The sequence below is a fragment of the Kitasatospora sp. NPDC041917 genome (assembly GCF_055589745.1).
Genome location: NZ_JBVJBI010000004.1, coordinates 175,631 through 230,614, shown reverse-complemented (window position 1 = coordinate 230,614; position 54,984 = coordinate 175,631). Strand labels below are relative to the sequence as shown.

Annotated in this window: 55 protein-coding genes, 2 tRNA genes and 2 pseudogenes (1 of these 59 running past the window's edge); 33 read left to right on the top strand and 26 right to left on the bottom strand. The window is 72.4% G+C overall.

The genetic code is table 11. The features are described 5' to 3' along the window. A tRNA-Ser gene (locus ACZ6EM_RS06805) sits at positions 1-42 on the top strand (it extends 43 nt beyond the left edge of the window). A 100-nt stretch (positions 43-142) separates the two neighbouring features. Here the strand turns inward: ACZ6EM_RS06805 and ACZ6EM_RS06800 are convergent. Further along, positions 143-1,087 (bottom strand): annotated as a pseudogene (locus tag ACZ6EM_RS06800) (tyrosine-type recombinase/integrase); the annotation flags it as partial. Here ACZ6EM_RS06800 and ACZ6EM_RS06795 point away from each other — a divergent pair. Both ACZ6EM_RS06795 and ACZ6EM_RS06790 read left to right on the top strand, forming a co-directional pair. Then, on the top strand, positions 1,025-1,729 hold the full coding sequence (locus ACZ6EM_RS06795; RefSeq protein ID WP_401043682.1) for a hypothetical protein: 705 nt from the start codon (positions 1,025-1,027) through the stop codon (positions 1,727-1,729). The pseudogene ACZ6EM_RS06800 and the gene ACZ6EM_RS06795 overlap by 63 nt on opposite strands. A gap of 164 nt (positions 1,730-1,893) precedes the next feature. Beyond that, on the top strand, positions 1,894-2,220 hold the full coding sequence (locus ACZ6EM_RS06790) for a hypothetical protein (RefSeq protein ID WP_401043684.1): 327 nt from the start codon (positions 1,894-1,896) through the stop codon (positions 2,218-2,220). Between the two features lie 103 nt (positions 2,221-2,323). On the opposite strand, the gene ACZ6EM_RS06785 is transcribed toward ACZ6EM_RS06790, so the two are convergent. Continuing rightward, positions 2,324-2,800, bottom strand: a complete 477-nt coding sequence (locus ACZ6EM_RS06785) for an NUDIX domain-containing protein (protein WP_465771861.1) — start codon at positions 2,798-2,800, stop codon at positions 2,324-2,326. Between the two features lie 89 nt (positions 2,801-2,889). Continuing rightward, the gene (locus tag ACZ6EM_RS06780) at positions 2,890-3,807 is read right to left on the bottom strand and encodes an FkbM family methyltransferase (protein WP_465771860.1); all 918 of its coding nucleotides are present in this window, start codon (positions 3,805-3,807) and stop codon (positions 2,890-2,892) included. A gap of 104 nt (positions 3,808-3,911) precedes the next feature. On the opposite strand from ACZ6EM_RS06780, the gene ACZ6EM_RS06775 reads away from it, so the two are divergent. Next, a complete protein-coding gene (locus tag ACZ6EM_RS06775; RefSeq protein WP_465771858.1) occupies positions 3,912-4,412 on the top strand; it encodes a P-loop nucleotide/nucleoside kinase family protein in 501 nt (166 codons plus the stop codon). On the opposite strand, the gene ACZ6EM_RS06770 is transcribed toward ACZ6EM_RS06775, so the two are convergent. Genes ACZ6EM_RS06770 through ACZ6EM_RS06755 form a run of 4 tightly spaced genes read right to left on the bottom strand, consistent with a single transcriptional unit; the run spans position 4,370 to position 8,344 of the window. Further along, the gene (locus ACZ6EM_RS06770) at positions 4,370-5,260 is read right to left on the bottom strand and encodes a glycosyltransferase family 2 protein (protein ID WP_465771857.1); all 891 of its coding nucleotides are present in this window, start codon (positions 5,258-5,260) and stop codon (positions 4,370-4,372) included. The two genes, ACZ6EM_RS06775 and ACZ6EM_RS06770, sit on opposite strands and share 43 nt — an antisense overlap. Then, the gene (locus tag ACZ6EM_RS06765) at positions 5,257-6,492 is read right to left on the bottom strand and encodes a glycosyltransferase (protein WP_465771856.1); all 1,236 of its coding nucleotides are present in this window, start codon (positions 6,490-6,492) and stop codon (positions 5,257-5,259) included. The genes ACZ6EM_RS06770 and ACZ6EM_RS06765 overlap by 4 nt, the downstream gene beginning before the upstream one ends. Continuing rightward, complete coding sequence (locus ACZ6EM_RS06760; protein ID WP_465771855.1) at positions 6,489-7,193, bottom strand: hypothetical protein; 705 nt, start codon at positions 7,191-7,193, stop codon at positions 6,489-6,491. The genes ACZ6EM_RS06765 and ACZ6EM_RS06760 overlap by 4 nt, the downstream gene beginning before the upstream one ends. Continuing rightward, positions 7,190-8,344, bottom strand: a complete 1,155-nt coding sequence (locus tag ACZ6EM_RS06755) for a glycosyltransferase (protein ID WP_465771854.1) — start codon at positions 8,342-8,344, stop codon at positions 7,190-7,192. The genes ACZ6EM_RS06760 and ACZ6EM_RS06755 overlap by 4 nt, the downstream gene beginning before the upstream one ends. Before the next feature lie 143 nt (positions 8,345-8,487). Between ACZ6EM_RS06755 and ACZ6EM_RS06750 the strand changes: the two genes are divergently transcribed. Beyond that, on the top strand, positions 8,488-9,459 hold the full coding sequence (locus tag ACZ6EM_RS06750) for a helix-turn-helix domain-containing protein (protein WP_465771853.1): 972 nt from the start codon (positions 8,488-8,490) through the stop codon (positions 9,457-9,459). Then, entirely contained in the window at positions 9,456-10,025 is a 570-nt protein-coding gene (locus tag ACZ6EM_RS06745) for a peptide deformylase (protein ID WP_465771852.1), read from the top strand. Before ACZ6EM_RS06750 ends, ACZ6EM_RS06745 begins: the two co-directional genes overlap by 4 nt. A gap of 72 nt (positions 10,026-10,097) precedes the next feature. Here the strand turns inward: ACZ6EM_RS06745 and ACZ6EM_RS06740 are convergent, their stop codons facing one another. Then, positions 10,098-10,763 carry a nitroreductase gene (locus tag ACZ6EM_RS06740; protein ID WP_465771851.1) on the bottom strand — a complete coding sequence of 222 codons (666 nt, stop codon included), beginning with the start codon at positions 10,761-10,763 and terminating at the stop codon, positions 10,098-10,100. 581 nt (positions 10,764-11,344) lie between these two features. Next, a complete protein-coding gene (locus ACZ6EM_RS06735; RefSeq protein WP_266296007.1) occupies positions 11,345-11,542 on the bottom strand; it encodes a hypothetical protein in 198 nt (65 codons plus the stop codon). A 173-nt stretch (positions 11,543-11,715) separates the two neighbouring features. Here ACZ6EM_RS06735 and ACZ6EM_RS06730 point away from each other — a divergent pair, with 173 nt between their 5' ends. Beyond that, positions 11,716-12,180 carry a hypothetical protein gene (locus ACZ6EM_RS06730; protein WP_465771850.1) on the top strand — a complete coding sequence of 155 codons (465 nt, stop codon included), beginning with the start codon at positions 11,716-11,718 and terminating at the stop codon, positions 12,178-12,180. 354 nt (positions 12,181-12,534) lie between these two features. Here the strand turns inward: ACZ6EM_RS06730 and ACZ6EM_RS06725 are convergent, their stop codons facing one another. After that, on the bottom strand, positions 12,535-13,239 hold the full coding sequence (locus ACZ6EM_RS06725; RefSeq protein ID WP_452180180.1) for a hypothetical protein: 705 nt from the start codon (positions 13,237-13,239) through the stop codon (positions 12,535-12,537). A gap of 156 nt (positions 13,240-13,395) precedes the next feature. On the opposite strand from ACZ6EM_RS06725, the gene ACZ6EM_RS06720 reads away from it, so the two are divergent. After that, complete coding sequence (locus ACZ6EM_RS06720; RefSeq protein WP_401043719.1) at positions 13,396-13,797, top strand: VOC family protein; 402 nt, start codon at positions 13,396-13,398, stop codon at positions 13,795-13,797. A gap of 10 nt (positions 13,798-13,807) precedes the next feature. Here the strand turns inward: ACZ6EM_RS06720 and ACZ6EM_RS06715 are convergent, their stop codons facing one another. Beyond that, positions 13,808-14,578, bottom strand: a complete 771-nt coding sequence (locus ACZ6EM_RS06715) for a helix-turn-helix domain-containing protein (protein ID WP_465771849.1) — start codon at positions 14,576-14,578, stop codon at positions 13,808-13,810. An 89-nt stretch (positions 14,579-14,667) separates the two neighbouring features. After that, on the bottom strand, positions 14,668-16,182 hold the full coding sequence (locus ACZ6EM_RS06710; protein ID WP_401054477.1) for an MFS transporter: 1,515 nt from the start codon (positions 16,180-16,182) through the stop codon (positions 14,668-14,670). A gap of 346 nt (positions 16,183-16,528) precedes the next feature. Here ACZ6EM_RS06710 and ACZ6EM_RS06705 point away from each other — a divergent pair, with 346 nt between their 5' ends. Further along, a complete protein-coding gene (locus tag ACZ6EM_RS06705; RefSeq protein WP_465771848.1) occupies positions 16,529-17,293 on the top strand; it encodes a TetR/AcrR family transcriptional regulator in 765 nt (254 codons plus the stop codon). A 58-nt stretch (positions 17,294-17,351) separates the two neighbouring features. Here the strand turns inward: ACZ6EM_RS06705 and ACZ6EM_RS06700 are convergent, their stop codons facing one another. After that, the gene (locus tag ACZ6EM_RS06700) at positions 17,352-18,125 is read right to left on the bottom strand and encodes an isocitrate lyase/PEP mutase family protein (RefSeq protein ID WP_452180178.1); all 774 of its coding nucleotides are present in this window, start codon (positions 18,123-18,125) and stop codon (positions 17,352-17,354) included. Then, complete coding sequence (locus tag ACZ6EM_RS06695; protein ID WP_465771847.1) at positions 18,122-19,600, bottom strand: cytochrome P450 family protein; 1,479 nt, start codon at positions 19,598-19,600, stop codon at positions 18,122-18,124. The genes ACZ6EM_RS06700 and ACZ6EM_RS06695 overlap by 4 nt, the downstream gene beginning before the upstream one ends. A gap of 187 nt (positions 19,601-19,787) precedes the next feature. Between ACZ6EM_RS06695 and ACZ6EM_RS06690 the strand changes: the two genes are divergently transcribed. Then, positions 19,788-20,489, top strand: a complete 702-nt coding sequence (locus tag ACZ6EM_RS06690; RefSeq protein ID WP_452180176.1) for an ArsR/SmtB family transcription factor — start codon at positions 19,788-19,790, stop codon at positions 20,487-20,489. A gap of 55 nt (positions 20,490-20,544) precedes the next feature. Here ACZ6EM_RS06690 and ACZ6EM_RS06685 read toward each other — a convergent pair whose 3' ends face one another. The 4 genes from ACZ6EM_RS06685 to ACZ6EM_RS06670 form a co-directional block, all read right to left on the bottom strand. Next, entirely contained in the window at positions 20,545-21,048 is a 504-nt protein-coding gene (locus tag ACZ6EM_RS06685) for a DinB family protein (RefSeq protein WP_401054201.1), read from the bottom strand. 36 nt (positions 21,049-21,084) lie between these two features. After that, positions 21,085-21,882 (bottom strand): VOC family protein, encoded by a 798-nt coding sequence (locus tag ACZ6EM_RS06680; RefSeq protein WP_401054199.1) that lies wholly within the window; start codon positions 21,880-21,882, stop codon positions 21,085-21,087. 128 nt (positions 21,883-22,010) lie between these two features. Next, positions 22,011-24,473, bottom strand: a complete 2,463-nt coding sequence (locus ACZ6EM_RS06675) for a terpene synthase family protein (protein ID WP_465771846.1) — start codon at positions 24,471-24,473, stop codon at positions 22,011-22,013. Between the two features lie 237 nt (positions 24,474-24,710). Then, on the bottom strand, positions 24,711-25,058 hold the full coding sequence (locus tag ACZ6EM_RS06670; RefSeq protein ID WP_465771845.1) for a DoxX family protein: 348 nt from the start codon (positions 25,056-25,058) through the stop codon (positions 24,711-24,713). 263 nt (positions 25,059-25,321) lie between these two features. Here ACZ6EM_RS06670 and ACZ6EM_RS06665 point away from each other — a divergent pair, with 263 nt between their 5' ends. Beyond that, positions 25,322-25,966, top strand: a complete 645-nt coding sequence (locus tag ACZ6EM_RS06665; protein ID WP_359905604.1) for an HhH-GPD-type base excision DNA repair protein — start codon at positions 25,322-25,324, stop codon at positions 25,964-25,966. A 129-nt stretch (positions 25,967-26,095) separates the two neighbouring features. On the opposite strand, the gene ACZ6EM_RS06660 is transcribed toward ACZ6EM_RS06665, so the two are convergent. After that, the gene (locus tag ACZ6EM_RS06660) at positions 26,096-27,574 is read right to left on the bottom strand and encodes an MFS transporter (protein ID WP_380551902.1); all 1,479 of its coding nucleotides are present in this window, start codon (positions 27,572-27,574) and stop codon (positions 26,096-26,098) included. A gap of 112 nt (positions 27,575-27,686) precedes the next feature. Here ACZ6EM_RS06660 and ACZ6EM_RS06655 point away from each other — a divergent pair, with 112 nt between their 5' ends. After that, positions 27,687-28,697: a helix-turn-helix transcriptional regulator gene (locus ACZ6EM_RS06655; protein WP_401053542.1), complete on the top strand. Its 1,011-nt coding sequence runs from the start codon at positions 27,687-27,689 to the stop codon at positions 28,695-28,697. Here ACZ6EM_RS06655 and ACZ6EM_RS06650 read toward each other — a convergent pair. After that, positions 28,694-29,590, bottom strand: coding sequence for a hypothetical protein (locus ACZ6EM_RS06650; protein ID WP_452180173.1), 897 nt, complete (start codon positions 29,588-29,590; stop codon positions 28,694-28,696). The two genes, ACZ6EM_RS06655 and ACZ6EM_RS06650, sit on opposite strands and share 4 nt — an antisense overlap. A 3-nt stretch (positions 29,591-29,593) precedes the next feature. Further along, complete coding sequence (locus tag ACZ6EM_RS06645; protein WP_401052304.1) at positions 29,594-30,112, bottom strand: YbhB/YbcL family Raf kinase inhibitor-like protein; 519 nt, start codon at positions 30,110-30,112, stop codon at positions 29,594-29,596. Between the two features lie 97 nt (positions 30,113-30,209). Here ACZ6EM_RS06645 and ACZ6EM_RS06640 point away from each other — a divergent pair, with 97 nt between their 5' ends. Both ACZ6EM_RS06640 and ACZ6EM_RS06635 read left to right on the top strand, forming a co-directional pair. Beyond that, complete coding sequence (locus tag ACZ6EM_RS06640) at positions 30,210-30,869, top strand: rhomboid family intramembrane serine protease (RefSeq protein ID WP_465771844.1); 660 nt, start codon at positions 30,210-30,212, stop codon at positions 30,867-30,869. A 101-nt stretch (positions 30,870-30,970) separates the two neighbouring features. Next, complete coding sequence (locus ACZ6EM_RS06635) at positions 30,971-32,137, top strand: hypothetical protein (protein ID WP_465771843.1); 1,167 nt, start codon at positions 30,971-30,973, stop codon at positions 32,135-32,137. A gap of 65 nt (positions 32,138-32,202) precedes the next feature. On the opposite strand, the gene ACZ6EM_RS06630 is transcribed toward ACZ6EM_RS06635, so the two are convergent. Further along, complete coding sequence (locus ACZ6EM_RS06630) at positions 32,203-33,771, bottom strand: helicase HerA-like domain-containing protein (RefSeq protein ID WP_401052311.1); 1,569 nt, start codon at positions 33,769-33,771, stop codon at positions 32,203-32,205. A gap of 192 nt (positions 33,772-33,963) precedes the next feature. Here ACZ6EM_RS06630 and ACZ6EM_RS06625 point away from each other — a divergent pair, with 192 nt between their 5' ends. Continuing rightward, on the top strand, positions 33,964-34,260 hold the full coding sequence (locus ACZ6EM_RS06625; protein ID WP_030061387.1) for a type II toxin-antitoxin system VapB family antitoxin: 297 nt from the start codon (positions 33,964-33,966) through the stop codon (positions 34,258-34,260). A gap of 271 nt (positions 34,261-34,531) precedes the next feature. Beyond that, positions 34,532-35,206, top strand: coding sequence for a LytR C-terminal domain-containing protein (locus ACZ6EM_RS06620; protein WP_452180182.1), 675 nt, complete (start codon positions 34,532-34,534; stop codon positions 35,204-35,206). A 108-nt stretch (positions 35,207-35,314) separates the two neighbouring features. On the opposite strand, the gene upp is transcribed toward ACZ6EM_RS06620, so the two are convergent. Then, positions 35,315-35,950, bottom strand: coding sequence for a uracil phosphoribosyltransferase (gene upp / locus ACZ6EM_RS06615; protein WP_049650159.1), 636 nt, complete (start codon positions 35,948-35,950; stop codon positions 35,315-35,317). A 196-nt stretch (positions 35,951-36,146) separates the two neighbouring features. Between upp and ACZ6EM_RS06610 the strand changes: the two genes are divergently transcribed. The 8 genes from ACZ6EM_RS06610 to ACZ6EM_RS06575 all read left to right on the top strand — a co-directional run bounded on the left by ACZ6EM_RS06610 (position 36,147) and on the right by ACZ6EM_RS06575 (position 41,172). Beyond that, entirely contained in the window at positions 36,147-36,350 is a 204-nt protein-coding gene (locus ACZ6EM_RS06610; protein ID WP_359913963.1) for a hypothetical protein, read from the top strand. Between the two features lie 315 nt (positions 36,351-36,665). Further along, positions 36,666-37,223, top strand: coding sequence for a tRNA adenosine deaminase-associated protein (locus ACZ6EM_RS06605; RefSeq protein ID WP_359913958.1), 558 nt, complete (start codon positions 36,666-36,668; stop codon positions 37,221-37,223). A 50-nt stretch (positions 37,224-37,273) separates the two neighbouring features. Next, positions 37,274-37,801, top strand: a complete 528-nt coding sequence (gene tadA / locus ACZ6EM_RS06600; protein WP_452180860.1) for a tRNA adenosine(34) deaminase TadA — start codon at positions 37,274-37,276, stop codon at positions 37,799-37,801. Positions 37,802-37,882: 81 nt separating this feature from the next. Continuing rightward, positions 37,883-37,969 (top strand) — tRNA-Ser (locus ACZ6EM_RS06595). A 478-nt stretch (positions 37,970-38,447) separates the two neighbouring features. Next, positions 38,448-38,588: a hypothetical protein gene (locus ACZ6EM_RS06590; RefSeq protein ID WP_359913966.1), complete on the top strand. Its 141-nt coding sequence runs from the start codon at positions 38,448-38,450 to the stop codon at positions 38,586-38,588. Positions 38,589-38,667: 79 nt separating this feature from the next. Further along, positions 38,668-38,961, top strand: a complete 294-nt coding sequence (locus ACZ6EM_RS06585; RefSeq protein ID WP_465771842.1) for a Dabb family protein — start codon at positions 38,668-38,670, stop codon at positions 38,959-38,961. A 243-nt stretch (positions 38,962-39,204) separates the two neighbouring features. After that, the gene (locus tag ACZ6EM_RS06580) at positions 39,205-40,122 is read left to right on the top strand and encodes an RNA polymerase sigma factor SigF (protein ID WP_380358919.1); all 918 of its coding nucleotides are present in this window, start codon (positions 39,205-39,207) and stop codon (positions 40,120-40,122) included. Between the two features lie 144 nt (positions 40,123-40,266). Then, positions 40,267-41,172, top strand: coding sequence for an RNA polymerase sigma factor SigF (locus ACZ6EM_RS06575; protein WP_401050241.1), 906 nt, complete (start codon positions 40,267-40,269; stop codon positions 41,170-41,172). On the opposite strand, the gene ACZ6EM_RS06570 is transcribed toward ACZ6EM_RS06575, so the two are convergent. Beyond that, positions 41,159-41,980 carry a tyrosine-protein phosphatase gene (locus ACZ6EM_RS06570; protein WP_465771841.1) on the bottom strand — a complete coding sequence of 274 codons (822 nt, stop codon included), beginning with the start codon at positions 41,978-41,980 and terminating at the stop codon, positions 41,159-41,161. The genes ACZ6EM_RS06575 and ACZ6EM_RS06570 overlap by 14 nt on opposite strands. Positions 41,981-42,501: 521 nt before the next feature. Between ACZ6EM_RS06570 and ACZ6EM_RS06565 the strand changes: the two genes are divergently transcribed. The 8 genes and pseudogenes from ACZ6EM_RS06565 to ACZ6EM_RS06530 all read left to right on the top strand — a co-directional run bounded on the left by ACZ6EM_RS06565 (position 42,502) and on the right by ACZ6EM_RS06530 (position 52,816). Beyond that, positions 42,502-44,868 (top strand): hypothetical protein, encoded by a 2,367-nt coding sequence (locus tag ACZ6EM_RS06565; RefSeq protein WP_401050247.1) that lies wholly within the window; start codon positions 42,502-42,504, stop codon positions 44,866-44,868. Between the two features lie 114 nt (positions 44,869-44,982). Then, a complete protein-coding gene (gene pelF / locus ACZ6EM_RS06560) occupies positions 44,983-46,500 on the top strand; it encodes a GT4 family glycosyltransferase PelF (RefSeq protein WP_401049947.1) in 1,518 nt (505 codons plus the stop codon). A 100-nt stretch (positions 46,501-46,600) separates the two neighbouring features. Next, positions 46,601-48,127 (top strand): hypothetical protein, encoded by a 1,527-nt coding sequence (locus tag ACZ6EM_RS06555; protein WP_401049950.1) that lies wholly within the window; start codon positions 46,601-46,603, stop codon positions 48,125-48,127. A 136-nt stretch (positions 48,128-48,263) separates the two neighbouring features. Beyond that, positions 48,264-49,256: an SDR family NAD(P)-dependent oxidoreductase gene (locus tag ACZ6EM_RS06550; RefSeq protein WP_380547479.1), complete on the top strand. Its 993-nt coding sequence runs from the start codon at positions 48,264-48,266 to the stop codon at positions 49,254-49,256. Positions 49,257-49,331: 75 nt separating this feature from the next. Further along, positions 49,332-50,033: pseudogene (locus ACZ6EM_RS06545) on the top strand (nucleotidyltransferase family protein); the annotation flags it as partial. A gap of 125 nt (positions 50,034-50,158) precedes the next feature. Next, a complete protein-coding gene (locus ACZ6EM_RS06540; RefSeq protein ID WP_465771840.1) occupies positions 50,159-51,079 on the top strand; it encodes an NAD-dependent epimerase/dehydratase family protein in 921 nt (306 codons plus the stop codon). Further along, positions 51,076-51,771, top strand: a complete 696-nt coding sequence (locus tag ACZ6EM_RS06535) for a spherulation-specific family 4 protein (protein ID WP_401049954.1) — start codon at positions 51,076-51,078, stop codon at positions 51,769-51,771. Before ACZ6EM_RS06540 ends, ACZ6EM_RS06535 begins: the two co-directional genes overlap by 4 nt. A gap of 22 nt (positions 51,772-51,793) precedes the next feature. Beyond that, complete coding sequence (locus ACZ6EM_RS06530) at positions 51,794-52,816, top strand: endo alpha-1,4 polygalactosaminidase (protein ID WP_465771839.1); 1,023 nt, start codon at positions 51,794-51,796, stop codon at positions 52,814-52,816. A gap of 54 nt (positions 52,817-52,870) precedes the next feature. Here ACZ6EM_RS06530 and ACZ6EM_RS06525 read toward each other — a convergent pair whose 3' ends face one another. Further along, on the bottom strand, positions 52,871-53,071 hold the full coding sequence (locus ACZ6EM_RS06525) for a hypothetical protein (RefSeq protein WP_359913925.1): 201 nt from the start codon (positions 53,069-53,071) through the stop codon (positions 52,871-52,873). A 154-nt stretch (positions 53,072-53,225) separates the two neighbouring features. Here ACZ6EM_RS06525 and ACZ6EM_RS06520 point away from each other — a divergent pair, with 154 nt between their 5' ends. Continuing rightward, complete coding sequence (locus tag ACZ6EM_RS06520) at positions 53,226-54,179, top strand: aldo/keto reductase (RefSeq protein WP_452179196.1); 954 nt, start codon at positions 53,226-53,228, stop codon at positions 54,177-54,179. 99 nt (positions 54,180-54,278) lie between these two features. On the opposite strand, the gene ACZ6EM_RS06515 is transcribed toward ACZ6EM_RS06520, so the two are convergent. After that, a partial coding sequence (locus ACZ6EM_RS06515; RefSeq protein ID WP_465771838.1) for a C40 family peptidase occupies positions 54,279-54,984 on the bottom strand: 706 nt, incomplete at its 5' end.

Below are 54,984 nucleotides of genomic sequence, written 5' to 3'. Positions count from 1 at the left end.
GTTGGGGGCAACCCCTCACGAGTTCGAATCTCGTATCCTCCGCCTTTGCCTAGCAAGGCAGTTGAAGGCCCCGACCGGGTTCCCGGTCGGGGCCTTCTTCGTATCGTGGTCTCAGTTTTGGTCTCAGTTGGGGTTCTGGGCCTCAGGCGGCGTCTTCGCCGGGCTCCTCCGGGCCAGATCCGACGTCGCCCCACAGAGCCTCGCCGATCTTCCTGCCGACGTCGTTCAGCATCGGCTCGGTGACGTGCTGGTAGCGCTGGGCCATCGAGGTCGAGGACCAGCCCATGATCGCCATGACGATCCGCTCCGGCACGCCGAGCAGGAGGAGGACGGTCGAGGCGGTGTGGCGGGCGTCATGGAGGCGCCCGTCGCGGATGCCGGCCTCGCGCAGGAGCCGCTTCCAGTGGTGGTAGTCGGTGCTGGGGTTGAGCGGCTCGCCGGTCTCCGAGGTGAAGACGTAGCCCTTGTCCGTCCAGAGGTCGCGTGCGAGGGCCCACTCGCGGTCCTGCTCCTCCTTGTGCTGCCGGAGGATCACGACGAGTTGCTCGGGCAGCGGCACCGCGCGTCGCCCGGCTCGGGACTTGGTGTCCTTGGTCTCGCGCCGGATCGGCTCCTTCTGCGGGCAGAAACCGGGCTTGCGCCCGCAGCGGTCGCCGCAGCCGTGCCGGTACTTGGGCCGCAGCCGGCCGCGCTTGACCCAGGCGACGCCTCGGGTGAAGTCGACGTCCTTCCACTGGAGCCCGAGCACCTCGCCCTGACGCAGGCCGAGGGCGAGCGCGAAGATCCAGCGGGCGGAGTTGCGGCGCTTGCGCGCCGTGTCCATGAGCGCCTGGACCTCCTCGATCTCGAACGGCTCGACCTCCTCCTCTTCGAGCTTCGGGGCCTTGGCGATCGTGGCCACGTTGCGGGTGAGGTGGTCACGCCGCAGGGCCTCGCCGAGGGCGACACGGATGGTGCGGTGGGCCTGGTGGGCGGTACCGGCGGCGCTGCCGGCGGCCTGCATCTTCTTGTAGAAGCGCTCCAGGTGCTCGGGTTCCAGCTTCTCCAGGCGGTGCGCGCCGAGGCCGGGGACGAGGTGCACTCGGACACCCGATCCAAGGTCCGTGCCGAACACCAGCAGGCCGCAGCCCTGCGCACCGCCGCCAAGCAACTCCTGCACACCGCCGGCTCCGGCGAGGACGGCGCCACCGCCGCCGCCCTGCTGTCCACCGCCGTCTTCGTCCTGATCGCCATTGCCCGCTGGCACCAGACCCGAGGCCACCAGCAGCAAGCCCACGCCGCCCAGCAGTCCCTCGTCCACGTGCGAACCGCCTACCGGCAGACGGCCGAGCCGGTCATCGCCGACCTCACCTGCCGCACCCCCACCCCCAAGACCACCGACCGCCTCGCCGCCCAGGTCCACGCCGCCGTCCCCGACCACGCCCAGCGCATCCTCGCCGACCCGTCCTGGCCCGCCCTGGCCACCGCGCTCGCCCAGGCCGAATCCTCCGGCCAACCACCCCGCCGAGCCCTCGCCGAGGCCGCCCAGCAACGGGAGCTCACCACCGCCGACCGCCCCGCCGAAGTCCTCCTCTGGCGCCTACGCAGCGCCACCAGCGACCGCATCAACCAGCGCACCCAGGCCGCACGCGCCCGCACCGGCAGCCGCACCACCCCGACGCCCGCGCCCACAACACCCGCCGTGCCGACCGGCACCAGGGCCGCCAACGACTCCAGCCGCCGTCGCTGACCACGACCGGAAACACCCGATGCCTCGTGCCCCGCCCACCCAGCCGCAGGAACGCCCGTGCGCACAGATGTCGGTTCGATGTCTTCTTCGGCGGCCGGGAACCATCCCGGCCGCCGTGCGTCTTGTGTGCTTGCCAACCGTCACCCGACACCGAAGGGCACCACTTGACCAACCCCAGCACCGACCACGACGGCCACCACAGAGCCGTCATCCGCGCCGTCCCTCACGCCGGCGAACTCGACGCCCGCGGTATCCCCATCACCTGCCCCAACTGCCGCGCCCGCCGCGATTGGCTTCTCCTCAACGTCCGCCAGCAGGTCTTCGTCCGCTGCCGCTGCGCGGCCGAGTGGCACGAGCCCGATCTCACCCGCGCGTACTTCGACCTGCACTTCACTGCCCCCGAAGACGAGTGGGACGAGTGGGACGACTACAACACCGCCATGCGGGCACTCGCCTTCGACGGCCTGCTCACCGGCACCACCTGGGACTAGACCAACAGCTCTACGGGCGGGCACCCGCTGGGTGGCCGCCCGTAGAGCGTCGGTCAGGCAGAGGTGCCGGTACTGGCAACCGCCCTTGCGCCCCGCCCGCCTATCACGCCGTGGTGGCCGACCATCCGTAGCGGGAGAAGGAGGGACCTCCAGCCCGGTATGTAGCAAGGGCCTGCGTAGCTGTCGGGAACGCAGGCTCAGGGAGGCGGTCCCCAGCGACCCACTGGGCAGCCAGGTGTTTGTCCGGCTCGGTGTTGGTCAGTTCGCCGGTCCACCGGTCGGCGGCGAAGACGAAGAGGACGAACTGCCCGGCCTGGTCAAAGCCCTGCTCGACGTGGATGACGTGGACGAGTACGAGATCGGCCGGGTCGACGAGCAGGCCGGTCTCCTCCTTGAGCTCGCGGGCAGCGGCCTCGTCCAGGGCTTCACCGGGCTCGACCTTGCCACCGGGGATGGTCCAGGCCGGCTGCGGCGACCAGTTGCGGGCGGTGTAGAGCACGGCGGCGACCGCGTCGGTGTCCTTGTCGTGAACGATCACGCTGACCGCATTTCGGCTGTTCATCACGCTGGTGGTGGTCACGGTGCCCACTCCTTGTTGAAGTGCCGGAGGATCTCGGTGGTCCGGCCGGGTGGCTGGGACTGGCTCCACAGCTCGGGCGGCCTGGATGCTCAGCGCCCGAGCGTGAGGCGGTCGGCGTTGGTGCGGGAGAAGACCAGGTCAGTCATCTGCTCCGGGGTCTTCGTGCAGCGGACGGGCGGCTGCGGTCGGCGCATGGCCTGGGGGTAGGTGGCCGGGTCGTAGTCGTTGGTGAGTGTGTACGGGTGGAAGCCGTGCTCGCGCAGGGCGTCGATGATGCCGGCGGCGCTCTCGCCCTGCTTGGCCAGGAGCTTGGGAGTGACTTCCACGACCAGCTCCACATCCTCGCGCAGGTGCGACAGCGCGGGCAGCAGTCCCCTGACCGCCGCCGCCTCGGCGCCCTCCACGTCGATCTTGATGACTCGGGCGGTGTCGAGTTCGGCCGGGCCCAGGAGTTCGGTGAGCGGTGCGGCCGGCACGTGGAAGGTGGTGTGGACGTGGCGGGGCCGGATGGCGGTGGTGTGACCGAGGTTGGCCGGGTCCTCCAAGTACAGGGTCAGGGTGCCGGTGAGGTCGGAGGCGGCGGCGCGGACGGTGCGGATGTTGGCGCGGTGGTTGGCGGTGGCCGCGCTGGTGAGGTCGTCATGGAACTGCGGGGTGGGCTCGATGGCGACGACTCGGCCGGTCGGTTCGACTGCGTGGGAGGCCAGGAGGCTGAACACGCCTCGGTGGGCCCCGACGTCGACGAAGGTGTCCCCGGGCCGCAGGCGGTCGCGCAGGAAGGCGCTCAGGTTCGGCTCCCACTCGCCGAAGAGGTACTGGTAGCGCTGGATGACGTCGCTGGTGGTGACGGTGACCAGGTCACCCGAGCGCAACCGGGCAGCGGTGTGGAGGGGACGGGTTCGCAGGTGGTCGTCGAGGAATCGGTCGACGAGCTGGGCTTTGCCGACAGTTCCGGGCGCGTGGCGGACGTAGGCCCGCAGCAGACGGGCGAGGGCGGAGGCGGGCACGCGTGTACTCCTTCAGGTGGCGGAGGGTGCGGAACGCCGTTCCCGGTGCTGGCCTTGGTGGCAGACTTGCCGGTGAACGCTGGTGGCGGTGAGGGGAGTTGTCGGTGACCGAGAGTGGTCCGGTGGTGTTCCTGCTGGTGGGGCTCACCGGTTCGGGGAAGACGACCTACGCCCAGCGGAAGCTGGGGCCGCAGGATGTGGTGCGGTTGTCGGTGGACGAGGTCGTCCACGAGCGGCACGGTCGGTACGGCGTCGACTACCCGGAGAACACCTACTTCGAGAAGGAGGCCCCGGTCGTCGCCGAGCTGCACTCCCGGCTGGTCGAGCTGGTCTCCGAGGGCCGGGACGTGGTGTGGGACCACGGGCTGTGGCTGCGCAAGGACCGCGACGAGATGAAGGAGCTGGTGGAGTCGGCTGGCGGTCGGTGGCGGCTGCTGTACTTCCCCGTCGATCGGGACGAGCTGCTGCGCAGGCTGGCCGAGCGCAACCGGCGGGGGGACGCGAATGCGCTGATCGTGACCCCTGAGGCTCTGGACGATTTCTTCGCGCGGTTCGAGGCGCCTCAGGGCGAGGGCGAGGAGATCGTGGAGCCGGGCTGGCTCTGACGGGGCGGGCGCCAGGCGGCGTGGATCCGGGCGGCTTCGGCGGCCCAGTCGTCGGGCAGGCGGTCGAGCGTGACGTGGCGGAAGGCCAGGCGGGGGTCGGAGACGTCGATGCGGCCGTGGTGGCGGTCGATGTGCTGCAGCAGGCGGGTGGCCTCGGTCCGGACTGCCGGGGTGTGCTCGGTCCAGGCGCCGGAGCTGAAGCGGTCGACCCTGCGCCGTAGGTCGTCCAGGACGCCGGCGCGCCACTTGAAGTGGTGGACGCATGCGAGCGTGAGCGGATCGGGCCTGCGGCCGGGCGCGCGGTGGTTGCCCGAGGCCACGGCGACGTCCGAGAGCGCGAGGACGATCTTGCGGGGGTCGCCCTGGAGGAGGCGGTGGGTGAGGTGGCCGCCGAGCGGGAAGGCGCGGTCGAGTCCGGTCTCGGGGCGCCAGAGGGCGAGTCGGCCGTCAGCGGCCACGCGGTCGAGCATCAAGCCGCCCACCACCGCCCAGCCGTTCTCTTCGGCTGCCTCGGTGATCTCGCCGAGTGGGGCCGGGTACGTCTGGAACTCGTCGGAGTCGGCGAGCAGGTGCCAGCCGGGGCCGGCCTGCTCCCGCAGCGCGTCGCGCAGTTCGGTGTTGGTGTGCTCGTGCCACGCTCCGGTGCTGACCTGGCCGGTGGGGAGGCCGAGGCTCTCAGCGGTGTCCAGTAGCTGGCGGCGCCAGGCGTCGGGGACGTGCTCGGCGAAGTGGAAGGCGAGGCGGAAACGCTCGACGCCGAGCGCGCGGTAGTGGGCGGTCCAGGCGGTCAGCAGGGCCGGTTCGACCGGGCCGATCACGGCGACCAGGGTGGGGGGAGCGGGCGTCATCGGTACTCCTTGACCAGGTCGGTGTACGTCTCGGTGAGGTAGGCGGCCTGCTCGGAGGCCGGGAGCATGTCCAGCACCGCAGGGGCCCGCGTCCCCGGCCGGGCGGTCGGCCCGTCCGCCAGCTGGTCCAGGGCCTTGGCGAGGGCGCCCGGGTCGCCGGCCCGGAAGAGCTGGACCCAGGGCTGTTCGGCCAGCCGCTCGGTCAGGTCCGGGTCGTGGTCGGAGACGACCAGGGGGACACCGAGCCGGGCAGCGTCCATGACCAGCCCGGACTCCTTGCCGGTCCCGGGACGCCGTGCCACCAGGGCGGCATCGGCGGCAGCGTAGACGAGCCGAAGGACGTCCTCGCCGACCGGGCCGGGCACGGTGTGGACCCGGACGAGGGGCAGGCGGTGCCAGCGTTCGAGTACCGCGTCGTCCAGCGGAGTGCCGCAGACCAGGACGTGTAGCGGCTTGGTGAGGCGGGCCAGGGCCGCGTCGACGGTGGCGATGTCCTTGTAGGGCCACCAGCCGCCGACCAGGCAGACCGCCGTCGCCGAGTCGGGGATGGTGAAGGCGGCGCGGGCACCGTCGCGCTCGGCGGCGGTGAGAGGCCGACCGTCGTCGACCGCGAACGCCCGCACCCGCCCTGGGAGGTGGGGGAAGGCCGGGGAGAGCCGGTCGCGGACGGCGGTGGTCGGGTAGAGGGCGACCACGTGCTTCTCGCTCCGCCGGGCGAGCCGACCCAGCAGCCGGACGGGCGAGTCTTCGGTGGTGACCTGCTCGTGGATGAACCGCAGGTGCGGGGTACCGCCGAGCAGGGCGGTCATGCCGTGCAGGGCTTCGCTCGCGCTGAGGATCACCACGGCCGCCGGCCGAGGGGCGAGGCGGCGGGCGGTACGCAGGCATCCGGCTTCGGTTAGGCAGCGGGCGATCAGAGTGACCTGGTGCGGCAGTCGGCGGAGCGGCAACGGCCAGTGCCGTGAGCGGAAGGCCCGCTTGCCAGCGGTCGATACGCGTTCCGCCGCGCGGGCTGCGGCCAGCAGGGCCTTCGCTGCCGGACACACCGGTCCGGCAGCAATGCAGGAGCCGGCCCGCAGCAGCGGACCGGGCCCGTCTGCGATCCCCTGCGGGGTGATGACCACGGCACCCGGGCGGGCGGCGGCGAGCGCCGTCAGCGTGCGCTGGTGGTGCCCGCCGCCGAGGTGCGCCTGCGGCTCGATCAGGACCAGCGGCCCGCAGCGGGTGCTCATCCGGCGACCGCCTGCTCGCCGTGCAGCGTGATGAAGTGCCGGTGCAGCCAGGGCGGATCGTTGAGCGCCTCGAAGCGCTTGGGGTCGCGGGCCGCAGTGCGGGCGAACTCGAGGCCGTCGCGGGCCCCGGCTGCCGCGTAGTCGGCGAAGTCGCCGTCCTTGCTGGCCGTCCAGGCGTCGATGCGTTCCTGGGCGGAGGCGTCGGTCATGCCGTACTCGCTGCCGCGCGCGAGCATCGCGCACTCCCGGAAGCCCGCCTTCCAGGCGTGGAACGGGGTCTGGTTGAACAGGGTGGTCCCGGCTGTGTGCGGGCTGAACTCGGCCCGGCCGGGCAGCGCGGCCAGCACGTCGACGGCCTGGCCCATCTCCTGCAGTGCGCTGGTGCGGATCAGCTTGAGGCCGCCGTACCCGTAGGTGAGCCCGTTGACCGGGTTGACGGCCCGCCAGACCCGCATCGACACGCCCGATGCCAGCGGCTCCACCGCGCTGGCGGGGAAGGCGGGGTCGATGGCGAAGTCGCCGTCAGCGAGGAAGAACTGGTCGGTGTCGACGAGTTCGGCCGTGAGCCGGTAGGCGCGGCGCATCCCGCGCACCCCGTGCAGACGCTTGACGGTTCCGCCCAGTACGCGAGCCAGGCGGGTGTGCAGGGAGTCGGCCAGCGGCTCGTCGTAGGAGAGCAGGACCGCGTCGAAGCCGGTCACTTGATCGCCTCCAGGTAGCGTGCGGCCACCGCAGCGGGCGTCAGGTCCGTGGTGGAGGCGTGCGCGCGCTTGGCGTGCACCAGGTAGAACTCGGGTTCGGTGGCGAGGCGTTCGGCGATCCGGACGGCCTGGTCGTCGGTGTCGAACACCAGCTCCGGGTCGAGGTGCTCGGCCAGCCAGCCGATGCGCGGGCCGATCACCGGCAAGCCCATCGCCTGGCAGTCGATGACCGACATGGACCAGGGGCAGCCGGGCCGGAACGGCGCGATGCCGAAGTGGGCACCGGCCAGCAGGTTGCGGTAGCGGACGCGGTCGCCGCGGTCGGAGGCGATGGCGACGCCGTCCACGGCCGCCAGCTCCTCCAAGTTCCGCTCGGGGCTGGGATCCAGGCGGATCCGCTCGGCGCTGCGGGTGCCGAACAGGTCCATCACGGTCAGCCGCACCGGGGCCTCGGCGACGAGGTGGCGGGCGAGCTGGGTGAAGCGGGCGGTGCCGTAGTGGGCGTACAGGCGGTGGTTGTAGATGCCGACCGCCCGGCCCTCCGGCGGGGTGATCTCGGCAAGGTCGCGGACCAGGCGCACGTCCCTGGGGGCGGGGACCACGTGCAACTTCTCGGTGAGTTCGACGCCGGTGCGGGCGGCGGCAGCGGCGGTCCACGAGGCGGCGGTGCCGGAGTGGACCAGGACGCGGTCGCAGGCCGCGAGCCCGGCGGCGAAGGCCAGCAGGACGCTGCGGCCCAGCCCGCCGTCGTCCATCGCGGGGTCCAGCTCCAGTTGGCCGGTGTCAGTGAAGGAGAACGGCAGGTAGTGGCAGTAGCCGACGATCCGCGCGTCCACTCCGGCTTCCAGGAGCGCGGCGCGGATCGCGGGGGCGGCCTCGATCTGGTTGGCCACGACCACTTCGGGCTGCTGGCGGCGGAACAGCCGCACCAGGGCGCCGACGCCCGGGTCGAAGCGGGCCCGGTACTTGGTCGAGGGCGACGTAGTCCGCTCGAACTGCATGCGATCGTCGCCGGCCGGGACGGGAGCGGCCACGGTGACCTCGACCCCGGCGTCGGCCAGGGCCGGGGTGAGCATGTCGGCGAAGGTGTAGCCGGAGTCGGCAGTCAGCTGGCTGGAGTTGGAGACGTTGAGCAGGTACAGCAGGCGCATCGCTTGAGCCCTCCCTCTCTCGGCCCGGGTGTCGACCCGGGCTGGCAAAAGAAGGAAACCGGCGGCCAGGAGCGTGACAGAATGATGAATCGAGATCACTCACGGTTCATTCATCTCATCCAGCAGCCAGGGCGGGGGCCTTGATGGACGAGCGCGACGACAGCCCGACCGTTGAGCAAGCCGCCGAGGCGTTCGCAGCGGAGGTCTCGTACTGGCGCGAGGTGCGCGGCCTGTCCAAGCGGGGGCTCGCCCTCAAGATGGGCTTCGACCCGTCGTACGTGAGCCACGTGGAATCCGGCCGGCACAAGCCGACCGAGGACTTCGCGCGTCGCTCGGAGGAGACCCTCAACGCGGGCAAGGCCGTCTGGAAGCGCTGGCTGGACTACGAGGGTGCCAAGAACCGAGCGGCCCCGGCTGCGGCTCCACCAGCCCCGCGCCGCCCCGAACAGCCGTACGCGACGGGCTCAGCGATCATCGTGGCCCACGACGGCGCCCGCCTGGACTTCGACGGCTCCCACTACCGGCTGACGATGCGCCGGCTGTTGCGGAACACCGGCAGCGAGCCGATCACCCGCTACCTGATCCGCATCAGCGTTGACCGCTACCCCGGCGAGCCCGAGCGCTCCAATGCCCACTACCGCGAACACCCGCTGACCTGGGACGAACTCGCACTGACCGCGACATGCCGCGGGGAGGCGATGAACTGGCAGACCAAGCACGACCGCGACGCGTTCAAGGAAGTGTGGCTGCTGTTCGAGAACGAGCAAGGCCGCTTCCCGCTCTACCCGGGCGAGGAGGTCTGGATCGAGTACGCCTACTCGGTCGGCGAGGAGAAATGGGGCCGCTGGTTCCAGCGCGCGGTCCGCCTGCCCACCGAACACCTCGAAGTCGAACTCGCCTTCCCCTCCGAGCTCGACCCCGCCGTGTGGGGCATGGAGACGTCCATGACCGCTGAAGCGGCACCGCTTCGGACCGCCCCGGTCCGGCGCGAGGAGGGCGGCATGCGCGTCTTCTCCTGGAGCACGTCAACGCCGGACCTCCACGCCCGGTACCGTCTGGAATGGCGGTTCCGGGCCCGACCCGAACGCGACATGACCCAAGGGGAGTTCAGGTGATCCAGGTGCGGCCCAGCGAGCAGATGCGTGACCTCGGAGTCGTCCAGGAGGGCGCCCCCATCCTCGCCGAGCCCGCTCGCCCTTTCGACCTGCCCACCGAGCGTCAGGCCGCCGAGCAGGTCATCGAGAAGCTGTTCACAGCCATGGAGCGCATCGGCCAGGTCCACCCCTTCGCCAAGGGCATGGGCATCGCGGCACCGCAGATCGGGATCGGCCGGGCCGCCGCCATCGTCCAGCCCGCTTCCCCGGACGCTCCGGTGATCGTCCTGCTGAACCCGCGGATCACCGACCGCTCCGACGAGGCGGACGAGCAGTTCGAGGGCTGCCTGTCGTTCTTCGACGTTCGCGGCTCGGTCCCCCGGCCGCTGCAGATCACCGTGGAGACCACCGCCCTGGACGGCCAGATGGCCACCACCACCTACGAACGCGGACTCGCCCGCCTGATCCACCACGAGATCGATCACCTCGACGGCCTGCTCTACACCGCACGCATGGCTGCCGGCGTCGAGCCCATCCCCGTCGAGCAGTACCGGCAGACCGGCCAAGCGTGGTCCTACGAGCGGTGAGCGCCAGCACAGCTCGCGCTGAGCGCACGTCCGGGCCTAGGGACTGTCCTGTCGATCTCGGCCGTCCAACAGTCACACTCCGATGAAGCTCACCGTTTCCGTCATATCCGCCCGCCCGGTGCGCAGTTGCGGCACGCCCTCCTTCTCGAACCCCACTGAGACGCCGCAGAACAGCACGAGTCCGTCACCGGCTCCGACTGCCCGGCTGACAGTCTCCCGGTACACGGTCCACATCACCTGGGGGCAGCTGTGCAGCCCCTCGGCCCTCAACAACAGCATGACCGTCTGCAGGTACATCCCCGCGTCAGCCCACTGCCCCGGACCCATCGTCCGGTCGAGGTAGCAGAACAGGACGGCCGGCGCCCCGAACGCCTCCGAGTTCAAGGTGGCAATCTTCCTGGGCCGGTCCGGGTCGTCGCGCTCGATCCCCAGCGATTCGTACCGCTGGGCGGCGGCGGCAGCAAAGCGGTCCAGATATGGCGAGGCCAGCCCGTCCGGGTACATCGGATACTCACGCTCGTCGCCGGGGTCCCCCGCCAGTGCCCTGGCTGTCGCGGTCCGCTTGAGTTCCGCCAAGGGTTCACCGGTCACGACGTACAGACGCCATGGCTGGAGGTTCCCGCTGGACGGAGCCCGCGTCGCTGCGATCAGCACTCGTTCGAGTACCTCCTTGGGCACGGGCTCATCGCTGAACGCCCGCACGGCCCGGCGACTGTCCACGGCCTCATACACATCCACGTCTTCGCGTCCTCTCATTCAACCGAGCCCCTCCACCGTATTCAGCCGTCAGTACCGAGCCTCGCCGAGGGTTGGAAGACGTCCCGACGATCAGTCCAGCCATTGATAGGACTATGGGAGACAGAGGTGACTTACCGGATGCTCACTGCCTAGGACGTTCCACTCGGTGTCAACGAACAGCCGCTCAGCCGCTCTTTCCGGTGATCACTGCCCTGATCGACACCGCAGAGGCCCGAGCATCGCAACACTCGTCGAGTGGCCGACCCAACAACTCACTCACCGGGCGAGCCCCGCCAGCCCCGGGAAGACCAGTTCGGGCCAGCAGGAGAGATGGCCGCTGGCGTCGACCGTGTGCAGTTCCCGCTCACGCGCTGGATTCTCGCGCCTCGGACGACATGGCGCGCCCGCCGCTTGGCCGCCGATTTCGGGGCTGGGATGGATGCGCGTACCGCCTGGGTGATGGCGCGGCTGGCGCGGCACCCCGAGGAGTACGACTACGCGATGGCGCACCTGGACGGCGAGGAGCAGACCGACTGAGGCTGCACGGCATCGCCGGAGTTGAGAAGGCCCTTCGACCGTGCCTACTCGGTCGGTGGAGCTGATTCGTTGGCTGAGCGCTCGACGAGACCGCTGAAGAGGATTTCCGCGAGCCGCTGCGTCTTCCACTCCGGCCACTCTTCGAGCTCGAAGTGGACCTCAGTCTCGCCGCTCTTCCAGCAGTTGTACTGGCCTACGGACGTCCCCTGAGGGTGGTCGCACCCGGCCGGTTCCTTCTTCACGCCTGGAGCATCGCACAGCTCAGGTCTCGGGATGAGAGGTTCAACTGAACGCGCCCGGTGGCGTTCACGGGCTTCGGCAGGGGGCATGGACTTGTCTACCGTATGGGGGAACACACGCCGAGGTTGCCCTCAAACGAACGGCCTCGGGCAAGCCCGCCGTGACAATCGCCGCTATGACATCGATGACGGCAACCGCCCGCCAGGCCCTGCAAACCGCGCTGGCCAGCCGGGCGACGGTGAGCATCCGCAGGACCCTGGTCGAGATGCTCGAACGGGAACCCTCCAAGACAGAGATCTCGGCAGCCAACAAGGCTGCCCGGATGATTGCCGAGGACGGGGACGCAATCCTTATCTCGCTACTTCCTTCCCAAGCTGGCACCGATGCGTATGTGCCTGCGGCCAGGGGGCAGCGTGCGTCGAACTACTTGACCGTCGACGAGAAGATCATCAAGGACTTGCCCTGCCGCGTCAGGTTCGCCACGGAGAAGTGGGACACGATCATCGACGAAGGCATGCGGTCAACGCAGCAGATGATCGAAAGCGACCCGCTTCTGTCGGCGTTCCTGCCCGGTTGGAAGGCCGAACCGCGTGCCGAGAAGCGGGCTCGCCTCATGGCGGAGGCGGCAGGAGCCAGCTGACCAGAGACGTCGCGAGTAGGGGTTGTCGGGCCTGGTGAGCGGAGCCAGCTGGTCTCAGTTTTGGTCTCATTCACCCCCGTCCAACCGGGTTCAGCCGCCGCCCAGTGGTTCGCTCCGGCGCAGGTCAGGACGGGTGTGAACCCCGGCGGACGCCGTTCGTGAGAATTGGAAAGCGTGTTGGGGGCAACCCCTCACGAGTTCGAATCTCGTATCCTCCGCCTTCACGAAGGCCCCGACCGGTTCACCGGTCGGGGCCTTCGTCGTTCCCGGCGCCGTCGGCGGTCTCGGGGCGGGGTTTTCGCGTTGCCCGGGCCCTTCTGCGGCTCCTGGTTGGGACGCGGGCGGCACGGCGGGCTACTGGAGGATGTTGATCGCGCGGGCGATCACCAGGGCTCCGACCGCCAGTGAGACGGCGGCTTGGGCCATCATCAGCGCCTTGGCCCACCTCCGGATCGCGGAGACGTCGGTCGGGCTGAAGGCCGTGGCCGTCCAGAAGGACAGCGAGAGGTAGTCCGCGAAGACCGGCACCCAGTCGGGCGGTGCGTGGTGCGGGTACTGCATCTCCGGGAAGACGAACGCGGGGTCGGCGAACGGCCGGTACGCCCGTGCGGCCGCCCCGCCCCGGTCCAGGTCCCAGTACCAGAGCGCGAACGCGATGACATTGGTCGCCCAGACCACGCCGCCGGTCGCCAGCAGGCCGGTGGCGTTGTTGGCGTAGATCGTGTTGCCGGTCAGGATGTCGGCCACCAGCCGCCCGGCGGCGAACAGGTTCGCCAGCGTCACGAACGCGATCACCAGGTCAGTGACCACGCGCAGCCACCGCCGGCGGCGGTCGATGCGACCGGGGTCACCGACGACCAGCACGGCGAGCAGGACGAGCAGGACCGCCGGCAGCGCCCACGGGGGGCTCTCCCGATAGGTCTCGGGAAGCAGGACGTGCAGCAGGGCGGTGGTCAGCACCGCGGAGACGACCGGCCACCATCGTTCTCCGGCCCGGGCGGGGGCCGTGCCGGGCGATGGGTGCTCGGGTGGCGTTCCCGAGGAGTCCGGTGTGGGCATGACCCATTCTGATCCGGCGCCGCGACCCGCGCGGGGACCGAGCGCGTCGGGGTGTCGGTGCCGCTTCGTGGCGGGCCCGCGCGGGCGGACCGGGCGGGCCCCGGGTGTCCGATTCGTTCAAGACCGGGTGCGTGGGGGGTGTCTAGCGTGGCAGGCATGAACAGCACATCTGCACCGCAGTTCGCCTTCGTCGGGCTGGCCGTTTCGGACATGGCCGCCTCGGTCGCCTTCTACCGGAGGTTGGGGGTGGAGTTTCCGGCAGGGGTCGAGGGGGAGCCGCACGTCGAGGGCACGTTGCCGGGAGGGCCGCTGCTGGTGCTCGACGCCGAGGCCACCATCCGGTCGTTCCATCCCGCGTGGCAGCCGCCGAGCGGCGGTACGCGCACCGCGCTGGCGTTCCGCTGCGCGAGTCCCGCGCAGGTGGACGCGGTGTACGAGGAGTTGACCGGCGCCGGGTACCACGGGGAGCTGAAGCCCTGGGACGCCTTCTGGGGGCAGCGGTACGCCGTGGTGCACGACCCGGACGGCAACGGGGTGGATCTGCTCGCGCCGCTGTAGGGGAAGGAGGCTAGGGGAGCAGTAGCGCGGTCACCGGCATGCCCGTCAACTCCCGTACGTCGCGGGACAGGTGGGCCTGGTCCGCGTAGCCGGCCCGGGCGGCCGTGTCGGCCAGTGGGACGCCGGCGCGGGCGAGGGCCAGGGCGCGTTGCATGCGCAGGATCCGGGCGAGGGTCTTGGGGCCGTAGCCGAAGGCGGTCAGGGAGCGGCGGTGAAGTTGGCGCGCGCCGAGGCCGACCGTCCCGGCCGTCGCGGCGACGGACCGCCCGGCGGCGAGCGAGGCGGCCACCGCGCGGATGAGCGGGTCCTCGGGCGGCGCCTCGGCCGCCAGGCGCAGCGCGAGGGCTTCCAGTGCGGCGGCCGGGTCGGGGGCCGCGTCGATGCGTTCGGTGAGGTGCCGGACCTCGGCGGCGGGCCGCAGGTCGGCCAACTCGACGCGGCGGTCACGGAGTTCGTGGGCCGGGACGCCGAGCAGGGCGGGGGCGGCACCGGGGCGGAAGCGCACGCCGACCCATGGGCCGCGCAGTCCGGGGCCGGGGCGGAAGGCGTGGGTGTCCGGTCCGGCGACCAGCAGCCGGCCTTCCGTCCACAGCAGGTCCATGCAGCCGTCGGGCAGGACGGCCCCGGCCAAGGCATCGCCCGTACGTCCGGCATCCGCACCTGTACGTCCGGCATCCGCGCCCGTGCGTCCGGCATCTGTACGGCCGAGGGCCTGCTTCGTCCATACGACCGCGCCGGGCAGCCGGGACGCGCGCTCCAGGTACGGGGAGGACGGGTCCATGACGCGAGGCTACGCGCCCCGGGAGGCGAGCGCGCGGGCGTCGATGGCCCCGGCCGCCGGGGCGGCCGGGGCCATCGGCCCGGAGGGGGTCAGCCGACCCGCTCGGCCGTGGGCTCCGTCGGGACCCCGGCCGTCCCGTCGGCGGTCTTCCGGCCGTCGCGCATCAGCACCAGGGTGAGCGCCGCGGCCGCGACGACCGCGATGCCGCCCACCGTGAAGGTGGTGGAGGTGGCGGTGTTGAACGCCTCCCGGGCGGCCGCGACCAGTCCGCCGTCCCCGGTGGAGCCGCCCAGCGCGAGCGCGCCGGTGATGTCGTGGCGGGCGGCGGCGGGGGCCGCGTCGGGCATCGCACCGGTGTAGGTGCTGGAGAGCACGGTGCCGAGGATGGCCACGCCGAGCGCCGCGCCGGACTGCTGGATGGTGTCGTTGAGCGCGGAGCCGACGCCGGCGTGTTCGCTCGGGATGGCGCCCATGAGCGCGTTGGCGGCGGCCGGCATGCCGAGGCCGGAGCCGACGCCGAGCACCAGCATGGCGAGGGCGACCTTGGTGAAGCCGTCGCCGACCGTGAGGGTGGCCAGCAGCCCGAAGCCGCCCGCGATGATCAGCATGCCGATCGAGGTGAGCACCCGCGCCGGGACCTTCTTGCCGAGCACCGCGCCGAGCGCGTTGAACACCAGCGAGGCGATGGCCAGCGGGATGAAGGCGAGGCCGGTGTCGGTGGGCGAGAACTCCAGCACGAACTGGAGGTACTGGGTGAGGACCAGCATCAGCCCGCCGGTGGCGAAGGTCAGCAGGACGAGCGAGAAGCTGGCGCCGGTGAAGACCCGGTTGCGGAACAGGTTGAGCGGGACCATCGGCGAGTCGGTGCGGACCTGCCGGACGGCGAAGCCGGTCAGCGAGGCCACCGCGAGCAGGAGCGCGCCGAGGGTGCTCGCGCTGGTGAAGCCGTCCCGGGGCAGCACGATGATCGACCAGACCAGCGCCGTCATGCCGACCATCGACAGCACCATGCCCGGCAGGTCGGGTCGGCGCCACGGTCCCTTGGACTCCGGCATCAGCAGCACCGCGGCGATGATGGCGACCGCCGCGATCGGCACGTTGAGCAGGAAGACCGCGCCCCACCAGAAGTGCGCGATCAGCGCGCCGCCCAGCACCGGACCGCCGACCAGGCCGATCATGGCCACGGCGGTCCAGGCGGCGATCGCCTTCGGGCGCTCCTCGTCGTCGAAGACGGTGATCAGGATGGAGAGCGTGCTCGGCATGACCAGTGCGCCGCCGACGCCCATCAGGACGCGCCCGGCGATCAGTTCACCGGAGCTGCCGGCGTAGGCCGCGACCAGTGAGGCCGCGCCGAACAACGCGAGTCCGACGATCATCACCTTCCGCCGTCCGAAGCGGTCGGAGAGGCTGCCCGAGGTGAGCAGCAGGCCGGCGAAGACCAGGATGTACGAGTCGATGATCCACTGGATGTCCTGCGCCCCGGCCTTGAGGTCCTCCGCGATCGGCGGGATGGAGACCGTGAGCACCATGTTGTCGATCACCAGCACCAGGCTGCTGAGACAGAGCACGACCAGAATGAGCCAGCGCTGCGGATGACGTTGCACGGCGTTTTCCCCCTGTGAACTTCTCGCGTCGAACCCGGGTTTGAACTTCTCGCTGCGAACCCGGGCTTCGGGCTTCGGGCTTCGGGCTTTGGAATGAGCGCGCGAGCCGTGGCCGTGGCCGGCCGGAGCCGCGCGGAAGTCGTCGCGGGCACACCGCCCTCCGTCCCCAGGGGTACGGTGTGCGCCGCTCCGAACACTGTACGGACACCGCACACTGTTCGCAATGCCGTACATCGTTCGACCTCCGCACACCGTTCGTGGCGCCGTACACTGTTCGCAGCAACCTGTGGCAAGCTGCGCCGCACCGGACCGGGTCCGGCGATCGACGACTGGCGAGGAGGGCCCGATGGCGGCCAAATCAGAGGACGGCACGACCCCGGGCATCCCCCTGCCGTGGAACCGCCCCCAGCGACGGCGGGAGCAGCCCTCCCTCAGCCGCGAGCAGATCGTCGCCGAGGCCTTCGCGCTGCTGGATTCCGACGGCATCGATGCGCTGAGCATGCGCAAGCTCGCCGCCCGGCTGAACGCCGGCGCGACCTCGCTCTACACCCACGTCGCCAACAAGGAGGAACTGCTCGCCCTGGTCGTCGACCAGGTCTTCGGCACCCTCCCGCAGCCGGAGGCCGAGGGCTCCGAGGACCCGAAGGTCTGGCGCACGAAGGTCATGGAGACCGCCGAGAGCATGCGCGCGACCATCATTCGCTACCCGTGGATGGTCTCGGTGATCGGCGACGTCGGGATGATCTACCTCGGCCCCAACTGGATGCGGCTCTCCGAGGCCCTGCTGACCGTCCTGGAAACGGCCGGCTTCGAGATCGGCGAGGCGAACGACGCGATGAGCGCCGTGATGGGCTACACCATCGGAACCGCCTGCGTGGAGGCCGCCTGGGTGAGCTCGCTGGCCCGCAGCGGCCACGACGAGCAGGAGTGGATGAACCGGCTCCTGCCCGCCGTCATCGAGGCCACCAAGGAGTTCCCGCGGCTGCACCGGCTGTACACCACCGAGGTTCCGGACGAGATCGCGGCGGGCCGGGACAGCAGCTTCGCCCGGGGCGTCAACGTCATCCTGGACGGGATCGAGGCGGCCTGGACCACCCGCCAGCAGGGCTGAGGGCGCCGGTCCCTGGGGCGCCGGTCCAGGGCCGCCCGTGACCGCTCCCCGGAGACGCTCAACTCCCGCTGAGGGCCTGCACCTCCGCGTACCCCGGCACCGGACCGACCGGCTCGCCCGCCGCGACGGCCGCCGCCGTGGCCACCGCCGCCGCCAGTGCCGCGCGGTACAGCAGCGAGCCCAGGCTGACCCGGGCCACCCCGAGCGCGGCCAGCTCGGCGAGGCCCGGGCCGGCCGGCGTCCAGAGGATGTTCAGCGGGACGGAGAGCGCGCCGACCAGCCGGCCGATGGCCGCCGGATCGGCCGGCCCGGGGACGAACACGCCGTCCGCGCCCGCCTGCTGGTAGGCGTCCAGGCGCCGGAGTGCCCCCGCCTCGGGGGCGTCCTGCCCGCACCAGTAGGTGTCGGTGCGGGCGTTGACGAACAGCTCCGGCACGGCCGCCTTCACCGCCGCGATCTTGGCGGCATGGCGGTCGACGGGGGTCAGCGAACCGTCCGCCCGACCGTCCTCCAGGTTGATGCCGACCGCTCCGGCCTTCGCCAACTCCACGGCCAGTTCGGCGACTTCGTCCGGATCGTCGCTGAACCCGGACTCCGCGTCGACGCTGAGCAGGAAGCCGACCCGCCCGAGCCGGCGCGCCAGCCGTACGGTCTCCGCGCGGGTGGCGGCGGCACCGTCGGGCAGGCCGGCGACGGCCGCCACGCCCAGGCTGGTGGTGCCGATCGCGGGGTGTCCCTGGGCGGCGAGGGCGACGGCCGAGGCGTGGTCCCAGGCGTTGGGGAGCAGCAGCGGACGGCCGGGGAGGTGGTGCAGGGCGGCGAAGGGGGTCATCGGGTCGTCTCCGTCGGGTCGTTCGCGAGGTTTCCGGTCGCGTTCGCCGGGGTGCCGGTCGCTCCCTCCGGGCGGTCGGTCGCACCCGCGGGGCTGCCGATGGCGCCGACCGAGTCCGCGTAGTAGTACCCGGCCCCGGAGACGTGCCGGACGATCTGCCGGAAGCTCCAGCCCGTCCCCGGCGAGTCGTCCAGCCACTCGTCCGGCAGTGCGGTGATCCGCCGGGACCAGATCCCGGCCAGCCGGGTCAGCCGGCTGCGGGCCTCGTCCAGGTCGGCGGTGGTGAACGGGGCCAGGTCGGCCGGGGTGGTGACACCGGAGGCGTGCCAGTGGTCGGGCTCGGTCGGCTCACCGACCACCCGGGCCTCCACCTCGGCGAGGTGGTCGACGAGATGGTCGGCGATACGGCGAACAGCCTTGTGCGGCGTGTAGGTTCGGCCGTCGGCGTTGAGGATCGGGCGACCGCCCCAGTCCGTCCAACCGGCCGCCAGGACAAGCACGCTCTCGACCATCTCCGGCACCAGGGAGACGAGTTCGGCCTTCCCTCGATCCGGCGCGGGCGGCATGTCCGGCGCCCCGGTGTCCGCCGGATCGGAGGCGCCGTACAGGATGCCCTCAGCGATGACGAGGGCCTGCGAGCGGCCCGGGCAGCTCCGGGGCGGGGCGCCGAAGGTGAGCGCGACGCCCTCCGGCGCCCCGGACTGGGCCGCCGCGATGTCGAGCAGGACCCGCGTCCCGGCCGGTACCGCGACCCCTCCGACCTCGGTCGCCCGGGCGGCGAGCCGACGCATCGTCCGGACCGGCGGGTCCGCGCGCAGCACGCCGGCCAATCCGTCCTCGTGCCGGCGGGCGCCCTCGACCAGCGCGGCGGTGGCGTCGCAGGCCTGGACGAGCAGGCCGATCCGGTTCGCGGCCGTCTCCTCGTCCCGGTCCCCCGCCGCGTCGTCCCGGCCCCCCGCCGCGTCGTCCCGGTCCCCCATCACGGGCAGCAGCCGGGCCACCGCCGCGTCCGCCGCCGGGTCGGCCACCGGGTCGGCCACCGGGTCGGCCACCGGGTCGGCCACCGCCGGATCGTCCGACGCGTCGGTGAAATACGCCCGGGACACCGTCGCGACATCCCGCGCCACGGCCTCCGGGTCGGCCAGGCCGAGTTCCGCCGCGAGCACCCGGACGACCCGCAGCCGGACGTCGGACTCGAAGCCGGCGGCCGCGGCCACCCGCAGCCGGTCCGGGTCCAGCCGCTCCAGGTCCGCCAGCACCAGCGCCCGGCGCCGGGCGTGCGGCTCGCCGGAACTGAACCGGGCGACGGCGGACCGCAGCCAGGCCACCGTGCCGGGGGCGGCGCCGGGCGCTCCGGGCACGGCCGGCCCGGCGGGCGGCGGGACCAGCGCCGGGTCGGCCAGCGCCGCCGTCACGTCGTCGTAGCGGGAGAAGGTCATCGTCGCGGGGCCGGAGACCACCGTGGTTTCGCTCATGCCGTCATCGTGGCCCCGGGTCGTTTCGGCCCCGGCCGAACCGTGCGGGGGCGACCCTGGTGGCATGTTCCCGGCTCCGCTCCCCCACGCGGCCCCGCCGCCGCGACCGCCCCGGCCCCCGTGCGCCGCTCCGCCCCGGTACGCGACTCGGCGCCCGCCCGCTCTCCCGTGCCCCGACCATGGAGGCATGACGCTCGCCGCCTTCGCCGCCCTGCTCGCCGACCCCACCCGCGCCGCCATCTGCACGGCGCTGCTCGACGGTCGCGCCTGGACCGCCGGTGAGCTGGCCCGCCACGCGCGCGTGGCGCCGTCCACGGCCAGCGAGCACCTGTCCCGGCTGATCGCGGGCGGGCTGCTGGCCGAAGAACGACAGGGCCGGCACCGGTACGTCCGGCTGGCCACGCCCGCGGTGGCCACGCTGATCGAGGACCTCACCGCCTTCGCCGAGTCCGGCCCCGGCCCCGGCCCCGCGACCGCGCCGCGCAACCTGACCGAGGCCACCCGGCTGAGTGCCGAGGCCCGGGCCCGTACCTGCTACGACCACCTGGCCGGACGCCTCGGCGTGGCCGTGTCGGACGCGCTGTTCGCCCGCGGCCTGGTCACCGAGGAGGGCGGGCTGGCCGTCACCGGGCACGGCCGGGACTGGCTGGCCGCGCAGACGATCGAGCTGCCGCCGCGCGCGGGCCACCGGGGCGGACGCCCGGTCGTGCGCGGGTGCCTGGACTGGACGGAACGCCGCACCCACCTGGGCGGGGCGCTCGGCGCGGCACTCTGCCGGGCCGCCCTGGACCGCGCCTGGGTGGAACGGATCGGCTCCGGCCGGGCCCTTCGGGTCACCCCGGACGGCAACCGGGCGCTGCGCGAACTCCTCGGCGTGGAGCTGCCCTGACGGCCGTCCCCGGCGCCGCTCGACGTGCCGCTCGACGTGCCGGGCGAACCGCCGCTCAGCCCATCGACTTCGCCCCGTCCAGCGACTCCCGGATGATGTCCGCGTGCCCGGCGTGCTGCGCGGTCTCGGCGATCAGGTGCAGCAGCACCCGCCGGGCCGACCAGGCCGTGCCCGGCGGGAACCAGGGCGCGGGCGGCAGCTCGTGGGCGAGGTCGAGGGCGGGCAGGGTCCGGACCAGCTCGTCCGTCCCGCGCGCCGTCCGCTCGTACTCGGCGAGCAGCCCGGCCAGGGTGTCGCCTTCCGCCATCCGGAACTGGGCCGCCCAGGCGTCCGGGTCGGCGGCGCCCCCGTCCCCGCGCCGCATCGCCTCCGCGCCGCCGGTCATGAACCGCGCCCAGCGCGCCTCGACCGCCGCCACGTGCTTGATCAGGCCGCCGAGGCACAGCTCGCTGACCGTGGTGCGCTCGGCCGCCTGCGCGTCGGTGAGGTCCCGTACGGTGCGCCGCAGCAGTTCGCGGTGCTTGTCCAGCGTTTCGACGAGTTCCTCGCGCTCACCCATCGGCCACCCCTGCCGCTCGTCGTCCCGTCGGACGCATCAGACGTCCACCGTCTCCGGCTGCTCCCCTACCCGCCGACCGACGTCGATCAACCCGAAGGCCGCCCCCTGCGGGTCGCCGACCGCCGCGAACCGGCCGAACGGGCTGTCCATCGGCCCGAAGTACACCTTGCCGCCGCGGGCCGTCAGCCGGCCGATCGCGGCGTCGGTGTCGTCCACCGCGAAGTAGACGCTGATGTACGAGGGTGCCTCGGGCGGCAGGAACTCCCCCTCCGCGCCCATCCGGCCCAGCACCGGCCGGTCGTCGACCTGGAACATCCGGTAGTCGAAGTCCCCACCCGCCATCTTCTTCACGCCGAACGGGAAGACCTCCGGGAAGAAGGCGTCCGCCTTCGCGGGCTCGCGGGTCACCAGCTCGGCCCAGGTGTAGGCGCCGGGCTCGCCCTGCTTCTCGAAGCCCTCGTGCCGGCCGGCCTGCCAGACGCCGAACACCACTCCGGCCGGGTCCTTGGCGATCACCATCGTGCCGAGGTCGCCGACCTGCATCGGCCCCATGACCACCTCGCCGCCGTTGGCGCGGATCCGCGTCGCGGTGGCACCGGCGTCCGGCGAGGCCAGGTAGAGGCACCAGGCGGACTGGGCCTCCGCGCCCGGCATCGGCGGCACGATCGCGGCGACGGCCCTGCCGTCCGAGTAGGCCTGGGTGTAGTTCCCGAACTCCGACGAGCTCTCGCCGAAGGTCCAGCCCAACACGTCGCCGTAGAAGGCCTTCGCGCCCTCCAGGTCGGTGAACATCGCGTCGGCCCAACAGGGTGTGCCCTCAGGTAGCGCAGCCATCTCTCTGCCCTCGTGTGTGGCGAAAGTGCGCGCGCCGGGGGGGCGCACGCCGGCCCCCGGTTCGCCAGCCTAGCCACGATGCGGCGCACCCGCGCGGGCTGGACCCGCGCGGGTGCGACCCGTCGACGTCAGCCGCCCGCCGACAGGCGCAGCGAGGCCGTCCCCAGGCCGGTCGGACCGAGCGGCACCGGCGGCACCGAGGGCGGCGGGACCGTCGGAACCGGCGCGGCGGCCGCCCGACGGGCCTGCGAGGCCTCCACCAGGTCCCGCTCGGCGCCGAAGTGCCGCTCCAGGTCGGCCGTGGCGTACCGGAGGCAGCCCTCGTGCCAGTTCAGGATGCCCGCGAGCCAGTTCTCCAGCTCCCCCACGTACCCGTCGAGCATCTCCCTGGCCGCCTGCTCCAGCCCGAAGTCCTCGTACATGACCGGGAGTTCCTTCTGCACCACGTGCTGGAACTGGCCCAGCCGCGAGTGCATCAGGTCGTCGACGATCCGGACCGCCGACTCGTAGTCGCAACCGAAGAAGTTCTGCACCACCAGGACGGCGTTGTGCAGCTCGCCCTCGTACTCGACCTCCTTCTGGTACGAGAAGAGGTCGTTCATCATGCACGCGTAGTCCATCGCCGAGTTCTCCAGCGCGCGCATCGAGCCGTGGTCGTACACCTCCGGCGGCACGGTCTGCCCGTGGCCGAGGCGGGAGAGGCTCGTGGTGAGCTCGGAGCCGAAGGTGGAGCGGCGCATCTCCAGGTAGTCCACCGGGTCGGGGATCCGGTTCTGGATCTGGTTGCTCAGCTCCCAGATCCAGCTGTCCAGCATCGCCTCGACCGCCACCCGGAAGCGGCCCCTGGCCTCGACGGTCATCGGGCCGGCGGTGCGCTCCCAGAGGTCGGCGAGGCCGCGCTCCAGCGCGTTGACGGGCTCCGGCGCGGGGGTGCCGTCCACCGGCATGAGAAGGGACAGCCGCGCGTTGGCGACCTTGGCGCCACCCAGGTCGCGGGTGTGCCCGAAGGCCCGGGGGTAGTAGTCGTCGGCCCAGGTGCCCCAGGCCAACCAGGCCGAGGAGATGTCGAGTTGGTCGGCCGTGGCATCCGGCTGGAGGCCGGCCGCGCAGAGCGGGAGGTCGTAGTCTCGCATCGACTCGGCGTCCCAGATGCCGGAGCCGGGAACGCCCGGCACCGCCGCCAGCAGTCCCATCCGCTCGGCCCACTCGATCACGCGCTCCCGGGCGCCGTCCAGGTGCGGGCTCAGCCGGAGCTCGAACGGAAGCTTGAACTCGGGCAGCAGGGACGGCCCCACGGCCTGGTACGGCACGTGGCCGTGCGACCGCGCCCGCCGCACGGCCGGGCCCGCCGCACCCTTGGCCGCCGCGCCCTTGGCCGCCGGCGTCGAGCCCCCCTCCGCCACGGCCGCCGTGGCCCCGGCGGCCGTGCTGCGCAGGATGTCCAGCGCCGAGGTCCCGATGCCGCCGATCGCGTACTGGTCCCACCAGTTGCCGCCCCCGGGCCCAACCGGCAGGCCCGGCAGACCCGGCAGACCCACCGGTCCACCGCCCGAGCCGGGAGCGACCTCGCCACCGGACCCGCCCGAACCCGCGGCCGCCCCACCGCCGTTCATGTACCGACTGGACCGCAGGTGCCACTCGTGCCCGCCGGACTGCCAGTCCTGCAGGCCCTTGACGTACGCCGTCACCCGGGCGCGCCCCGCCGGGTCCAGCCCGGTCTCCGCGAACAGCACCGGCAGTTCGGTGAACACGGTGTTCTCGAACTGCTGGAGCCGCGAGGTGAGCAGGTCGTTGACCGCGTCCGCGGCCTCCTGGGTGGAGCACTCCAGAAACCGCTCCAGCACCAGGATGCCGTTGCTCAGCTCGCCCTCGTCCTCCACCTCCCGCTGGTACGAGAAGATGTCGTTGCGCAGGTGCACCCCGTCGGAGAAGGCGTCCATCAGCACCCGCAGCGCCCGCGAACCCGACACCTCCTTCGGCACCTCGGCGCCGGCCGCGTACTCGACCAGCTGCGCGGACCAGGGCGCGCCGCCGACCTTGCGGCGCATCTCGATGTACTCGACCGGGTTGGCCACCCGGCCCTCGTTGATGTTGGCGAGCTCCCACAGCGACTCGTTGAGCAGGTTCCGGGTGCTCTCGGCGAACCGGATCCGCCAGTCCTCGCCCATCGCCGGCACGGTGCGCCGCCACAGGTCGGCCAGGCCCGCCTCGACCGGGTTCTCCGGCTCGGGCAGCTCGGCGGCCGGGTCGGCCGGCATGAACAGCGGCAGCCGGTCGAGGTGGGCCTTGCCCGCACCGCGGTCGTTGGTGCGCTTGAACATGTCGAGGAAGTGGTCGTCGAAGAAGAAGACCCACACGTACCAGTCGGTGACCAGCGACAGCGCCTCGGCGGAGGTGTCGGGGTGGGTGTACGCGCAGAGCAGGCCGTAGTCGTGGGCTTCCAGGTCGGCCTGGTCCCAGATTCCGGATCCCTCCAGCATCCCCATCTCCCGGGCCCAGTCGGTGGAGTGGGCCCGTGCCTCGTCCAGATGGGGGTTGAGGCGTGCCGGGTGCGGCACGTAGAAGGACGGCAGTTCGAACGGCTGGGTCACGGCGGGCGAGCCTTTCTGGACGCGTCGATTGGACCAAGAATGACCCGTCGTCAGCTCGCCGCACCGGCACAACAGAAACAGTCATATGAAATGACTCGTTCCCCCCGTTCGAAGCCACCCGCCCAGCCGAGCGCCCTCCCCCACCACGCACGCCCCCATACCCGCCCCGCGCACTCCTCCCCCGTGCACGCCGCCCCCGGCAGGGCGGCGGGGCCCGGCGGGCCGGGCGGCCCCGGCTCAGGCCGCGAGGGCGAGGACGAGGGAGGCGGCGGCGGGCGCCATGTAGACGAGGGGGAAGGGGACGTGGGCGTAGGCGCGGGCGCGGAGGACGGTGATCACGGCGCCGAGGAAGTAGAGGATCACGCCGACCACGGCCGCGTAGCCGACGGCCGGGACGGCGAGGCCGGCCAGCAGGCCGAGGGCGCCGGCCGCCTTGGCGACGCCGAGCCAGGTCCACCAGGCGCGCGGGACGCCGTAGTCGGCGAGCGGCTTCACGACGTACTCGGCGCCGGCGAAGACGGAGTAGGCCGAGAAGCCGACCATGAGGGCGGCGAGGACGGTGACGACGGTGTGGGCGACGGACATCGGAGTGCTCCCATTCGACGGCTGTTCGGTTCGACACTCCCCTGACCCGGGGCATCCGCCGGATGTGACCGGCGCGGGCAAAAAATTGTCCGCGACACCCCGCCGCTACCCCTGGCAACCGCTCCGCCAACGAACAATGCAGCTCTGGCAAGGCCTTGAACAGAGACGACTTCCCCGGCTACGGGCGTGTTGATCCTGTACGCCAACGCCGCGTCCACCAGACTGGGCGCCGACCAGACGTCAACTCCGAGGAGGGCAAGCCCGTGAACGTCACCGTTCGGCTCGCACAACAGCCCGAGGCCGACGAACTGCTCGGACGGAGCGCGCTCGCCGCGCTCGTCGGCATGCTGCTGGACCAGCAGGTCCCGATGGAGTGGGCGTTCACCGGCCCGCTGACCATCGCGCAGCGCCTCGGCCACGACGACCTGGACGCCCACGAGATCGCCACGTACAACCCGGAGGAGTTCGTCGCGCTCCTCTCCGCGAAGCCCGCGGTGCACCGCTACCCGGCCGCGATGGCCAAACGGGTGCAGCAGCTCTGCCAGTTCCTCGTGGCGCAGTACGACGGCGACGCCGCGGCGCTGTGGAAGAACGTCCGCACCGGCAAGGAGCTGCTCAGCCGGCTCAACGCCCTGCCCGGCTTCGGCAAGCAGAAGTCGCAGATCTTCCTGGCCCTGCTCGGCAAGCAGTACGGGGTGCGGCCGGAGGGCTGGCGCGAGGCGGCCGGCGCGTACGGCGAGGAGGGTGCGCACCGCTCGGTCGCGGACATCACCGGCCCCGAATCCCTCACCCTGGTACGCGAGTTCAAGCAGGAGATGAAGCGCGTCGCGAAGGAGGCCAAGGCCGCCGCCAAGCCGCGCACCACCACCCGTACGACCGCCGCCCCCGCCCCGACCGGTGCGCGCTGACCGACGGCCCGGCCGCCCGTGCCAACGGTCGACCCACCCGGCCGACCGCGTCGGGGCCGGGCCCTCCCAGAGCGCGACGCGGGCCCCGGCCGCGCCGCGCGACCGGGGCCCGCGAACGGGAGCGCTCCGTCAGATCAGGACGGGCTCCCGCTCCTCGGCGGTGGAGCCGGCCACGGCCCCGGCCGCCTTGCGCCGCCGCGGCAGCGCGAACATCAGCAGGAAGACGGCGAGCAGCACCCCGGCGACCCACCACATCGCGTTCACGAAGGCCCCGCCGAACGCCGCCCCGACCGCCTCCGGCGCGACCACGTCGTCCATCGCCCCGAAGAAGGCCACCGACACCAGGCCGAGCCCGAGCGCGTTGCCCACCTGCTGCACGGTGTTGATCAGCCCGGACGCCGAACCGGCGTGCTCGCGCGGAACCTCCGCCAGCACCGCGTCGGTGATCGGCGCGACGATCAGACCCATCCCGAGTCCCATCACCACCAGCGGCAGCACCATCTGCCAGGTCGTGATCGCCGTCCCGTACCGGTCCGCCTCCCAGATGTAGACGAGGACGCCCGCCGCCATCACCAGCGCGCCGGTCTGCAGGACCTTCCGCCCGAACCGCGGAACCAGCTTCTGCACCGACAGTCCGGCCGCCGTGGAGACCGCGATCGAGAACGGGATGCCGGTCGCGCCGGCCTTGAGCGGGCTCCAGCCCAGCCCGACCTGCATGTAGAGGGTCCAGACCAGGAAGTAGATGCCGAGCGCCACGCCGAAGGCCAGCTGCACGCAGATGCCGGCCGCGAAGGACTTCACCCGGAACAGCGCCAGCTCCACCAGCGGCGAGCCGTCCCGCCGCGTCTTGACCTTCTCGTACACCACGAACAGCGCGAACACCGGCAGGCTCCCGGCCATCGACAGGTAGCCCCACAGCGGCCAGCCGGCCTCCCGGCCGTGCGTCAGCGGGTAGATCAGCATCAGCAGGCCGAGGCTGGCCAGCGCCACGCCCACCAGGTCCAGCTTCAGTGCCTGGTCGGCCTTCGACTCGTCGATGAAGCGGCGGCCGAGCAGCAGGCCGGCGATGCCGACCGGCAGGTTGATCAGGAAGATCGGCCGCCAGGCCAGACCGAACAGGTCCCACTCGGTGAGCAGCGCACCGATCAGCGGACCGGAGACCGCGCCCAGCCCGACCACCGCGCCGAACAGGCCGAACACCTTGCCGCGCTCCTCCGCCGGGAAGGTCGCGTGGATGATCGACAGCACCTGCGGCACCATCAGCGCCGCCGTCCCGCCCTGGAGCAGCCGGGTCGCGACCAGCATCTCCGGGCCGGAGGCCAGCCCGCACAGCGCCGAGGCCAGCGTGAAGCCGCCGATCCCGATCAGGAACACCCGCTTGCGGCCGTGGATGTCGCCCAGCCGGCCGCCGGTGATCAGCCCGATCGCGAAGGCCAGCGCGTAGCCGCCGGTCACCCACTGGATGGCGCTGAAGGAGGCGCCGGTGTCCTGCTGGATGCTCGGGATGGCGATGTTGACGATGGTGACGTCCACCAGGTCCATGAAGGAGGCCACCATCACGATCGTCAGCGCGATCCACCTCCGCCGGTCCGCTGCCGCGGTGCTCATTGCGGTCTCCTCTTCTTTCTTCTTCACGTCCACGCCGCTCTTCTCCACGTCCGCGACAGTAACGGCCGTATAGGTCAGAACCTGTCCCAGTTGGTCGGGCATGCTGGACGCCATGAGCGACACCCCGGCCCGGCTGCTGAGCCTCCTGTCCCTGCTCCAGACCCCGCGCGAGTGGCCCGGCAGCGAACTCGCCGAGCGGCTCGGCGTCAGCCCCCGCACCATCCGGCGCGACATCGACCGGCTGCGCGAGCTCGGCTACCCGGTGCGGGCCAGCATGGGCCCGGACGGCGGCTACCGGCTGGTCGCGGGCACGGCGATGCCCCCGCTGCTGCTGGACGACGAGGAGGCGGTGGCCATCGCGGTCGGGCTGCGCGCCGCGGCCGGGCACGCCGTGGTCGGCATCGAGGAGGCCTCGGTACGGGCACTCGGCAAGCTGCTCCAGGTGCTGCCGGGCCGGCTGCGGCAGCGGGTCGGGACGCTCAACTCCGCCACCGTGCCGCTGCTCACCGGGGACGGCCCGACCGTCGACCCGGAGGACCTCACCGTGCTCGCCCGCGCCGTCACCGCCCGGGAGCGGCTGCGCTTCGGCTACCGGGCGTACGACGGGGCCGAGACCAGGCGGCAGGTCGAGCCCGAGCGGCTGGTCTCGGTCGGCCGCCGCTGGTACCTGGTGGGCTACGACCTGGACCGCGAGGACTGGCGGCTCTTCCGGGTCGACCGGCTGAGCGGCCCGGCCGCCACCGGCGTCCGCTTCACCCCGCGCCCGCTCCCCGCCGAGGACGCCGCCGCCTACGTGGCGGGCAAGCTGCACCGCCCGTCACCGAGCGGCACCGTGGTCGCCACCGTGCACGCCCCGGCCGAGCGGGTCCGCCGCGGCCTCCGGCCGGGCGACTCCGAGGTCGAGCCGATCGACGAGCACAGCTGCCGGCTCCGTTCCCGCACCGACTCCCTGGAGTGGACGGCGATGCGGCTGCTCTCGCTGGACTGCGCCTTCGAGGTGCACGAGCCGCCCGCGCTGCGGGAGCACCTGCGCGAACTGGCGGCCCGCGCCGAGCACGCGGCGGGGGCGCCGGACCGGGGCGGTCCGGACCCGTCCCAGGGCCGACGCCAGGGCCCTTCCTAGACCTCGACCCGGTACCAGCCGTTGCCGGACCTGAACCACAGCACGCCGTCCCGGCCGTAGGCACGGCGGCGGTCGAGCTCGCCGGGCACGTCCGGCCTGCGCTTCCCGGTCTGCTTCCACTGCTTGCCGACCAGCAGGTGCCAGGTCAGTTCCCCGCCCGGGGACAGGAAGACGCCCTCCCGGGCGCGGACCGCGAAGCCGACCGGCGTCCGGACCGGGCACGGCACCGTGGACGAGGTCCCGTCGGCCGCCTCGATCCGGGTGAGGTAGCTGCCCGAGGAGCCCGGGTACCAGGCCAGCCAGGCGTACCGCCCCTCGGTCGCTCCGGCCAGGCCCTCCAGGGGGTACCCGGGCAGGTCCTTCCGGTGGTCCGGGCTCCACACCACCCGGCCGTGGGTGTCGGCGCCCCGGAGTCCCGCGCAGGACATCGGGTGGTCGCCGTAGATGCCCTCGTCCCCGTAGGCCATCCAGATCCGGCCGTCCCGGTCGGTCACCAGCACGGGCGTGTCGTCGCCGAGGAGGAGTTCCCGGCCGGGGGTCCCGTCGGGGCCGTACACGAAGCCGTTGGGCCGCCACTCCTCCCCGTCCTGCTCGGCCCGGGCCTCGACCAGCAGCAGCCGGCCGCCCGGCAGCAGCGCCAGGTGGTCCGGCGAGCAGTCGACCCCGGACAGCGGCACCCGCCACTCGCCGCGGGGGCCCATCACGACCACCTCGGCCTCGTACGGGAACCGGACCTCCGGCCAGGACCCGGCCGGTGCCGTGTACTGCTCCGGCACCACCAGGACGGCCAGTTCCCCGTCCGGCCCCACCGTCCAGGTCACGGCCCGGCGGCCGGCCTTCCACTCCTCCTCGGGCAGCCGCCAGACCTCGACCGGGCGATCGGATATCGCCAAGGGTCAGACCCCGTACTCGGCGGTCAGCAGCGCCCGGCCCAGGGTGTGGAAGGTGAGGTTGAAGCCCACCTGGGCGGGCGGGGTGTCGGCGGCGACGTCCAGCTTCTCGACGTCCAGCGCGTGCACCGCGAAGACGTAGCGGTGCGGGGCGCCGGGCGGCGGGGCGGCGCCGTCGTACTGGTTGCCCGGGAAGTCGTTGCGGCCGTGGAAGGAGGCCTCGCCGGGCAGGGCGGCATCGGAGGAGCCGGCGCCGCGCGGCAGCCCGGTGGTGTCGGCGGGCAGGCCGAGGGCGAGCCAGTGCCACCAGCCGGAGCCGGTCGGCGCGTCCGGGTCGTAGCAGGTGACCGCGATGCTCCGGGTGCCCTCCGGCAGGCCCGACCAGGCCAGCTGCGGCGAGAGGTTGCCGCCGGCGTGGATGAACTCCCGGCCCAGCGTGGCGCCTTCGGTGATGTCCTGGCTGCTCAGCGGGAAGGACGGCACCTGCGGAAGGAACTCGTACGGCAGCGGCGCGCGCTTGCTCATGGGCTGGTCACCTCTCACGGTCGGATCTCACGGTCGGAACGACACGAGTCACTGTAATGGGGTGCACGTACGCTTCCGGCGCCCCTAGAGTCGGGGCATGGCCGCCAAACTCGTCCAGTTGTTCGCCGACTCCCGCCGCGCGCTGCTCACCATGCTCGGCATCCAGGCCGTCATCTGGTCGGTGCAGGTGCTCAACTGGCTGGACGACTACGGGCTGTCGCGGGAGTTCGGCCTGCGCACGGAGCAGGTCGGGGACCTCCCGGAGATGTTCACCTCGCCGTTCCTGCACTTCAGTTGGAGCCACATCGAGGCCAACTCCTGGCCGCTGTTCGTGCTCGGCTTCCTGTCCGCCTACCGGGGTATGAAGAAGTTCCTGCTGGCCAGCCTGGTGATCGTGGTGTCCGGCGGGCTGCTGGTCTGGCTGCTGGAGAGCCCGAACACGGTGACGGCCGGCGCGAGCGGCATGGTCTACGGCTACCTCGGCTACGTGGTGCTGCGCGGGCTCCTGGACCGCAACGTGCTGGACGCGGTGGTCGGCGTCGTCGTCGCGGTGGTCTACTCGACCATCCTGATCGGGGTCCTGCCCGTCACCCCGGGCGTCAGCTGGCTGGGCCACCTCGGCGGGCTGATCGGCGGACTGGCCGCCGCCGTCCTGCTCCGCGACCGGCCGGCCGCGAAGCCCGCCGCGCCGCAGGGGACCGCCCCGACCAGCCCCGGATCCGCCCTGCTCAAGCAGCTGGACGAGCTCGGCCTGTAGGACGTGTCCGACGATTCCCATCCGGACCATCAGGTATAGACCAATACCACCCCTGCGGCTAGCGTGGACGGCTCACCCTCCCCCAGCTCCGGAGCCGCACCGTGGAGTCGTCCGTCCTCGCCTTCGCCACCGACCTGCTCGACGAGGGCGCCGACACCTTCTTCGGCAACCTCACCGACCGCGCCGGGGTCGGCGGCGTCACCCTCGCCTCGGTCTACCACGAGGCCCGCGACGTCTTCCCGCACAACCCCCGCCGGGTGGTCCGCTACCTGGAGCCGGGCGCGGCGTACTTCCGCCTCGACCCGGCCGCCTGGCGGGGCCGCCGGCTGACCCCCGTGCCGTCCACCGCGATCGGCGACCGCGACCCCTTCGCCGAGGCCGCCGAGGAGGCCCGCCGCCGCGGGCTGAAGCTGCACGCCTGGACGGTCTTCTGCCACAACGACCGGCTCGGCTTCACCCACCCCGACTGCGCCCCGGCCAACGCCTTCGGCGACCGCCACCTCACCGAACTCTGCCCGGCGAACCCGGAGGTCCGGGAGTACGCGCTGACCCTGGTCGCCGAACTGGCCCGGTACGGCGTGGACGCGATCCGCGCCGAGTCCCTGCACTTCCACGGACTGCGCCACGGCTACCACCACGAGCGCTACTTCGAGGAGTTGGGCCCGACCGCCGAGGCCCTGCTCGGGGTCTGCTTCTGCCCGCACTGCCGCTCCGCCGCCACCCGCGCCGGGGTCCCGGCCGAGGCGGTGGCCGCGGCGGTCCGCGCCGAGCTGCGCCGCCGGCTGGCCGACGAGTCCGCCGCCGCCGAGCCCGCCGACCTGAGCACCCTCGCCGACGGCGCCTTCGCCGCCTACGTGGACGCCTCCGCCACCGCCGTCACCGCGCTGGCCGCCGACCTCGCCGAGCAGGCCCGCCGGCACGGCATGCGGCTGACCTTCATGGACGGCGGCGGCCCGGGCACGGGCTGGCTCGCCGGCATCGACCTGCCCGCCCTCGCCGGGGCCGTCGACCGGATCGAGACCCTCGGCTACGCGAGGACCCCGGAAGCGGTCCGGGAGAAGGTCGCCGCCTTCGCCCTGCACGGCGTCCGCCCGCAGTCCCTGGCGGTGATCCTGCGCCCGATGTCCTCCGACTGCGACGGCCCGGAGAACCTCGCCGCCAAGATCGCCATCCTGCGCGAACTCGGCGTCCCCGAGGTGGAGTTCTACAACTACGGCCTGATGCGGCTGTCCTCCCTGGACCGGATCGGCGCCGCACTCTCCGCCTGACCGCCGACGCCACGCCCCACCGACACCCGCGCCGCCCCACCGGCCGGCCGGCCCCGCCCGACCGGTCAGCGCCGCCGCTTGGACGTCCCGAACAGGCTGCGCGAGATCTCCTGCCCGAGCTGCTTCCCGGCCGAGCGCGCGAAGGACTTCACGGTCGGGTTGCTCAGCAGCGACCCGAGCAGCCCGCCCGCACCCTCCTTCTCCCTCGGCGCCTCCCGCCGCGGCGCCCGCTCGGCAGGCGTCGACGCCCCGGGCCCGGTGGGCGCCGCCCGGGGCCGCGGGGCACGCGCCGCCAGCTTCTCGTACGCCGACTCCCGGTCGATCGCGTCCCGGTAGCGCGCCGTCAGCGGCGAGGCGTCCACCACCGCCTGCAGGGCCGTCGCCCCGATCGGCCCCATCAGCGACTGCGGCGCCCGCAGCCTGGTCGCCGCGACCGGCGTCGGCGCGCCCTTCTCGGAGAGGACGGTGACCACGGCCTCGCCGGTGCCCAGCGAGGTCAGCACCGCGCCGAGGTCGTACGAGGAGCGCGGAAAGGTCGAGACGGTGGCCTTGAGCGCCTTGGCGTCGTCCGGGGTGAAGGCGCGCAGCGCGTGCTGCACCCGGTTGCCCAGCTGCGCCAGCACGTCGGACGGAACGTCCCGCGGCGTCTGGGTCACGAAGAAGATGCCGACGCCCTTGGAGCGGATCAGCCGCACGGTCTGGGTGATCGCCTCCAGGAAGGCCTTGGAGGCGCCCTTGAACAGCAGGTGCGCCTCGTCGAAGAAGAACACCAGCTTGGGCTTGTCGAGGTCGCCCACCTCGGGCAGCTCCTGGTAGAGGTCGGCGAGCAGCCACATCAGGAAGGTGGAGAACAGCCGCGGCCGGTCCTGCACGGCGGGCAGTTCCAGCACCGAGACGACGCCCCGGCCGTCCGGAGCGGTCCGCAGCAGCTCGGCGGTGTCGAACTCGGGCTCGCCGAAGAACGCCCCGGCCCCCTCGTTCTCCAGCACGGTGAGCGCGCGCAGGATGACCCCGGCGGTGGCCGCCGAGAGCCCGCCGATGGTCCGCAGCTCCTCCTTGCCCTCGGGCGAGGCGAGGAAGGCGATCACCGCGGTGAGGTCCTTGAGGTCGTAGAGCTCCAGGCCCTTGCCGTCGGCGTAGTGGAACACCAGGCTGAGCGAGGACTCCTGGGTCTCGTTCAGGTCGAGCACCTTGGCCAGCAGCAGCGGTCCGAAGCTGGTGACGGTGGCCCGGACCGGGATGCCGGCGCCCTGTCCGCCGAGCGAGTAGAACTCGGCCGGGCAGCCCTGCGGCGACCACCGCTGCCCCACTTCGGCGGCTCGGGCGCCGGTCCGCTCGCTCGGTGCCCCGGGCGCGGCGATGCCGGAGACGTCCCCTTTGATGTCGGCGAGGAACACCGGCACGCCCTGCCCGGAGAGCTGTTCGGCGATCAGCTGGAGGGTCTTGGTCTTCCCGGTGCCGGTGGCCCCGGCGACCAGCCCGTGCCGGTTGAGCACGCCCAGCGGGATGCGCACCTGGGCGTCCGGGTACGCGGTGCCGTCCAGCAGCACGGCGCCGAGGTCGAGGGCGGGACCGGTGAAGGCGTACCCGTCGGCGATCTCCCGGACGGCCGGCGGGGTGGGGTCGGAGGACATCGGTGCACACTCCTGAGCGGATCGGAACGCTTCGGAACGCTTCGGCATCGGCGCGGAACCCGATCGACACCGGGCGATGTTCGCGACATTTCCCATCAAACAGCTGCATTCGTCCATGCGCAGTTCACACCGGCGCGCGTGGCGGCGTCGCGGCTGCTGCGCCATCCGCCGTCCGAACGGTAGGCTTTCCGTGTGATCTTCAAGCGCATCGGCAATGGGCGGCCGTACCCGGATCACGGCCGGACGAGCACCCGCCAGTGGGCTGACGTCGCCCCGCGCCCGGTGCGGCTCGACCAGCTGGTGACCACCAAGGGCCAACTCGACCTCGAAACCCTTCTGGCCGAGGACTCGACGTTCTACGGGGACCTCTTCGCCCACGTGGTGAAGTGGCACGGCGACCTCTACCTGGAGGACGGCCTGCACCGGGCCGTCCGGGCCGCGTTGCAGCAGCGCCAGGTGCTGCACGCCCGCGTCCTCGAAATGGAGTGACGGACCCGGTCACCGGGCCGTCGGGCCGCCACGGGCTTTCCGGACCGCCCCCTCGCCATCCGGCGGAGGGCGGTCCGCGCGTACCCCGGTACCCCCTTTCGGGTACCGGGGTACGCCAGATGATGATCGTTTAGTACCTTCGAGGCCGTACGGCACTACGCTGCTGACTACGGCCGCGACCAGGGGATTCCGCCCGCACCGGGGAAGTCCCCACCCGGCCGATCCGTCATCCCGACCCCGCCCTGGCACGAGGGGGAGACAAACCGTGAGCATGTTGACTCCCCAAGGCCTCAAGGGGAAGCAGTACCGCGTCACCGGCAACACCTACCCGCGGTTGGGCCGGCCTCCGAAGAAGAGCCGCAAGGTGATCGCCGCGCTCGTCGGCCTGCTCGCCCTGGCCCTGATCGCGCTCGGCGGCGTGCAGCTGTACGACATCTTCACCGGCAGGAACAAGAACGCCTCGGCACAGGCCTGCGCGACCCCGTCCGGCAAGGCGCTGGCAGCCCCCACGCCGGGCGCCACCCCGGGCGCCGCCGACGCGCCGGCCGCCGCGCAGGGAGACCCGCACGCCGTCCCGCAGGCCACCGCGGTCACCGTGAACGTCTACAACGCCACCACCAAGGCCGGTCTGGCCGGCCGGACGGCCGAGGAGCTCAAGAAGCGCGGCTTCGTCATCGGCAAGGTCGGCAACGCCCCGGCCGAGCTGGACAAGAAGGTGCCCGGCACCGCCCAGGTGATCGCCGGTCCGGCCGGTGCCGGCGCGGGCACCCTGGTCGGCTCGCAGATCGCCGGTGCCGCCGTCACCGCCGACGCCCGCACCGACACCACCGTGGACTTCGTGATCGGCGACAGCTACAACGCCCTGCTGGACGAGACCCAGGCGGCCGCCGCCCTCGCCCTGGCCACCAAGCCCTCCCCCACCCCGACCGCCACCGGCAGCTGCTGAACCGCCACCGGACACCGGAGCCGAACACCGAGAGCCCCCGGCAGACGCAGTGCCGGGGGCTCTCGGTGTTCGGCGGTTCGGGTGGTTCGGGTGGTTCGGGTGGGGGGCTCAGCCGGCCGTGCCGTACAGCCGGTCGCCCGCGTCGCCCAGGCCGGGGACGATGTAGCCGTTCTCGTTGAGCCGCTCGTCAACGGCGGCGGTGACCACGGTGACCGGCAGACCTGCCAGCTCCCGCTCCATCACCTCGACGCCCTCGGGCGCGGCCAGCAGCACCACGGCGGTGACGTCGGTGGCACCGCGCTCGATCAGCATCCTGATCGCGGCGACCAGGGTGCCGCCGGTGGCCAGCATCGGGTCGAGCACGTAGACCTGGCGGCCGGAGAGGTCGTCCGGCATCCGGGTGGCGTAGGTGGAGGCCTCCAGGGTCTCCTCGTTGCGGACCATGCCGAGGAAGCCCACCTCGGCGGTCGGCAGCAGGCGGGTCATCCCGTCCAGCATGCCGAGGCCGGCCCGCAGGATCGGGACCACCAGCGGGCGCGGGTAGCTGAGCCGGGTACCCAGCGTGACCGCGACGGGCGTGGTGATCTCCACCTCGTCGGTGCGGACGTCGCGGGTGGCCTCGTAGGCGAGGAGGGTCACCAGCTCGTCGGTCAGGCGACGGAAGGTCGGCGAGTCGGTGCGCTCGTCGCGCAGGGTGGAGAGCTTGTGGGCGACCAGGGGGTGGTCGACGACGTGGAGACGCATGTGTCGAGGTTAGCCCGGGTCTGGACGGGTGTACGACCCGCCGTGCCCCAGCCGGGCGGCGGTCCGGGTGACACGCCCGTGACACGCCGTGACCTGTCGCGAATGTCCGGACGGAAGTGCCTCCTGTGGTATCAACCGGGCCGTTCTGGGAATGTCACGTCTTATGACGAGCAACCCGAACGCCGGGGACGGCTCGATGGACGAGCCCGTCGACGGGTCGGGCCGGAGCCCGGGCCCGCCGTACGACCACCCCGAGACCGAGGCGGAGCGCCGCAGGCGGCGGGCCGTCTTCCTGCGCGAACTCACCGAGGCGCGCGAGCTGCGGGAGCGGGTCCAGCCCCGGCGGACCAAGGAGCGACGGATGCGCGAGGCCATGCGGATGCGAACCTTCCGGATCTGACAAGGCCCGGACGGCCCCGCGCCGCCGCGCCGCGCGCCCGGGGGCGGACCCCGGGCGCGGACCCGGAAACGGCCCGAGGCGGCCCCCGGCGGGCGTTCGGAGCAAATTTCGACCGGCTTCGGACCGCCACGCCCGACTTCGCCGTCCGCCACCCGGCCCTTCCGACACGACCTGCGAAGACGCGCTGCCGAACACCCCCCGCGAGGGCGGGCTTTCTGTCACGATTCCGATGGGACGGTCCGAACAAGCGGACCGCCCCTGGTGCGGGGGCGGCCAGATTTTCGCGTCGCCCGTGCGCGCCGGCAGCCGAGACCGATGATCTTGGGAGTGTCCCTGGTGGCGTACTTCGCTGCAGTGCTTGCTCGCACTGAGGACGGGTGGGATGTGAGCGAGACGGAGCTCGACGACGTCGAAACCCTGGCCGATCTGGCCGACCTGGCCCGCGACTCCGCCCAGGACGACGACAGCGTCCTGATCTTCATCGAACAGGAGGACGCCTGGTTCGCCGTCGTCCGCGTGGACGGCGAGGAGGACCCGCGGATCTTCGTGTCGGACGGCGCCGCGGCCGCCCGCAGCTCCTACGGGTCCGTCCTCACCGACGAGTTGGTCGACCAGGCCGGCGAGAGCGAGTTCGGCGACCTGGACCACCTGCTGGACGAGACCGAGGAGGCCGGGGAGCAGGACGAGGAGGACGCCGACGCCCGCGGCGGCGTCCCGGTCGGCCCGCTGGGCGACGCCCACCTGCTCACCGAGTTCGGCCTCGCCTCCGAGGACCTGCTCGCGCTCAGCGGCGAGGGCGCGGTGCCGGGCGACGCCCTGGAGGAGATCGCCGAGGCCCTGGGCTGCGGCGAGGTCCTGGAGGCCGTCCGGTAGAGGGGTCGGTCGTACCGGTGTCCGCCGCCGGATACCCGACACTGGATGCCATGCAGCCCGCATCCACCCCGCTGACCGTTCCACGCGTCCCCCCGTTGCCCGCCCCCGTCCGCCCCGACCCGGTCCGCGACCGCTGGGCGGCGCCGATGCGCCTGGCCATGGCCGAGGCCGCGCTGGCGCCGGCCACCGGGGACGTGCCGGTCGGGGCGCTCGTCCTGGACCCGGACGGCGAGGTGATCGGACGCGGCCACAACGAGCGCGAGGCGGTCGGCGACCCGACCGCGCACGCCGAGGTGGTCGCGATCCGGCAGGCGGCCGAGAAGACCGGGGAATGGCGGCTGAGCGGCTGCACACTGGTCGTCACCCTGGAGCCGTGCACCATGTGCGCGGGCGCCATCGTGCTGTCCCGGATCGACCGGGTGGTCTACGGCGCCCTCGACGAGAAGGCCGGCGCGGCCGGCTCGCTCTTCGACGTGATGCGCGACCGCCGGCTCAACCACCGCCCCGAGGTGATCCGGGGCGTCCTCGCCGACGAGTGCGGCGAACAGCTGCGCGCCTTCTTCGACACCCACCGCTGAGAGCCCGCCGCCGAGAGCCCGCCGACCGCCGTGGCGATACGGATTTCGTGACTGCGCCACCCCTCCGGTAGAGTTCCTCTCGGTAGCGTGTCCGAGCGGCCAAAGGAGCACGCCTCGAAAGCGTGTGTGGGGGCAACTCCACCGTGGGTTCGAATCCCACCGCTACCGCTCGAAAGCCCGAGGGCCCGTCCGATCCGGACGGGCCCTCGGCGTTTGTCCGGCCGGTGTCCGGGCACGAAAAACGGCTCCGTACCCCGGGCCGATGACCACCGGTGCCCGGTCCGTACGGAGCCTGGAGGGGGAGCGGCTCGGGGGGACTGACCGCTCCCCCGGCGGAGTCCCACAACCGGCGCCGCGTCGGGGGAAGCCGCGGCGACCGGTCCCACAGCGGGGAGCTCCGGATCCACGCACCGGGGATTCCTGCCAGATCCTCGGTACGTCCTCCATCCTGCCGCCCGGCCCGCGACGGGGCATCCGGAGAAAGGCCCCACTCGCGGGGACCTTCGTCCCGCCGGCCGAACGCGTCGCACACTTGATAGCCCGTCCGGGTGGATAAGCTGCCCCCTGCAGGCCGCTCGGGGACCGGATGACGGCGGCCCACGGCTGGGAGGCAGGTCACCCGATGGCGCAGGCGAAGAGGATCGGCATGGCCCTCCTGCTCATCTTCGTGCTCTACTCGATCATCACCTCGCCCTCCCGGTCCGCGGAGCTGGTGCAGCTCGGGTTCGAGGGGATCTCGAACGCCGCCAAGGCGGTCGGCACCTTCATGACCGGTCTGATCAAGTGACGGACGGCCCGCGACCGGCCCCGGCGCACCGGCTACGGTGAGCGGGACCCTCTGTCCCCGTCCGCGAGGAGCGGCAATCGTGATCCGCCACCTGGTCCTGTTCAAGCTCAACGAAGGCGTCAGCAAGGACGAAGAGCGCGTGCTCGCCGGCGCCAAGGCCTTCGACGCGCTCGGCGCGGCGATTCCCGAGCTGCGCGAGTGGGAGTGCGGCTGGAACACCACCGAGCGCGACATCGCGTACGACTACGCGATCAACAGCCTGGTCGAGGACCGCGACGCCCTCCAGGCCTACCTGACCCACCCGGACCACCAGGCCGCGGCCGGCCTCTGGCGCGAGTTCGCCACCTGGGTGATCGCCGACATCGAGGTCTGAGCACCCGTCCGGCACCCGTCCGTCCGACCCCGCCCGTCCGGAACCCGCCCCGGACGCGTCCCCCGGACGGACCGCCGCGCCCCGCCCGGCCTCCGGGCGGGGCGCCCTGCTCCGTCCCGGAACGATCCGTGCGGCACTTCGCCGGCCGGCCCGGGAAAGGTTGAACACCCCACCAACACACCTCCGTCGGGTGCTTGCCCGATGTGCGCCCACCTTGTGATGCTATGACCGGTTTTGCCGGACATGGCGAGGTACCGAGCCAGCCGCGACACCCGATCCGCAGGGCCCGCCGTTGACGACTTTGGGAGGGGTGAGGTGTCCGTGGACGAAGTGCTGGCTGCGATCACCAGCCCGGCCGGCGAGCTCCGCCCGGACCGGCTGCGCGGCCCCGGCGGCCGCCCCGCCGTGGACGTCCGGACGCTGACCCGGGTGCTGTTCGAGCGGCTCGCCGAGCTGCCCCCGGACGCCCCCGAGCGGGAGCGGGTGCGGGCCGCCCTGATCGAGGTGAACATCCCGCTGGTCCGCTACGCGGCCACCCGCTTCCGCAGCCGCAGCGAGCCGATGGAGGACGTCGTCCAGGTCGGCACCATCGGCCTGATCAACGCGATCGACCGGTTCGACCCGGGCCGCGGCGTCCAGTTCCCCACCTACGCGCTGCCGACCATCCTGGGCGAGATCAAGCGCTACTTCCGGGACAACGTCCGCACCATGCACGTCCCGCGCCGGCTCCAGGAGCTGTGGGTCCAGGTCAGCGGTGCGATGGAGGAGCTGACGGTGCTGCACGGGCGGGTGCCCAAGGTGCCCGAGATCGCCGCCAGCCTGCGGATCCCCGAGGAGGACGTGCGGGCCTGCCTGGACGCCGGGCGGGCCTACAACGCGGCCTCCCTGGAGGCCGCGCAGGAGCACGAGGGCGGGCTCGCCCTGCTCGACCGGCTCGGCTACGAGGACTCCGCGCTGGCCGAGGTCGAGCACCGGGACATGGTCCGCCACCTGCTGGTCCAGCTCCCCGAGCGGGAGCGCCGGATCGTGATGCTGCGGTTCTTCGCCAACCTGACCCAGTCCCAGATCAGCACCGAGCTGGGGATGTCCCAGATGCACGTGTCCCGGTTGCTCTCACGGATCCTGACCAGGCTTCGGACCGGCAACTCCTGGGAAGAGTGAGATTGCAGCCAGTTACCCCGGCGTGACATCTTGCGACGTTCGGGTTTGCCGTGGACCGTGTTCCGGTATGGAGGGGGAAGGCCCTCGCCGGGAACCACCGCGCGACGGCCCCCGTTCAACCGACAGTCACAAGGGGGTGGGTGCATGTCCGGAGAGCTGGGCACTGCGGAGATCCACGCCGGCCGGGCCACCGGCACGGCCGTCGCCGAGGACCTGGTCCCGCTGCAGCGGGTCGAGACGGTCCGGCCACCCGGCCCCGCCGCGGGAACGCAGACGCCGCCCGGCGCCGCACTGGACACCCGGACGCTCTCCCGCTCACTGTTCCTGCGGCTGGCCGCGCTGGACCCGGGCAGCGCCGAGCACACCTACGTCCGCGACACCCTGATCGAGCTCAACCTGCCGCTGGTCCGGTACGCCTCGGCGCGCTTCCGCAGCCGCAACGAGCCGATGGAGGACATCGTCCAGGTCGGCACCATCGGCCTGATCAAGGCGATCGACCGCTTCGACCCGGAGCGCGGGGTGGAGTTCCCCACCTTCGCGATGCCCACCGTGGTGGGCGAGATCAAGCGCTTCTTCCGGGACACCAGCTGGTCGGTCCGGGTGCCGCGGCGGCTCCAGGAGCTGCGGCTGGCGCTCACCAAGGCCGGTGACGAGCTCTCCCAGCGGCTGGACCGCTCCCCCACCGTCGCCGAGCTGGCGGCCTGCCTGGGGGTCAGCGAGGAGGACGTGGTCGAGGGCCTCGCGGTCGGCAACGCGTACACCGCCAGCTCGCTCGACTCCAGCACCGGCGAGGAGGACAGCGACGGGCCGCTGGCCGACCGGCTCGGCTACGAGGACCTCGCGCTGGAGGGCGTCGAGTACCGGGAGTCGCTCAAGCCGCTGCTGGCCAAGCTGCCGCCGCGCGAGCGCCGGATCATCATGCTGCGGTTCTTCGGGAACCTGACCCAGTCGCAGATCGGCGAGGAGATCGGGATCTCCCAGATGCACGTCTCCCGGCTGCTCACCCGGACGCTCACCCAGCTGCGCGAGGGACTGATCAACGAGGGCTGAGCCCGCCACCGGTGGCCGGGCCCCGCCCGGCCCCCGGCTCGTCCAGCAGCAGGTTGGCGCGCAGCCCGGCCAGCACCTCGTCGTCCAGCCCGAGCCCGTCCCGCCAGAACGCGTCGAACCCGCCCCAGCCGGCCTCGACCTCCGCGAAGGCCGCGTCCAGGTAGCCGCCGTCGGCCCGGAAGACCGGCAGGAGCAGCTCGGGCTCGCGCATCAGGCCACGGGCGGCGAAGTCGCCCAGCACCCCGCGCACGACCGGAGCCGAGCGCTCGTTGGTGAGCAGGTAGTCGGCCAGGACGGTCCCCCGGTCCACCCCGAGGGCCGTCAGCAGGAGCGCGGCGGCCCAGCCGGTGCGGTCCTTGCCCGCCGAGCAGTGGAACAGCAGTGGCGGGCCCTGCGGGGCCGCCAGCAGGCGCAGCAGGGCCGCGAAGCGCTCGCGCGCCACCGGATCCGTGACGAACCATCGGTAGAGACCGGTCATCAGGGAGGTCGCCCGACCGTCGCCGAGCAACGCCCGCTGGCGCTGCGGACTTTGGTCGGCCAGCGCGTCGCGGACCAGCAGCGAGATGTCGAAGTCCGTTGCCAGCAGCGGTAGATGATGCAACGTCACACCGCCTGGCAGGCGGTCCAGTCCGGCGCCGCGGACCTCGTCCATGCTCCGCAGGTCCACCACGCCGCGCAGGCCGAGCGCGCCGAGCGGGCCGAGGTCCTCGGCGGTGACACGGTTCAGGCCATCGCTGCGCAGCGCCACCCCGCGCCGCAGAATCCGCCCGTCGGCCGCGCGGTACCCGCCCAGATCCCGGGCATTCAACGCACCGCGCAAACCGAGACTGCGTCCGACCAGCGGCGTTCCGGCGGGCTTCGGTGACGCATTCCGTACGCTCAGGAATCCCTCCGGCTCGGTATGCTGATCGACCACGTGAGCGCCTCCATTGCATATTCGGACTGTCACATGGCACAGCGGTGCCCGATATTGCATGAACCTGCCCAACGGGGCGGTGGGATGTGCAAGAGTGTCATGCGCGACGACGACAGTGTAGGTGCCCCGCCCACCCCACCGGGCACACCCTCGGTAACCACGTGTAGCACTCAGCTTCCGGTTTTTCATTTTCAATTCACTATTTGCGCCGCCGGTACGGTTCCGGTCACAATCAGCGCCTTCATGGCTTCGCCATGAACGTTGGTAACAGGTTCGCTGCACTCTCGCCCAATTGGTCCCTCGCACCGCCGTCCCTCGACCAGGATGGGCCCGGGCAGCCTGCTGCCCGCGAACAGCTACACGGGCAGGCGAGCGCCGAGGAGCGCCGCGCCGGCCCCAAGGGGAGGATCACCATGGGTCGAGCGACCCGAAGAGTCGCCGCGTGCGCGGCGGCAGTCCTGCTGGCCAGCGGCTTGCAGTCCACCCTGGCACACGGCGACACCATGCCGCCCAGGATCGACCTCACCGTCCTGGTCGTCGACGACGGCGGCCCGTCCGTCGCCGCCATCACCGCCGAGCTGAAGAGCCAGGGCACGCCCTACAAGGTCGTCAGCCTCAATGACCCCAACCGTCCCGTGATCAACTCCGCTTTCCTGAGCGACACGGTGAACGGCCTGCCCCGGGGGAAGTTCCAGGGCATCGTGCTGCCCAACGAAAACCCCTTCCCCAACAGTGCCGCCGAGATGACGGCGATCGCGAGCTACGAAGCCGCATTCAACGTCCGTCAGATCGACGCGTACACGTGGGCCAACCCCGCAGTGGGTCTGAACTACGCTCAGAATCCCGGATTCGTGGGCACTCTCGACGGATTCCAGGGCGCCACCACCGCGGCCGGCACTTCGGGCCCGTTCGGGTACCTCAAGGGCAGCGTCCCGTTCGAGGACAACGACACGAACGTCAGCGAGAGCTACGGCTACCTGGCGACCCCGCTCGCCGGCCTGCCGGCCGGCGCCTCGTTCGTCCCGCTGGTCGACGCGCCGATACCCAATGCGACCGCCCGCGGTTCGCTGGTCGGCGAGTACACCCACGACGGCCGCAAGGAACTGGTCGTCACGTTCGTCTACAACCAGTACCAGCAGCAGTACCGGCTGCTGGCGCGCGGCATGGTCGACTGGCTCACCCAGGGCGTCCACCTCGGCTACGACCGCAACTACTTCGCCACCCACGTGGACGACGTCTTCCTGGCCGACGACCGCTGGGACACCACGCTCAAGTGCACCCCCGGCGACGTCACCTGCCCGCCCGGCACCCCGGACACCGCCAGCCCGATCCGGATGACCGTCGACGACGCCGACCACCTCAAGCAGTGGCAGGCCGCCAACAACTTCACCCTGGACATGGTGTTCAACGGTGGCGGCAGCGAGGACTGGAAGGCCGACCACGAGACCACCGCCGACCCCACGGCGGACCGGATGATCGCCGACCAGAGCAGCTACCGGTGGGTCAACCACACCTACACCCACCCGTACCTGGGCTGCGTCCAGAACGTCACCGTGGTGCCGTGGGTCTGCTCCAAGAACAGCGCGGGCGGCACCGTCTGGGTCGACCAGAACACCATCTCCACCCAGATCAAGAACAACGCCGACTGGGCCACCGCGCGCGGCCTCCAGTTCGACGCGCAGACCCTGGTCACCGGTGAGCACTCCGGGCTGCTGACCGCCCCGCAGGAGACCAGCGACAACCCGTACCTGGCCCCGGCGCTGGCCGCCAACGGCATCAAGTTCACCGCCAGCGACGCCTCCCGCGAGACCGGCCAGCGGGCCGTCGGCTCGTCCGTGCTGACCGTGCCGCGGTACCCGATGAACGTCTTCTACAACGCCGCCACGGCGAAGGAGGAGACCGACGAGTACAACTGGATCTACACCAGCAAGGCCAACGGCGGCAGCGGCGTCTGCGAGAACAACGCCAACTCGACCTGCCTGCCGCAGCCGCTCGACGTCAACACCGGCTACCAGTCGTACATCGTGCCGCTGGAGGCCCGGATCGACCTCGGCCACGTGCTGAACAACGACCCGCGGCCGCACTTCGTGCACCAGTCGAACCTGTCCGAGGACCGCATCCTGTACCCGGTGCTGGAGAAGATCCTCGGCACCTACCGCTCGCTGCACGCGGACAGCGCCCCGATCGTGAACCTGAGCCAGCGCGAGATCGGCCAGGAGTTCCAGCGCCGCGCGGCCTGGAACAACGCGCTCGCCGCCGGTCAGGTCACCGCCTACCGGGTCGGCAACACCATCACCGTGAACGCGCCGTCGGGCGTTCAGGTCCAGGCCACCATGCCGACCGGAACTGCTCAGAAGCTGGCCATCGGAACGGGCGGGTTCGGTTCGTCCTACGCCGGTACGCTCTCGGGTTGGGTGTCCCCGGGCGCGCTGCAGAGCAGCGTCACCCTGCAGCTGCCGTCCGCGCCGGCCGCCCCGGCCGCCGTCGCCCCGAGCGTCGCGGCCAAGTCCGTCCCGGCCCCGGTGCCGGCGGACAAGAAGGTCGTGCCGCAGGGCGTCGCGACCCCCGTCCCGGTGGGCCCGAGCGACACCACGCGCAAGCCCGCTCCGTCCCTGGTCCCGGGTAGCGGAACCCCGGTGCCGGGCAAGGACGTCACCGCTGGCACCATCGGTCAGGGCGGCGACGGCCACCACGGCAACACCGCTGCGACGAAGAACGGCAAGCCGTCTGGGGGGACGGCCACGCCGAGCAGCACCACCGGACGCTCCGGCAACCGGTAACCGGTACGATCCGCCGCCGGCGGGGTCGGGCCGGTCACCCGGCCCGACCCCGCCACGGCTCCCGTTCCGGCCATCCAGGCCGGAACCGACGCAAGAACAGGAGGGGGGACAGGAATGCGCGTCACCCTGCTCACCGAGGGGACGTATCCGCACCAGCACGGCGGCGTGAGCGTCTGGTGCGACCAGCTCGTTCAAGGCATGCCGGACGTCGAGTTCGACGTCATCGCCGTCACCGGAACCGGGCACGAACCACTGGCCTGGGAGCTGCCCGCCAACGTGCGGTCGGTCACCACCGCACCGCTCTGGGGGCCGGCCTCGGAAGGCCGACCGCCCCGCGGCAAGGAGATGCGGCGCTTCCTCAACGCGTACGAGCGCTTCCTGCACTCCATCCTCGACCCGGTCTACACCACCCACTTCGGCACCGAGCTGTACAACTTCGCCGACCTCGCCCGGCACGGGCTGCTCAGCCCGGCGCTGCGCAGCGAGCGCGCGCTGCGCACCCTCCAGCACGTCTGGACCCGCGACTACCTGCCGACCGCCGTCTCCCGGCCCACCCTGCACGACGCCCTGAACGCCACCGACCTGCTGGAGCACGCCCTGCGGCCGCTCTCGGTCGAGCCGCCGAAGGAGGGCGTCGCGCACGCGGCCAGTGGCGGGCTCGCCACCCTGCCCGGGCTGATCGCCGCCCAGCAGTACGGCGTACCGTTTCTGCTCACCGAGCACGGCATCTACCTGCGCGAGCGCTACCTCGGCTACCGCACCGGCCCGTACCGCTGGCCGGTCAAGGCGTTGCTGCTCGGCTTCTACCGGATGCTCGCCGAGGAGAGCTACCGGCAGGCCGCGCTGGTCACCCCCGGCAACCGGTACAACCGGCGCTGGGAGGAGCGCGGCGGCACGCCGTCCTCGCACATCCGCACCGTCTACAACGGGGTGGACCCGGCCGCCTTCCCGCCGGCCGGTCCCGAGCCCGAGACGCCGACCCTCAGCTGGGCCGGCCGGGTCGACCCGATCAAGGACCTGGAGACGCTGATCCAGGCCTTCGCCATCGTGCAGCGCGAGATCCCCGAGGCGCGGCTGCGGCTCTTCGGCGGCACTCCCAAGGGCGGCGAGGCGTACCGGGACCGCTGCATAGCCCTGGCCGCCGAGCTCGGCATAGCCGACTCGGTGGCCTTCGAGGGCCGCGTCGCCGACATCACCGACGCGTACGCGGCGGGCAACGTGGTCATGCTCTCCAGCATCAGCGAGGGCTTCCCGTTCACCCTGATCGAAGCGATGTCCTGCGGCCGCGCGACCGTCTCCACCGACGTCGGCGGCGTGCGCGAGGCCGTCGGCGACACCGGACTGGTCGTCCCGCCGCGCGAGCCCGAGCCGATGGCGGCCGCCGCGATCGAGCTGCTGCGCGACGCCGAACGGCGCGCCCGGCTCGGCGAGGGCGCCCGGCTGCGGGTGATCGAGCAGTTCACCCTCCGCCAGAACATCGACGGCTTCCGCGGGATCTACACCGAACTCCTGGGCACCGCCCGCTGGATGCCCGGCGGCATGGTCGCCGTCACCGACCAGGTCCCCAGCCCCGACTGGGACCAGCAGCTGGCCTCCGCCGCCCGCCCCGAGCCGAGCGAGGTCGGAGCGTGAACCGGCGCCCGGAGCACCCCCGGCCGGCGGCCGGGGGAGAGAGAACCGTCGAGAAGCGCGTGTCCCGCGAAGCGGCCGCCGAGCACAACGAGGTCGGAGCATGAGCGGTCCATTGCGACTGGTTCCGGACGAAGCCGGACCCGAGCACACCATGCAGCTGCGCACCCTGCCGCTCAAGCGCCGCCGCCCCGCCCAGCCGGAGCAGGAGCCGGAGCCCGAGGAGTCGCTCTACCTCTCCGCGGACCCGCTGGACGAACTCGCCGAGCGCCTGCGCGACGTCTGCGCCGACGCCGTCCACCCGTACGAGATCGCGGCCTTCCTGGAGTCCGACGGCCTCTCGGACGAGCAGGCCGCCCTGCTGTACGGCCGCCCCGACGCGTTCACCGTCGCCGAGGAGCTGTTCGAGAAGGTCCAGCGCCGCTACCCCGGCCCGAGCTCCGAGTTCGCCAACCCCTGGCGGGCCGATCCCTGGCGCTGCGTGGTGCGCGGCCTGGTGTTCGCCCTGCCGGGGCTCGGCTACCTGCTCGGCGCCAGCCTGTTCGCGACCACCCGGATGCGCTTCGGCCTGCCCTCGGGCATGCTCGCGCTGTCCGTCGCCACGCTGGTCAGCTGGGGCTTCAACCAGGCGCTGGCGCACCGCTCCTACCGCTGGCTGGGCCGGATGCGCCGCCGCGAGGCCGCGGTCTGCCTGGCCGTCGGCGCCCCGGTCGGCGCGCTGGTCGCGTCCGCCGCCGCGTACGTGGTCGGCGGGCCGCTCGGCGCGCTGTCCTTCGCCGCCGGACAGTCCTGCTACCTGGGCGCGGCCACCGTGCTGCTGGTGCTCGGGCGGGAGAAGTTCCTGCTGCTGGCGCTGGCCCCGGCCTCGGTCGGCGCGGGCGTGGTGCTGGCGGTGGACGTTCCGCAGCTGGTCCGAACGGTCGTGCTGCTCGCCTCGGTGGCGCTGGCGGTCGGACTGGCCGCCCGGGAGCTGCTGGTCTGCATCCGCGGCGGCGAGCGCGAGTCCGTGGCGCTGAGGCTGCCGGTCCGCCAGGAGGTCCCGCACCTGCTGTTCGGCCTGGCCTGCGGCGCGCTCACGCTGATCGCCGGCCTCGGCGGGACCATCCACCAGGCCGTGCAGTCCGGCGGCCACCCCGCGCAGGAGACCTCGACCACCCCGACCGGACCGGCCATGATCGCGCTGACGCTCAGCCTGGGCCTCGCCGAGTGGCTGCTCTTCCGCTACCGGGCACTGGCGGTCGCCGCACTGCGCACCAGCCACACCAGCGGCCAGTTCTCCCGCCGCACCGGCGCGATCCTGCTCGGCTGCCTGTTCATCTACCTCACCACCGTGGCCGCGCTGGACGCCGCCGCGACCGTGCTGTGGCCCGGCGCCCCCGCGCTCGGCGTGCCGCAGCTCGGCGCGATGCTGCTCCTCGGCGGCTCGCTCTGGCTGGCGCTGCTGCTGAACGCCTTCGGGTTCAGCTGGAGCACCGCCCTCGTCTGTCTGGCCGCCGCGGTCGCCGAGAGCGCCGGGCTGCTGACAGGTGCGGACCCGATCGTCCTGCAGCTGATCGGCTGCGGGGCGGCCGCCACCGTCCTCACCGCACTCGCCGGGCCCGCGCTCGGCCGCACCACCCAGCACCGCTGAACACATCGAATATCCCGCACGCCTCCATTCGCGTGCACCGCCGTACCCGTTTCACCTGAGACACCCACCGGGCCTACGGCGGCCGGCCACCGCAGGGCGTCCGGCCGCCCCGGCAGATCGAGAAAGCGAAATCCGCATGAGCAGCGTCGCGGTTACCGGAGCCGAGGGCTTCATCGGCTCCCACCTCGTCGAGACCCTGGTCGCCGACGGGCACCACGTCCGCGCGATGGTCCAGTACAACTCCTTCTCGTCCTTCGGCTGGCTGGAGACCCTGTCCGAGGAGGTGCTGGACTCGGTCGAGATCGTCCTCGGCGACGTCCGGGACCCGGGCTCGGTCAACGGCCTGGTCAAGGGCACCGAGGCGGTCTACCACCTGGCCGCCCTGATCGCGATCCCGTACTCCTACCGCGCCCCCCACTCGTACGTCGACACCAACGTCACCGGCACCCTGAACGTGCTGGAGGCGGTGCGCCACCTGGAGATCCCCCGCCTGGTGCACACCTCCACCAGCGAGACCTACGGCACCGCGCAGACCGTGCCGATCACCGAGGACCACCCGATCAACACCCAGTCCCCGTACGCCGCCTCCAAGGCCGGCGGGGACCGGCTGGCCGACAGCTACCACGCCAGCTTCGAGACCCCGGTCGTCACCCTGCGCCCGTTCAACACCTTCGGCCCGCGCCAGTCGATGCGCGCCGTCATCCCGACCGTGATCGCCCAGGTCGCGGCCGGCCAGACCGAGATCACCCTCGGCGACCTGCGCCCGACCCGCGACTTCACGTTCGTCAAGGACACCGCCAACGCCTTCCGCACGGTGGGCACCGCGCCCGCCGAGTCGGTGGTCGGCCGGACCTTCAACGCCGGCACCGGCGGCGAGATCTCGGTCGGCGACCTGGTCACCCTGGTCGGCAAGCTGATGGGCGTGGACCTGGTGGTGAAGGAGGACGAGCAGCGCATCCGTCCGACCAACTCCGAGGTCATGCGTCTGGTCGCGGACGCGACCCGGCTGCGCCGGGCCACCGGCTGGGCCCCCGGCTTCAGCCTGGAGCAGGGCCTGGAGCAGACCATCGAGTTCTTCCGCGACCCGGCCAACCTGGCCCGCTACAAGACCGACATCTACAACGTCTGACCCGCCGTAACCGATCTTGCTCGTCCTGGTAACCAAGGTTCGTGTCCTGCACATCCTTTCCGTGGGGGAAACACCATGCACGCAGTGATCCTGGCCGGCGGTAAGGGCGTCCGTCTCCGCCCGTACACCACCGCGCTTCCCAAGCCGCTCGTTCCGATCGGCGACCAGCACGCGATCCTGGAGATCGTGATGCGCCAGCTCGCCGCCGCGGGCTTCCAGAGCGTCACCCTGGCCATCGGCCACCTCGGCCACATCATCCGCGCCTACGTCGGCAACGGCTCCCAGTGGGGCCTGCGGGTCGGCTACGCCGTCGAGGACAGCCCGCTCGGCACCATGGGCCCGTTGCTCACCATGCAGGACCGCCTGCCCGAGCACTTCCTGGTGATGAACGGCGACATCCTGACCGACCTGGACTTCGCCGGGGTGCTCAAGCACCACGAGGCGTCCGGTGCCCCGCTGACCATTGCCACCTATGCCCGTCAGGTCAAGATCGACTTCGGCGTGCTGACCGCCGAAGAGGGCACCATCACCGGCTTCCAGGAGAAGCCCAGCATCGACTACCGCGTCTCGATGGGCGTGTACGGCGTCTCCCGCTCGGCGCTCGCCAAGTACACCCCCGGCCTGCCGCTGGGCTTCGACGAGCTGGTGCTGGACCTGCTGGCCGCCGGGACCCCGCCGTCCGCGTACGAGTTCGGCGGCTACTGGCTGGACATCGGCCGGCCCGACGACTACGACCGGGCCAACGCCGAGTTCTCGACCATCCGCCCGGTCCTGATGCCCTTCGAGTCGACCGCCACCACGCCGAGCGTCGCGGAACTGCCGATCCCGGCCGCCCGCACCGCCCCGGACGACGAGCACGCCGAGCCCGCCACCGCGGGCGCCGAGAGCGACGGACGGGCCGCGTGAGAATTCTGCTCCTCGGCGGCGACGGCTTCCTCGGCCGTCACGCCACCGCCGTCCTGCGGTCACTGCCCGGTGCCACCGTGCTGACCGCGGGGCGGCGGCCCGCCCACGATCTCCGGCTGGACCTGGCCACCGCCCAGGCCGGCCCGCTCGGCGAGGAACTGTCCGCGCTGGCCCCCGACGCGGTGGTCAACTTCGCCGGCGCGGTGGCCGGCAGCGCGGTCAAGCTCGCCGAGGTGAACGCCCGCGGCCCGGCGGTGCTCTGCGAGGCGCTCTCCCTCGGCGCCCCGAAGGCCCGCCTGGTGCACATCGGTTCGGCCGGCGAGTACGGCGTCTGCGGACAGGGCGAGTCCCTGACCGAGGACGCCGACGCGCGCCCGGTCGGCGTGTACGGCGCGACCAAGCTGGCCGGCTCCCTCGCGGTGGCCGGCTCGCCGCTGGACGCCGTGGTGCTGCGGGTGTTCAACCCGGTCGGCCCCGGCGCCCCGGCGGGCTCACTGCCCGGCCGGCTGGCCGCCGAGCTGCGCCGGGTGGCGCCCGAGGGCGCCGACGGCGTGATCACGGTCGGCGACCTCTCCGCCTACCGCGACTTCGTCGACGCCCGGGACGTGGCCGGGGCGGTCGGCCTGGCCGTCACCGCCGACCGTCCGCTGCCCCGGGTGCTCAACCTGGCCTCCGGCCGGGCCCGGCAGGTCCGGGCGATCGCCGACGGGCTGGTCGCCGCGGCCGGCTTCACCGGCCGGATCGACGAGAGCGGGGCGGGCTCCGAACGCTCGGCCGCGGTCTCCTGGCAGCAGGCCGACGTGTCGGCCGCCGCCCGGGAGCTCGGCTGGCGGCCGGAGACGGACCTCGCCGACACCCTGCGCGACCTGTGGCTCGGCACCGCTGCCGGACCCACGCCCGACCCGGTGGTCGCATGACCACCGGGCAGACCCCCGACGGCCGCCTGCTGGTGCCGCTGTACGTCCACCCCGCGGTGGACCCGGCGGCCTGGCAGGCGGTCGCCGCCGCCGACCCCGCCCGGATCGCCGCCGTCGTGCTCAACCTCGCCGACGGTCCGGGCGAGGTCCCGGACCACGTCTTCGCCGAGGCGGCCGACCGACTGCGCGCCGCCGGCCTGCCGCTGGTCGGCTACACCGACACCGACTACGGCCGCCGCCCGCACGCGGCCGTGGTGGCCGACATCCTGACCTACCGTCAACGCCACGGCATCACCGGCGTCTACTTCGACCAGGTCACCACCCACCGGGGCGCGCTCGCGCACTACCGGCGGCTGGCCACGGCCGCCCGCGCGGCCGGCTGCGGCACCGTGGTGTTCGGCCACGGCGAGCACCCGGACCCGGGCTACGCGGAGGTCGGCCTGGCCGACCTGCTGGTGACCTTCGAGGGCGACTGGGACGCCTACCGCGACATGACGCTGCCGCTGTGGACCGGCAGGCATGCGGCCTCCCGCTTCTGCCACCTGGTCTACGACGTCCCCACCGAGAACGCCCAGGACGCCGCCGCCCTGATCGCCGCCCGGCGAGCCGGCGTCGGCTGCGCCGTACCGGGAGCCGGGGAGAACCCCTGGCGCACCCTGCCGTACGGCCTGAACGCCGCTGAACTGACCTGACCCGATCCGGAGTTCGACTACCGTGAACCGTCGCAACCGGCTGCTTCCGGCCACCCTGGCCCTCGCCACCACCACCGCCCTGCTGGTCAGCTCGTGCAGCAGCTCGGGATCGGAGGACGACCAGGACTCGGCCGACGGCACCCCGAGCAACTCCCCCGCGGCCACCGCGCCGAGCACCCCCGGCACCCCCGACGCGGCCACCACCGCCCCGGACACCCCGACCCCCGGGCCCACCACCCCGAGTGCCGGCGCGCCGGCCCCGGGAACGCCCGCCGGCAGTCCGCCGCCCGGTACCCCTCCGGGCCCCGGCACCCCGCCGGGCAACCCGGCACCGCCGCCGGCCGGCGCCCGCTGGCAGCCCACCCCCGGCCTGGCCTGGCAGTGGCAACTCGGCGGCGCCGTCGACCAGTCGGTGGACGTCCCGGTCTACGACATCGACGGCTTCGAGAACGACGCCTCGGTGGTGGCCGCGCTGCACGCCAAGGGCCGCAAGGTGATCTGCTACATCAACGCCGGCTCCTGGGAGAACTTCCGTCCCGACTCCGCCGCCTTCGCCAAGTCCCTCCAGGGCTCGGACACCGGCTGGAAGGGCGAGAAGTGGTTCGACATCCGCAAGCTCGACCAGCTGAGGCCGCTGATGGCCGCCCGCTTCGACATGTGCCGGAGCAAGGGCTTCGACGCCATCGAGCCGGACACCATCGAGGCCTACAACCAGAACAGCGGTTTCCCGCTGACCGCCGACGACCAGCTCAAGTACAACCGGATGCTGGCGCAGCTCGCCCATGAACGCGGCCTGGCCATCGGCCTGAAGAACGACCTGGACCAGATCCCGGCGCTGCTCGCGGACTTCGACTTCGCGGTCAACGAGGAGTGCTCGCAGTTCGACGAGTGCGACCGTGTCGCCCCCTTCGTCAAGGCGGGCAAGGCGGTCTTCCACGTCGAGTACAAGCTCGACACGGACCGGTTCTGCGGCAAGGCCAAGTCGCTGGGCTTCAGCTCGATGCGCAAGAAGCTCGAACTGGACGCCTGGCGCAAGCCCTGCTGAGGAGCTCGGCTCCCGTCGCGCGGGTGACCCGGACGAGGGTCACCCGCGCGAGGGTCACTTGACCGCCAGCCAGATCACGCCGCCCAGGGCGACCAGCACGACGACGGCGATCAGCGCGATCACGCCGGTGCGGCTGCCGCTCTTGCTGCTGCCGTAGGTGGAAACGTTGCCCGGGGCCTGGGGCGCCGGGCTCTCGTCGACGAACGCCCGGAACATCTGGGTGCTGCCGGCGGGGTCGTAGTCGTTGTCAGCCATGGCACGGACTCTAACGAATCCGCCCACCTCGGGCACACCCCGGACCCCCGTCGCGCGGAACACACCACCCCCACGTGCGACAGCGGTACGACGGCTCCGTGAAGACCACGCGGTTCACGGAATGCCCCGCCGCGCAATCCGGTTGACTTCCCCCATGACCGGAAACCACAGCCGGGTCCGCCTCGGCACCTCCGACCTGTCCGTCTTCCCGCTCTCCCTCGGCGGCAACGTCTTCGGATGGACGGCCGACGAACAGCAGTCCTTCGCCGTCCTGGACGCCTACGCGGCAGCCGGCGGCAACTTCGTCGACACCGCCGACGTCTACTCCGCCTGGGCCCCGGGCAACACCGGCGGCGAGTCCGAGACCGTCCTCGGCAACTGGCTGCGCAGCCGCGGCAACCGCGAGGACATCGTGATCGCCACCAAGGTCGGCATGCACGCCGAGCGCAGCGGCCTGGGCGCCGCCAACGTCAAGGCCGCGGCCGAGGACTCGCTGCGCCGCCTGGGGGTCGAGCGGATCGACCTCTACTACACCCACCGGGACGACGACACCCCGGTCGAGGAGTTCGTCACCGCGCTGGACGAGCTGGTCCGCGAGGGCAAGGTCCGGGCGGTCGCCGCCTCCAACATCTCCGCCGAGCGGCTCACCGAGTCACTGGCCTTCGCCGAGCGCGAGGGCCTGGCGAAGTACGTCGCCGTCCAGCCGCACTACAACCTGGTCTCGCGCGGCACCTTCGAGGGCCCGCTGGCCGACGTGGTCGCCGAGCACGGTCTGGCCACCGTCCCGTACTACGCGCTGGCCTCCGGCTTCCTGACCGGCAAGTACCGTCCCGGGGTCGACGGCGTGGACAGCGCCCGCGCCGAGGGCGCCACCCGCTACCTGGCCGAGCCGCGCGGCCCCAAGGTGCTGGAGGCGCTGGACACCGTCGCCGCCGAGCTGGAGGTGGAGCTCGCCTCCGTCGCCCTGGCCTGGCTCGCCGCCCGTCCGACGGTCGCCGCCCCGATCGCCAGCGCCCGCACCGTCGAGCAGCTCCCGCCGCTGCTGGCCGGCGCCACCCTGGAGCTCACCCCGGAGCAGACCGCCCTGCTGGACGCCGCCTCCGCCTGAGCCCGCCCGGCGCCACGGCTGCTCCGCCCCGCAGCCGCCCTGGACGCGGTCCGGGCCCCGACAGCGGCGCGCTGTCGGGGCCCGGTACGGGTTCCGCGGCTACGGCCGGCCGAAGTGGGTCGGGTAGTAGCCCGGGCTGAGGGTCGAGATGCGGACGGTCGTCCCCGGCCGGGGCGCCTCCACGAAGGTGCCGCCGCCCAGGTAGATCCCCACGTGGTGGATCCCCGAGGCCCGGCCGCTGTCGGACCAGAACACCAGGTCGCCGCGGCGCAGTTGCCCGGCGCTGATCGGCGTGGTCGCCGCGTACTGGTCGTCGGCCACCCGCGGCAGGCTGATCCCCGCGCGCCGGTAGGCCTGCTGGACCAGCCCCGAACAGTCGTAGCCGGACGGGCCGTTGCCGCCCCAAACGTACGGTTTGCCCAGTTGGGCGAGCGCGTAGTCGATGGCCGCCTCCGTGCTTCCGGGGGCCGGCGAGGGCTTGGCCGACGGACGGCTCGCGGGGGCCGCGGGCTGCGCGGGGGCCTGGGCCGAGCCGGCGGACTGCCCGGTGCGGCTCGCGTAGACGTCGGAGTGGCTGGTCCAACGCCACTCGCCGGAGCCGTTCTTGAACCAGTACTTCGACCCGTCCCAGCCCTGGCGCATCCCGTCGGAGGAGGCCGAACCGTTGGAGGCGGCCTGGGCGGTGGCGCCGGCCCGGGCGGAAGCGCCGGCCGAGCCGGCGGACTGCCCGGTGCGGCTCGCGTAGACGTCGGAGTGGCTGGTCCAACGCCACTCGCCGGAGCCGTTCTTGAACCAGTACTTCGAC

Coding starts and splice junctions, on each gene's coding strand:
- ACZ6EM_RS06770 (WP_465771857.1), bottom strand. CDS start 5,260: ATGACGCCCGCTCCCCCCACCCTGGTCGCCGTGATCGGCCCGGTCGAA.
- ACZ6EM_RS06765 (WP_465771856.1), bottom strand. CDS start 6,492: ATGAGCACCCGCTGCGGGCCGCTGGTCCTGATCGAGCCGCAGGCGCAC.
- ACZ6EM_RS06755 (WP_465771854.1), bottom strand. CDS start 8,344: ATGCGCCTGCTGTACCTGCTCAACGTCTCCAACTCCAGCCAGCTGACT.
- ACZ6EM_RS06750 (WP_465771853.1), top strand. CDS start 8,488: ATGGACGAGCGCGACGACAGCCCGACCGTTGAGCAAGCCGCCGAGGCG.
- ACZ6EM_RS06730 (WP_465771850.1), top strand. CDS start 11,716: ATGACATCGATGACGGCAACCGCCCGCCAGGCCCTGCAAACCGCGCTG.
- ACZ6EM_RS06725 (WP_452180180.1), bottom strand. CDS start 13,239: ATGCCCACACCGGACTCCTCGGGAACGCCACCCGAGCACCCATCGCCC.
- ACZ6EM_RS06720 (WP_401043719.1), top strand. CDS start 13,396: ATGAACAGCACATCTGCACCGCAGTTCGCCTTCGTCGGGCTGGCCGTT.
- ACZ6EM_RS06715 (WP_465771849.1), bottom strand. CDS start 14,578: ATGGACCCGTCCTCCCCGTACCTGGAGCGCGCGTCCCGGCTGCCCGGC.
- ACZ6EM_RS06705 (WP_465771848.1), top strand. CDS start 16,529: ATGGCGGCCAAATCAGAGGACGGCACGACCCCGGGCATCCCCCTGCCG.
- ACZ6EM_RS06700 (WP_452180178.1), bottom strand. CDS start 18,125: ATGACCCCCTTCGCCGCCCTGCACCACCTCCCCGGCCGTCCGCTGCTG.
- ACZ6EM_RS06695 (WP_465771847.1), bottom strand. CDS start 19,600: ATGAGCGAAACCACGGTGGTCTCCGGCCCCGCGACGATGACCTTCTCC.
- ACZ6EM_RS06690 (WP_452180176.1), top strand. CDS start 19,788: ATGACGCTCGCCGCCTTCGCCGCCCTGCTCGCCGACCCCACCCGCGCC.
- ACZ6EM_RS06685 (WP_401054201.1), bottom strand. CDS start 21,048: ATGGGTGAGCGCGAGGAACTCGTCGAAACGCTGGACAAGCACCGCGAA.
- ACZ6EM_RS06680 (WP_401054199.1), bottom strand. CDS start 21,882: ATGGCTGCGCTACCTGAGGGCACACCCTGTTGGGCCGACGCGATGTTC.
- ACZ6EM_RS06670 (WP_465771845.1), bottom strand. CDS start 25,058: ATGTCCGTCGCCCACACCGTCGTCACCGTCCTCGCCGCCCTCATGGTC.
- ACZ6EM_RS06660 (WP_380551902.1), bottom strand. CDS start 27,574: ATGAGCACCGCGGCAGCGGACCGGCGGAGGTGGATCGCGCTGACGATC.
- ACZ6EM_RS06655 (WP_401053542.1), top strand. CDS start 27,687: ATGAGCGACACCCCGGCCCGGCTGCTGAGCCTCCTGTCCCTGCTCCAG.
- ACZ6EM_RS06645 (WP_401052304.1), bottom strand. CDS start 30,112: ATGAGCAAGCGCGCGCCGCTGCCGTACGAGTTCCTTCCGCAGGTGCCG.
- ACZ6EM_RS06640 (WP_465771844.1), top strand. CDS start 30,210: ATGGCCGCCAAACTCGTCCAGTTGTTCGCCGACTCCCGCCGCGCGCTG.
- ACZ6EM_RS06630 (WP_401052311.1), bottom strand. CDS start 33,771: ATGTCCTCCGACCCCACCCCGCCGGCCGTCCGGGAGATCGCCGACGGG.
- ACZ6EM_RS06620 (WP_452180182.1), top strand. CDS start 34,532: ATGTTGACTCCCCAAGGCCTCAAGGGGAAGCAGTACCGCGTCACCGGC.
- upp (WP_049650159.1), bottom strand. CDS start 35,950: ATGCGTCTCCACGTCGTCGACCACCCCCTGGTCGCCCACAAGCTCTCC.
- ACZ6EM_RS06610 (WP_359913963.1), top strand. CDS start 36,147: ATGGACGAGCCCGTCGACGGGTCGGGCCGGAGCCCGGGCCCGCCGTAC.
- ACZ6EM_RS06605 (WP_359913958.1), top strand. CDS start 36,666: ATGATCTTGGGAGTGTCCCTGGTGGCGTACTTCGCTGCAGTGCTTGCT.
- tadA (WP_452180860.1), top strand. CDS start 37,274: ATGCAGCCCGCATCCACCCCGCTGACCGTTCCACGCGTCCCCCCGTTG.
- ACZ6EM_RS06590 (WP_359913966.1), top strand. CDS start 38,448: ATGGCCCTCCTGCTCATCTTCGTGCTCTACTCGATCATCACCTCGCCC.
- ACZ6EM_RS06580 (WP_380358919.1), top strand. CDS start 39,205: ATGGCGAGGTACCGAGCCAGCCGCGACACCCGATCCGCAGGGCCCGCC.
- ACZ6EM_RS06575 (WP_401050241.1), top strand. CDS start 40,267: ATGTCCGGAGAGCTGGGCACTGCGGAGATCCACGCCGGCCGGGCCACC.
- ACZ6EM_RS06565 (WP_401050247.1), top strand. CDS start 42,502: ATGGGTCGAGCGACCCGAAGAGTCGCCGCGTGCGCGGCGGCAGTCCTG.
- pelF (WP_401049947.1), top strand. CDS start 44,983: ATGCGCGTCACCCTGCTCACCGAGGGGACGTATCCGCACCAGCACGGC.
- ACZ6EM_RS06555 (WP_401049950.1), top strand. CDS start 46,601: ATGAGCGGTCCATTGCGACTGGTTCCGGACGAAGCCGGACCCGAGCAC.
- ACZ6EM_RS06550 (WP_380547479.1), top strand. CDS start 48,264: ATGAGCAGCGTCGCGGTTACCGGAGCCGAGGGCTTCATCGGCTCCCAC.
- ACZ6EM_RS06535 (WP_401049954.1), top strand. CDS start 51,076: ATGACCACCGGGCAGACCCCCGACGGCCGCCTGCTGGTGCCGCTGTAC.
- ACZ6EM_RS06525 (WP_359913925.1), bottom strand. CDS start 53,071: ATGGCTGACAACGACTACGACCCCGCCGGCAGCACCCAGATGTTCCGG.
- ACZ6EM_RS06520 (WP_452179196.1), top strand. CDS start 53,226: ATGACCGGAAACCACAGCCGGGTCCGCCTCGGCACCTCCGACCTGTCC.